Origin of the sequence: Halomonas sp. A3H3 (genome assembly GCF_000982975.1) — a bacterium.
GTDB lineage: Bacteria > Pseudomonadota > Gammaproteobacteria > Pseudomonadales > Halomonadaceae > Vreelandella > Vreelandella titanicae.
On sequence record NZ_HG423343.1, the window covers coordinates 991,535 to 1,048,843 of the forward strand.

50 protein-coding genes are annotated in these 57,309 nt (G+C 56.1%); 27 read left to right on the top strand and 23 right to left on the bottom strand.

Features of this window, described 5'->3' with window-relative positions; genetic code table 11:
- Positions 1 to 208 precede the first annotated feature (208 nt).
- Positions 209 to 1,054 carry a hypothetical protein gene (locus tag HALA3H3_RS04310; RefSeq protein ID WP_022520095.1) on the bottom strand — a complete coding sequence of 282 codons (846 nt, stop codon included), beginning with the start codon at positions 1,052 to 1,054 and terminating at the stop codon, positions 209 to 211.
- A gap of 222 nt (positions 1,055 to 1,276) precedes the next feature.
- On the opposite strand from HALA3H3_RS04310, the gene def reads away from it, so the two are divergent.
- The 7 genes from def (at position 1,277) to HALA3H3_RS04345 (ending at position 8,753) form a co-directional block, all read left to right on the top strand.
- Positions 1,277 to 1,789, top strand: a complete 513-nt coding sequence (gene def / locus HALA3H3_RS04315) for a peptide deformylase (protein ID WP_022520096.1) — start codon at positions 1,277 to 1,279, stop codon at positions 1,787 to 1,789.
- A gap of 35 nt (positions 1,790 to 1,824) precedes the next feature.
- On the top strand, positions 1,825 to 2,817 hold the full coding sequence (fmt, locus tag HALA3H3_RS04320; RefSeq protein WP_009288389.1) for a methionyl-tRNA formyltransferase: 993 nt from the start codon (positions 1,825 to 1,827) through the stop codon (positions 2,815 to 2,817).
- On the top strand, positions 2,814 to 4,148 hold the full coding sequence (gene rsmB / locus HALA3H3_RS04325; protein WP_022520097.1) for a 16S rRNA (cytosine(967)-C(5))-methyltransferase RsmB: 1,335 nt from the start codon (positions 2,814 to 2,816) through the stop codon (positions 4,146 to 4,148). Before fmt ends, rsmB begins: the two co-directional genes overlap by 4 nt.
- A gap of 50 nt (positions 4,149 to 4,198) precedes the next feature.
- On the top strand, positions 4,199 to 4,405 hold the full coding sequence (locus tag HALA3H3_RS04330) for a dodecin (protein WP_008959783.1): 207 nt from the start codon (positions 4,199 to 4,201) through the stop codon (positions 4,403 to 4,405).
- 155 nt (positions 4,406 to 4,560) lie between these two features.
- Positions 4,561 to 5,934 (top strand): Trk system potassium transporter TrkA, encoded by a 1,374-nt coding sequence (gene trkA / locus HALA3H3_RS04335; protein ID WP_022520098.1) that lies wholly within the window; start codon positions 4,561 to 4,563, stop codon positions 5,932 to 5,934.
- A 52-nt stretch (positions 5,935 to 5,986) separates the two neighbouring features.
- A complete protein-coding gene (locus tag HALA3H3_RS04340; protein WP_022520099.1) occupies positions 5,987 to 7,435 on the top strand; it encodes a TrkH family potassium uptake protein in 1,449 nt (482 codons plus the stop codon).
- A gap of 43 nt (positions 7,436 to 7,478) precedes the next feature.
- A complete protein-coding gene (locus HALA3H3_RS04345; RefSeq protein WP_022520100.1) occupies positions 7,479 to 8,753 on the top strand; it encodes a TraB/GumN family protein in 1,275 nt (424 codons plus the stop codon).
- On the opposite strand, the gene HALA3H3_RS04350 is transcribed toward HALA3H3_RS04345, so the two are convergent.
- Positions 8,688 to 9,488 carry a tRNA-uridine aminocarboxypropyltransferase gene (locus tag HALA3H3_RS04350; protein WP_022520101.1) on the bottom strand — a complete coding sequence of 267 codons (801 nt, stop codon included), beginning with the start codon at positions 9,486 to 9,488 and terminating at the stop codon, positions 8,688 to 8,690. The genes HALA3H3_RS04345 and HALA3H3_RS04350 overlap by 66 nt on opposite strands.
- Before the next feature lie 164 nt (positions 9,489 to 9,652).
- Here HALA3H3_RS04350 and bioB point away from each other — a divergent pair, with 164 nt between their 5' ends.
- From bioB to bioA, 6 genes are read left to right on the top strand one after another with little or no spacing between them, the layout of a single operon-like run.
- On the top strand, positions 9,653 to 10,732 hold the full coding sequence (gene bioB / locus HALA3H3_RS04355; RefSeq protein ID WP_022520102.1) for a biotin synthase BioB: 1,080 nt from the start codon (positions 9,653 to 9,655) through the stop codon (positions 10,730 to 10,732).
- A complete protein-coding gene (gene bioF / locus HALA3H3_RS04360; protein WP_022520103.1) occupies positions 10,725 to 11,882 on the top strand; it encodes an 8-amino-7-oxononanoate synthase in 1,158 nt (385 codons plus the stop codon). Before bioB ends, bioF begins: the two co-directional genes overlap by 8 nt.
- Complete coding sequence (locus HALA3H3_RS04365) at positions 11,864 to 12,610, top strand: alpha/beta fold hydrolase (protein WP_022520104.1); 747 nt, start codon at positions 11,864 to 11,866, stop codon at positions 12,608 to 12,610. The genes bioF and HALA3H3_RS04365 overlap by 19 nt, the downstream gene beginning before the upstream one ends.
- Positions 12,607 to 13,389, top strand: coding sequence for a methyltransferase domain-containing protein (locus tag HALA3H3_RS04370; RefSeq protein WP_009288383.1), 783 nt, complete (start codon positions 12,607 to 12,609; stop codon positions 13,387 to 13,389). Before HALA3H3_RS04365 ends, HALA3H3_RS04370 begins: the two co-directional genes overlap by 4 nt.
- On the top strand, positions 13,386 to 14,075 hold the full coding sequence (bioD, locus tag HALA3H3_RS04375) for a dethiobiotin synthase (protein ID WP_009288382.1): 690 nt from the start codon (positions 13,386 to 13,388) through the stop codon (positions 14,073 to 14,075). The genes HALA3H3_RS04370 and bioD overlap by 4 nt, the downstream gene beginning before the upstream one ends.
- Positions 14,072 to 15,346 carry an adenosylmethionine--8-amino-7-oxononanoate transaminase gene (bioA, locus tag HALA3H3_RS04380; RefSeq protein WP_022520105.1) on the top strand — a complete coding sequence of 425 codons (1,275 nt, stop codon included), beginning with the start codon at positions 14,072 to 14,074 and terminating at the stop codon, positions 15,344 to 15,346. Before bioD ends, bioA begins: the two co-directional genes overlap by 4 nt.
- A gap of 186 nt (positions 15,347 to 15,532) precedes the next feature.
- Here the strand turns inward: bioA and HALA3H3_RS04385 are convergent, their stop codons facing one another.
- The 6 genes from HALA3H3_RS04385 to HALA3H3_RS04410 form a co-directional block, all read right to left on the bottom strand.
- Complete coding sequence (locus tag HALA3H3_RS04385) at positions 15,533 to 16,246, bottom strand: SIR2 family NAD-dependent protein deacylase (RefSeq protein ID WP_022520106.1); 714 nt, start codon at positions 16,244 to 16,246, stop codon at positions 15,533 to 15,535.
- Between the two features lie 43 nt (positions 16,247 to 16,289).
- Positions 16,290 to 18,050 carry a bifunctional isocitrate dehydrogenase kinase/phosphatase gene (gene aceK, locus HALA3H3_RS04390; RefSeq protein WP_022520107.1) on the bottom strand — a complete coding sequence of 587 codons (1,761 nt, stop codon included), beginning with the start codon at positions 18,048 to 18,050 and terminating at the stop codon, positions 16,290 to 16,292.
- 81 nt (positions 18,051 to 18,131) lie between these two features.
- Complete coding sequence (locus HALA3H3_RS04395) at positions 18,132 to 18,626, bottom strand: CIA30 family protein (RefSeq protein WP_022520108.1); 495 nt, start codon at positions 18,624 to 18,626, stop codon at positions 18,132 to 18,134.
- A gap of 83 nt (positions 18,627 to 18,709) precedes the next feature.
- Positions 18,710 to 20,149 carry an ethanolamine permease gene (gene eat / locus HALA3H3_RS04400; protein WP_009288378.1) on the bottom strand — a complete coding sequence of 480 codons (1,440 nt, stop codon included), beginning with the start codon at positions 20,147 to 20,149 and terminating at the stop codon, positions 18,710 to 18,712.
- A gap of 115 nt (positions 20,150 to 20,264) precedes the next feature.
- Positions 20,265 to 21,101, bottom strand: coding sequence for an ethanolamine ammonia-lyase subunit EutC (eutC, locus tag HALA3H3_RS04405; protein ID WP_022520109.1), 837 nt, complete (start codon positions 21,099 to 21,101; stop codon positions 20,265 to 20,267).
- Positions 21,091 to 22,506: an ethanolamine ammonia-lyase subunit EutB gene (locus HALA3H3_RS04410; protein WP_022520110.1), complete on the bottom strand. Its 1,416-nt coding sequence runs from the start codon at positions 22,504 to 22,506 to the stop codon at positions 21,091 to 21,093. The genes eutC and HALA3H3_RS04410 overlap by 11 nt, the downstream gene beginning before the upstream one ends.
- Before the next feature lie 214 nt (positions 22,507 to 22,720).
- Between HALA3H3_RS04410 and HALA3H3_RS04415 the strand changes: the two genes are divergently transcribed.
- Positions 22,721 to 23,668, top strand: coding sequence for a helix-turn-helix domain-containing protein (locus HALA3H3_RS04415; protein WP_022520111.1), 948 nt, complete (start codon positions 22,721 to 22,723; stop codon positions 23,666 to 23,668).
- Positions 23,669 to 23,752: 84 nt separating this feature from the next.
- Here the strand turns inward: HALA3H3_RS04415 and mdoH are convergent, their stop codons facing one another.
- The 3 genes from mdoH to HALA3H3_RS04430 all read right to left on the bottom strand — a co-directional run bounded on the left by mdoH (position 23,753) and on the right by HALA3H3_RS04430 (position 30,552).
- Positions 23,753 to 26,272 carry a glucans biosynthesis glucosyltransferase MdoH gene (gene mdoH / locus HALA3H3_RS04420; RefSeq protein ID WP_022520112.1) on the bottom strand — a complete coding sequence of 840 codons (2,520 nt, stop codon included), beginning with the start codon at positions 26,270 to 26,272 and terminating at the stop codon, positions 23,753 to 23,755.
- A complete protein-coding gene (locus tag HALA3H3_RS04425; RefSeq protein WP_022520113.1) occupies positions 26,265 to 27,851 on the bottom strand; it encodes a glucan biosynthesis protein G in 1,587 nt (528 codons plus the stop codon). The genes mdoH and HALA3H3_RS04425 overlap by 8 nt, the downstream gene beginning before the upstream one ends.
- A gap of 355 nt (positions 27,852 to 28,206) precedes the next feature.
- Positions 28,207 to 30,552, bottom strand: coding sequence for a putative bifunctional diguanylate cyclase/phosphodiesterase (locus tag HALA3H3_RS04430; RefSeq protein ID WP_022520114.1), 2,346 nt, complete (start codon positions 30,550 to 30,552; stop codon positions 28,207 to 28,209).
- A gap of 499 nt (positions 30,553 to 31,051) precedes the next feature.
- On the opposite strand from HALA3H3_RS04430, the gene HALA3H3_RS04435 reads away from it, so the two are divergent.
- The 5 genes from HALA3H3_RS04435 to zigA all read left to right on the top strand — a co-directional run bounded on the left by HALA3H3_RS04435 (position 31,052) and on the right by zigA (position 35,306).
- On the top strand, positions 31,052 to 31,411 hold the full coding sequence (locus HALA3H3_RS04435) for a helix-turn-helix domain-containing protein (protein WP_081742548.1): 360 nt from the start codon (positions 31,052 to 31,054) through the stop codon (positions 31,409 to 31,411).
- Positions 31,412 to 31,683: 272 nt separating this feature from the next.
- Entirely contained in the window at positions 31,684 to 32,316 is a 633-nt protein-coding gene (locus tag HALA3H3_RS04440; RefSeq protein WP_009288375.1) for a class I SAM-dependent methyltransferase, read from the top strand.
- A 97-nt stretch (positions 32,317 to 32,413) separates the two neighbouring features.
- A complete protein-coding gene (locus HALA3H3_RS04445) occupies positions 32,414 to 33,787 on the top strand; it encodes a PepSY-associated TM helix domain-containing protein (RefSeq protein ID WP_022520116.1) in 1,374 nt (457 codons plus the stop codon).
- A gap of 8 nt (positions 33,788 to 33,795) precedes the next feature.
- Entirely contained in the window at positions 33,796 to 33,966 is a 171-nt protein-coding gene (locus HALA3H3_RS04450) for a DUF2805 domain-containing protein (protein ID WP_022520117.1), read from the top strand.
- 113 nt (positions 33,967 to 34,079) lie between these two features.
- Positions 34,080 to 35,306 (top strand): zinc metallochaperone GTPase ZigA, encoded by a 1,227-nt coding sequence (gene zigA / locus HALA3H3_RS04455; RefSeq protein WP_022520118.1) that lies wholly within the window; start codon positions 34,080 to 34,082, stop codon positions 35,304 to 35,306.
- A gap of 82 nt (positions 35,307 to 35,388) precedes the next feature.
- On the opposite strand, the gene HALA3H3_RS04460 is transcribed toward zigA, so the two are convergent.
- The 6 genes from HALA3H3_RS04460 to HALA3H3_RS04485 form a co-directional block, all read right to left on the bottom strand.
- Positions 35,389 to 36,702 carry a TRAP transporter large permease gene (locus HALA3H3_RS04460; RefSeq protein ID WP_022520119.1) on the bottom strand — a complete coding sequence of 438 codons (1,314 nt, stop codon included), beginning with the start codon at positions 36,700 to 36,702 and terminating at the stop codon, positions 35,389 to 35,391.
- The gene (locus HALA3H3_RS04465; protein WP_022520120.1) at positions 36,702 to 37,208 is read right to left on the bottom strand and encodes a TRAP transporter small permease; all 507 of its coding nucleotides are present in this window, start codon (positions 37,206 to 37,208) and stop codon (positions 36,702 to 36,704) included. Before HALA3H3_RS04465 ends, HALA3H3_RS04460 begins: the two co-directional genes overlap by 1 nt.
- 61 nt (positions 37,209 to 37,269) lie before the next feature.
- Positions 37,270 to 38,268 (bottom strand): TRAP transporter substrate-binding protein DctP, encoded by a 999-nt coding sequence (gene dctP / locus HALA3H3_RS04470; RefSeq protein ID WP_022520121.1) that lies wholly within the window; start codon positions 38,266 to 38,268, stop codon positions 37,270 to 37,272.
- Between the two features lie 144 nt (positions 38,269 to 38,412).
- On the bottom strand, positions 38,413 to 39,051 hold the full coding sequence (leuD, locus tag HALA3H3_RS04475) for a 3-isopropylmalate dehydratase small subunit (protein ID WP_022520122.1): 639 nt from the start codon (positions 39,049 to 39,051) through the stop codon (positions 38,413 to 38,415).
- Positions 39,051 to 40,490 (bottom strand): 3-isopropylmalate dehydratase large subunit, encoded by a 1,440-nt coding sequence (gene leuC / locus HALA3H3_RS04480; protein WP_022520123.1) that lies wholly within the window; start codon positions 40,488 to 40,490, stop codon positions 39,051 to 39,053. Before leuC ends, leuD begins: the two co-directional genes overlap by 1 nt.
- 145 nt (positions 40,491 to 40,635) lie before the next feature.
- On the bottom strand, positions 40,636 to 41,442 hold the full coding sequence (locus tag HALA3H3_RS04485; protein ID WP_022520124.1) for a GntR family transcriptional regulator: 807 nt from the start codon (positions 41,440 to 41,442) through the stop codon (positions 40,636 to 40,638).
- A 227-nt stretch (positions 41,443 to 41,669) separates the two neighbouring features.
- Between HALA3H3_RS04485 and HALA3H3_RS04490 the strand changes: the two genes are divergently transcribed.
- The 5 genes from HALA3H3_RS04490 (at position 41,670) to HALA3H3_RS04510 (ending at position 46,657) form a co-directional block, all read left to right on the top strand.
- Positions 41,670 to 42,587 carry an isocitrate lyase/PEP mutase family protein gene (locus HALA3H3_RS04490; RefSeq protein WP_022520126.1) on the top strand — a complete coding sequence of 306 codons (918 nt, stop codon included), beginning with the start codon at positions 41,670 to 41,672 and terminating at the stop codon, positions 42,585 to 42,587.
- A 64-nt stretch (positions 42,588 to 42,651) separates the two neighbouring features.
- Positions 42,652 to 43,317, top strand: coding sequence for an isochorismatase family protein (locus tag HALA3H3_RS04495; protein WP_022520127.1), 666 nt, complete (start codon positions 42,652 to 42,654; stop codon positions 43,315 to 43,317).
- A 28-nt stretch (positions 43,318 to 43,345) separates the two neighbouring features.
- Complete coding sequence (locus tag HALA3H3_RS04500; protein ID WP_022520128.1) at positions 43,346 to 44,299, top strand: polysaccharide deacetylase family protein; 954 nt, start codon at positions 43,346 to 43,348, stop codon at positions 44,297 to 44,299.
- Positions 44,300 to 44,303: 4 nt separating this feature from the next.
- Positions 44,304 to 45,236 (top strand): polysaccharide deacetylase family protein, encoded by a 933-nt coding sequence (locus HALA3H3_RS04505; protein WP_022520129.1) that lies wholly within the window; start codon positions 44,304 to 44,306, stop codon positions 45,234 to 45,236.
- Complete coding sequence (locus HALA3H3_RS04510) at positions 45,236 to 46,657, top strand: FAD-dependent oxidoreductase (RefSeq protein WP_022520130.1); 1,422 nt, start codon at positions 45,236 to 45,238, stop codon at positions 46,655 to 46,657. Before HALA3H3_RS04505 ends, HALA3H3_RS04510 begins: the two co-directional genes overlap by 1 nt.
- Positions 46,658 to 46,739: 82 nt before the next feature.
- Here the strand turns inward: HALA3H3_RS04510 and HALA3H3_RS04515 are convergent, their stop codons facing one another.
- Positions 46,740 to 47,663: a LysR substrate-binding domain-containing protein gene (locus HALA3H3_RS04515; RefSeq protein WP_022520131.1), complete on the bottom strand. Its 924-nt coding sequence runs from the start codon at positions 47,661 to 47,663 to the stop codon at positions 46,740 to 46,742.
- Between the two features lie 158 nt (positions 47,664 to 47,821).
- On the opposite strand from HALA3H3_RS04515, the gene HALA3H3_RS04520 reads away from it, so the two are divergent.
- Entirely contained in the window at positions 47,822 to 49,003 is a 1,182-nt protein-coding gene (locus HALA3H3_RS04520) for a M20 aminoacylase family protein (RefSeq protein WP_022520133.1), read from the top strand.
- Positions 49,004 to 49,077: 74 nt separating this feature from the next.
- The gene (locus HALA3H3_RS04525; RefSeq protein ID WP_022520134.1) at positions 49,078 to 50,592 is read left to right on the top strand and encodes an AbgT family transporter; all 1,515 of its coding nucleotides are present in this window, start codon (positions 49,078 to 49,080) and stop codon (positions 50,590 to 50,592) included.
- A 7-nt stretch (positions 50,593 to 50,599) separates the two neighbouring features.
- Here the strand turns inward: HALA3H3_RS04525 and HALA3H3_RS04530 are convergent, their stop codons facing one another.
- The 5 genes from HALA3H3_RS04530 to HALA3H3_RS04550 all read right to left on the bottom strand — a co-directional run bounded on the left by HALA3H3_RS04530 (position 50,600) and on the right by HALA3H3_RS04550 (position 55,598).
- Positions 50,600 to 52,615 (bottom strand): RecQ family ATP-dependent DNA helicase, encoded by a 2,016-nt coding sequence (locus HALA3H3_RS04530; RefSeq protein ID WP_022520135.1) that lies wholly within the window; start codon positions 52,613 to 52,615, stop codon positions 50,600 to 50,602.
- A 28-nt stretch (positions 52,616 to 52,643) separates the two neighbouring features.
- Entirely contained in the window at positions 52,644 to 52,862 is a 219-nt protein-coding gene (locus HALA3H3_RS04535; RefSeq protein WP_022520136.1) for a DUF1653 domain-containing protein, read from the bottom strand.
- A complete protein-coding gene (gene tcdA / locus HALA3H3_RS04540) occupies positions 52,859 to 53,725 on the bottom strand; it encodes a tRNA cyclic N6-threonylcarbamoyladenosine(37) synthase TcdA (protein WP_053856901.1) in 867 nt (288 codons plus the stop codon). The genes HALA3H3_RS04535 and tcdA overlap by 4 nt, the downstream gene beginning before the upstream one ends.
- Positions 53,726 to 53,760: 35 nt before the next feature.
- Positions 53,761 to 54,534: a pseudouridine synthase gene (locus HALA3H3_RS04545; protein ID WP_022520138.1), complete on the bottom strand. Its 774-nt coding sequence runs from the start codon at positions 54,532 to 54,534 to the stop codon at positions 53,761 to 53,763.
- Positions 54,535 to 54,650: 116 nt separating this feature from the next.
- On the bottom strand, positions 54,651 to 55,598 hold the full coding sequence (locus HALA3H3_RS04550) for a LysR family transcriptional regulator (RefSeq protein ID WP_022520139.1): 948 nt from the start codon (positions 55,596 to 55,598) through the stop codon (positions 54,651 to 54,653).
- A gap of 181 nt (positions 55,599 to 55,779) precedes the next feature.
- Here HALA3H3_RS04550 and HALA3H3_RS04555 point away from each other — a divergent pair, with 181 nt between their 5' ends.
- A complete protein-coding gene (locus HALA3H3_RS04555; RefSeq protein ID WP_022520140.1) occupies positions 55,780 to 57,297 on the top strand; it encodes an ABC transporter substrate-binding protein in 1,518 nt (505 codons plus the stop codon).
- Positions 57,298 to 57,309: the final 12 nt, after the last annotated feature.

Below are 57,309 nucleotides of genomic sequence, written 5' to 3' on the forward strand. Positions count from 1 at the left end.
AACGGGCTGCGCGTGGGATGTTCAAGCCACAGGCGCAACTCGCTGGCAGCACGGCTCGGCAGTGCTGCCAGCCAGCCTTCCGGCCACTGCGGCTGACGGGCTAATAATTGCGCGATACGCAGCGCCCCCATACCCGGCAACGCATTGACCACCAGCCACGCCTGGGCGTCCATACTTCCTCCTTTTAAACGTCTTTGTGTGCCGCCCGTTAGTTCGTCGCTGACCCAACCCCATCGCCCACTTCCAGTATCCGGGACGCCTGCGTCACCAAGGCATAGCTGACGCGATCATAGGGCTTGAATACCATCACACTGCCCGCTTCTGTGCTGGGCAGTTGCACCAGCTCCTGGGTACGTGGGTCGTTGATCAGCTCACCCTGCTGATTGACTCGCAACACATGACCCGCCTGCAAACCATCCAGGGTGCCGAGATCCAGCGCAACGATCTGAAAACGGCCAATAAAGCGCACGTCCCCTGGCACGGCAATAACATGACCTTCAACCGCATTGAGCGGCGCGCGAGGCATAAACTCACGGCTCAGCTCGCGCTCCTCCAAGGGCAACACAATATCGTTAACCCGCACTTCCTGATGGGAGCTAACGACTTCAAGCTGCGCAATATCGCCTTCACTGCTGACGTGGCGAGCGATGCCAACGTTGATCAGCTCTAAGCCCAGCGGCGTGCCATCCATTGCCAGGTAGGGCTCCGACTGCCGATAGATTCCCACCTGACCATGGTGTGGCACAACGCCACGCACGTATAACCGATCTCCCGCACCACTGATCAAGCGGCGATCATCTCCCGCCACTACGTAAGCCAGTTCCTGCAACGCCTCGGTATCATCGACGACGCGGTGTTCGCGCAGAAAGGCTCGCGCTTCCTCCAAGGCGATGGGCTCGATCGCTTCACGATGGGGCAAGGTACGCACCTGAGGCGAGAGTTTAATCACTTTCTGATCACGCTCCCAAGCGGTGGCATCAATACTCACCAGCACCACTGCACTCAGCAGCAAACCACTCAAAGCCCTCCGGTAGGCGTGTTGTTTTGCCGCCATTCAGCTCTCCCAAGAAAATGCATCACTCTTAGTTCCATGTCGAAGCGCTGCATAAGCGCAGTCATTCTGTTGCTGCTGAAACCCAGTGAGTATCGGGCGCCCATGCCCAGAAACGTTGACAGCATGATATAGTGACCCATCATAAAGTACCTAGGTTAGAAGACGCTCGTCACTACCTAGCTTGACTTAATTTAGACTCAGCATAACGGTGATTGTAACGCCATGGCCAAACTTCCTATTCTTGAATTCCCCGATGAGCGCCTGCGCACCAAGGCCGCTCCGGTGGAAACCGTCGACGATGAGGTACGCCAGCTCGTCGACGATATGCTGGAGACCATGTATGACGCCCGTGGTATCGGTCTAGCCGCGACCCAGATCGATGTCCATCGCCGTATTGTCGTCATGGATGTCAGCGACGATAACTCCCAGCCGCTGGTGCTCATCAACCCGCGCTATACACCCATTGGCGACGAGAAAGAGCCACTTTCGGAAGGCTGCCTGTCGATTCCCGAGCACTACGCCGAAGTGCCGCGCTATCTTAAGGTGCAGCTCAACGCGCTGGATCGTAATGGCGAGGCCTATGAGTTAGAGGCAGAGGGTCTGCTGGCACACTGTATTCAGCACGAGTACGACCACCTTGAGGGTGTGCTGTTTGTTGACTACTTGTCGCCGCTAAAGCGCGACCGTATCCGCAAAAAAATGCAGAAACGCCACAAGCAGATGCAGGACGCCTAACACTTCTCTCATTTACGCCAGGTAGCCCTCTTTATATGTCACGATTGCGCGTTGTTTTTGCTGGCACGCCTGAATTCGCCGCCTCTAGCCTTGCCGCGCTGCTGGAAAGCCAGCACGAGGTGGTGGCGGTGTATACCCAACCCGACCGCCCAGCTGGCCGCGGCCGTAAGCTAACGCCCAGCCCGGTCAAACAGCTGGCTCTGGAACACAGCCTGCCTGTCTATCAGCCTCAGACGTTAAAGCAACCCGAGGCTCAAGCCGAGCTGGCCGCGCTCAATGCCGACATTATGGTCGTTGTGGCCTATGGACTGCTGCTTCCTCAGGCCGTGTTGGACATACCGCGTCTCGGCTGCGTTAACGTTCACGCTTCGCTGCTGCCCCGCTGGCGCGGCGCTGCCCCCATACAGCGGGCGATCGAGGCGGGTGATAGCGTATCGGGTGTAACTATCATGCAGATGGATGCTGGCCTGGATACCGGGGCGATGCTCACGGAAGTGCGCACGCCCATTACGAACCGCACCACCGGCGGCGATTTGCACGACCGTCTCGCGATTCAAGGCGCCAATGCGTTGATCAACACGCTGGATGCCCTGGCCACCGGCACCGCGCATGCCACGCCTCAGCCCGAGGAAGGCGTCACCTATGCCGCCAAGCTGAGCAAAGCGGAAGCCGAGCTCGACTTTGCCCAGCCCGCCCAGCAGTTAGCCAGCAAAATTCGCGCTTTTAACCCCTGGCCAGTGGCTTGGTGCGCATTAGGCGATGATCGCCTGCGGCTGCTAATGGCGAACGTAGAAGAGGGCGATCAGCCAGCCTGCGAGCCCGGCATGCTACTAGACCACGGCGACGATCATCTGCGGATTGCCTGTGGGGAAAACGGCAGCGAGGTACTTTGTGTGACCAGCGCACAGCTGCCCGGCGGTAAAGCCATGGACGTGCGTGACTTACTCAATGCCCGCCACGCGCGCCTTGCTACCGGTACTCGTCTTGGTAAACCAGCGGCTCAGGCCAGCGAAGGAGAAACACCATGAGCCAAAAGCGCTCCCCCCAAGGCGGCAGTGGTCAGGAAGTCCGCGCCGCGGCGGCTCGCGCGCTGGCCCCGGTGCTCAGCGACCAAGGCTCACTGGCGGGGCTGGATGAGCACAGCGTGGTGGCTCGCGACCGCGGGCTGCTAAAAGAGCTCTGCTTTGGCACCTGCCGCCGCTTACCGCGTCTGGAAGCCTTAGCGGACACATTACTTAAGCAACCGTTTAAAAAGCGCGACAGCGATGTTCAGGCGCTGCTGCTGCTGGGTATTTACCAGTTGTTGTACATGCGCATTCCAGCCCACGCGGCAGTAGGTGAAACCGCGGGCGCTGCGCGCTTGCTGAATAAGGAGTGGGCCACCCGCGTGTTAAATGGCTGTTTGCGGCGATTGCAGCGCGAATCCGAGGCGCTCCAGGCCCAAGTAGACCGGGATGAGAGCGTCGCGTTAGAACATCCACCCTGGCTACTTAACACCTTGCGTCAGGCATGGCCAGAGCAGTGGCGGGCGATTGTCGAAGCCAACAACCAGTCAGGCCCGATGACGTTGAGAGTGAATCAGCACCACAACGATCGTGAAGCCTACCTGTTGCAGTTGACCGAGCAGGGGTTGAGTGGTCACCTGTGCCCCCACGCCCCAGATGCCATCACGCTGGAAACACCCTGCGATGTCACGGCGCTGCCTGGCTTCGAAGCGGGACATATTAGCGTTCAGGACGAGGCCGCCCAACTCTCGGCAGTACTGCTGGGGCCCGTGCTTGCGCCACGGCCAGGTGCACATGTTCTGGATGCTTGCTGCGCCCCTGGCGGCAAAACGGCCCATTTGCTCGAACTGTTCGACATCAATCTTACCGCTATCGATAGCGATAATCAGCGCCTGGCACGGGTGGAAGATACCCTTACCCGACTAGGCGTAGAGGCCGTTCTCCAACACGCCGATGCGACCGAGCGCGACTGGTGGAGCGGCACGCCGTTTGATGCCATCCTGCTCGACGCCCCTTGCTCTGGCACCGGTGTTATCCGCCGTCACCCGGATATCAAGAAGCTGCGGCGCAAAGACGATATCCGGCCGCTGGCCAAGCTTCAACGTCAGCTGTTAGACAACCTTTGGCCGATGCTGCGCGAAGGCGGCACCCTGCTCTACGCCACCTGCTCGGTGCTTCCGGAAGAGAACAGTGAGCAGATTGAGGCATTTCTCGCCCGCACCCCTGACGCCCATGTCACCACGCCTAACGATGTTGCCTTGGGCATTTCCAGCGGCGCGGGTCGCCAGCTGTTTCCAGCCCAGAACAGTCACGATGGCTTTTTTTATGCCAGACTAGAGAAGCGCACTGCCTAGGCGCTCACTGATGCCGGGGGCAGTGATTTCATGACAAGGAAGGAGGTACTATGAGTCATCATACTTACAAGCACGTGGAACTGACCGGCTCTTCCGAGAAGGGCATTGAGGAAGCGGTTCAGAATGCACTGGCCAAGGCGTCAGAAACGATTAAGCACATGCGCTGGCTGGAAGTAGTCGATACCCGTGGTCATATTGAAGATGGCCAAGTGGCCCACTGGCAGGTCACGGTTAAAGTCGGCTTTACGCTAGAGTAATCCTCACCTGCTTTTCGACGGCGGCTGGTTTACACTGGCCGCCGTCTTTATTGCAGCGCATGATAGACCGTTGCCTGGCCTTGTCGGCATGTTCTTAAAAACAAGGCCTTAACGACATCGCGCGCTGGCGCTTTTAATGGAACCGATGCTCAGCAATGAAAATTATTATTCTCGGCGCCGGCCAGGTCGGCGGCACACTGGCTGAACACCTCGCCCGCGAGGAAAACGACATCACCGTCGTTGACACTGACGCCAAAAAACTGCGCGAGCTGCACACCAAAATCGATATCCGCACCGTCACCGGGGCAGGTTCCTACCCGATAGTGTTGCGCCAGGCTGGCTGCGAAGACGCCGATATGTTGATCGCCGTCACCAATAGCGACGAGATCAATATGATCGCCTGCCAGGTCGCCCATACGCTGTTTCGCACCCCGACCAAAATTGCCCGGGTGCGCGCCACCGCGTATTTGACCCGTAAAGGCCTTTTTGCCCACGAAGCGATCCCCATTGATGTACTGATCAGCCCCGAGCAGGTGGTCACCGATCATGTACGTCGCCTGATTGAGCATCCCGGTGCCCTGCAGGTGCTGGAGTTTGCCGGTGGCCTGGTACAGCTGGTGGCGGTGAAAGCGTTCTACGGTGGCCCGCTGGTGGGCCAGGATTTGGCCTTTCTGCGCCGCCATATGCCCAACGTGGATACCCGGGTGGCGGCGATTTACCGCCGTAACCGCCCAATCATTCCCCGTGGCGATACGGTCATCGAGGCTGACGACGAGGTGTTCTTCCTCGCCGCCCGCCGGGATATTCGCGCAGTGATGAGCGAGCTGCGCCGGGTCGAGCGGGACTTCCGTCGGGTAGTGATCGCCGGGGGTGGCAATATCGGCGAGCGGCTGGCGGAGCATTTGGAGCATAGCCACCAGGTCAAGATCATCGAGCACAGCCTGGAGCGCTGCACCACCCTCTCCGAGCGACTGGATCGCACCGTGGTGCTCCACGGCAGCGCCACCAGCAAGCGCTTGCTGGAAGAGGAGAATATCGAAGAGTGCGATATCTTCTGCGCGCTGACCAACGACGACGAGGTCAATATCATGTCGTCGCTACTCGCCAAGCGTTTGGGGGCGAAGAAGGTGCTGACGCTGATCAACAACGCCGCTTACGTGGATTTGGTGCAGGGGGGCGAGATCGATATCGCTATTTCTCCCCAGCAGGCGACCATCGGCAGCTTGCTCACCCACGTGCGTCGGGGTGATATCGTCAACGTTCACTCGCTGCGCCGGGGCGCCGCCGAGGCCATTGAAGCCATCGCCCACGGCGATAAGCAGTCCTCCAAGGTGGTCGGGCGTACCATCCGCGAGATCGACCTGCCCGAGGGCACCACCATCGGTGCGATTGTGCGCGGCAAGGAAGTCATTATCGCCCACGGCGACGTGATGGTTGAGAGCGGTGACCACGTGATTCTATTTGTGATCGACAAGCGCCGCATTCGCGATGTGGAGCGCCTGTTCCAAGTCGGCTTAACGTTCTTTTGATAACCCTCGAACCACGGCCACTGGCTGCTAATAACAGGAGCATGCGACAACCATGAGTCTGCGGGTTATTTTGCGCATTTTGGGGCTGCTGCTGATGCTCTTCAGCCTTACCATGCTCCCCCCAACGCTGATTTCACTCTGGTTTCGTGACGGCGTGTGGAGTGCCTTTATTAGCGGTATTGCGATTTCGGTGGCGACGGGATTACTGCTTTACCTTCCCAATCGACGCTCGCAAAAAGAGCTGCGTATCCGCGACGGCTTTATTATCGCCGCGATGTTCTGGACGGTGCTGGCGCTGTTCGGCTCACTGCCGCTGATGCTATTCGGCGAAGGCTCTCTCGGCGTCACCGATGCGGTATTTGAGTCGTTCTCCGGTTTAACCACTACCGGCGCCACGGTGATTACCGGCATCGATTTTCTACCCGAGTCGATTCTCTACTATCGCCAGCAGCTCCAGTGGCTGGGCGGCATGGGGATCGTCGTTTTGGCCGTCGCCATTTTGCCCACTCTAGGCGTGGGCGGTATGGCGCTGTATCGCACCGAGATTCCTGGGCCGTTGAAAGACTCCAAGCTCACACCACGCATCACCGAAACCGCCAAGGCGCTGTGGTATATCTACGCCACGCTCACCCTGGCCTGCATGATCGCCTATATGTTAGCGGGCATGAGCTGGTTCGATGCCTTGAGCCATAGCTTTTCCACCGTCGCCATTGGTGGCTTCTCCACTCACGACGCCAGCATCGGCTATTTCGATAGCGCTACCATCGAGATGATATGCGTGGGTTTTATGCTGATTTCGGCGTTCAGCTTTAGCCTGCACTTTATCGCTTGGCGTGAAAAAAGCCTGATGCACTACTTTCACGACCCCGAAGCGCGCTTTTTGATGCTATTTCTACTCGCGCTGTCCGTGGTCACCGTGCTCTCTCTGTGGTTAACCGACACCTACGACACCGCGCGCGGTCTGAGACATGGGGTTTTCCAAGTCGTGTCGGTGGCCACCACAGCAGGCTTCAGCGTTGCCGACTTTTCCATGTGGCCCGGCGCCCTGCCCTTTTTACTGTTTGTGGCAGCCTTTGTTGGCGGCTGCTCCGGCTCTACCGGTGGCGGCATGAAGGTGATAAGGATCATTCTGATCCTCAAGCAGGGCATGCGTGAAATCATGCGATTGATCCACCCCAATGCGGTGATTGCGGTCAAAGTAGGCAAAGTCAGTGTCCCCGACAGCATTGCTCAAGCGGTATGGGGGTTCTTTTCAGTCTACGTGATGCTGTTCTTTTTAATGCTAGTGGGCGTCATGGCAACCGGGGTTGATCAGGTCACAGCCTGGTCGACGGTGGGCTCGGCCCTCAACAATCTCGGCCCTGCACTGGGTGAATCCCACACTCACTATGGCGACATGCCCAGCTTGGCGAAATGGATACTGGTCATGGCTATGCTGCTCGGTCGCCTGGAAATTTTTACGGTACTGGTGCTGTTTACCCCCGCTTTCTGGCGGCGTTAAGCGCTTCACGCCTGCCCCTTATTGATCGATTTGAGAGCTGTTAATGAACCACGAAAATACATCTCACGACGAAACGCCCAACGCAGAAGCGGGGTCGCTGGCTGAAACACCGACTTCGCTGCCAGCCACCAGCGGGCCGTTAAAAACAATCACTGTCGGTGAAACCCGCTACACGCTGCTGGGCACGGCCCATGTGTCGGCGGAAAGTGCCGACGACGTGCATGCGCTATTGGCAAGCGGCGCCTTTGATGCAGTGGCTATTGAGTTATGTGACGCCCGCCACCACAGCATGTCCAACCCGGATGCCATGGGCGAGCAGGATCTATTCCAAGTATTTAGGCAAGGTAAGGCGGGTATGGTCGCCGCAAGCCTGGCGCTGGGCGCCTTTCAGCAACGGATTGCCGACCAATCCGGCATTCAGCCGGGGGCCGAAATGCGTGCGGCAGTTGAGGAAGCTAACCGACTGAAACTGCCGCTGTTGCTGGTTGACCGCGATGTCGGCGTAACGCTGAAACGCATTTACAGCAATGTGCCCTGGTGGCAGCGCTTCTCGCTGTTTTCAGGCCTGCTTGGCAGCGTGTTATCGCGTCAGGATGTCTCCAAAGAGGACATCGAAAAGCTCAAAGAGGGCGATATGCTGGAGGCCACCTTCAGCGAGTTCGCCGCCGAATCCGAAGCGCTCTATACACCGTTGATTCGCGAGCGCGACCGCTATATGGCGTTACGCTTAGCCGAAGACGCGCCGCCGGGGCGCTACCAGCACGTGTTAGTAGTGCTCGGCGCAGGCCACCTCAAAGGTACTGGCGAACATCTGGAAACACCGCTGCCCGCCGAGCCAAAGGTAGAGCGCGAAACACTGGAAGCCACCCCGCCACCGTCCAAGCTTTGGAAAGCGCTGCCGTGGCTGATTACCGCGTTGGTGCTTACCGGCTTTGCGATTGGCTTTTCACGCAACACCGACCTTGGCTGGCAACTGGTGCTTGAGTGGTTCTTGATTAACGGTATTCTCTCTGGCGGTGCGACGATTATCGCCATGGCGCACCCGGTGACCGTGATTGCCACCTTCTTTGCCGCGCCGCTCACCTCGCTGAACCCCACCATCGGCGCTGGCTTTGTGGCCGCTGGGGTTGAGCTCTTTATGCGCAAACCCAAAGTGCGCGATTTTTCATCGCTACGCCACGATGTAACGCAGTTGAAAGGCTGGTGGAAAAACCGTGTATCGCGCACCCTGCTGGTGTTTATTCTCGCCACGCTAGGCTCCGCGGTGGGCACCTGGGTGGCCGGATTCAGAATCGCCGGTGCTCTGTTTGGCGGCTAGGCGCCGCATCGCTGCAGTAGGCGGGTCGATTTTGTGATGCAATCGGCTCGCCGCATAACTATCGTTAAACACCTCAAAGTAGTCATCCAGCACGCCCGCAGCAACCGTATCCCCGCCCTGGCGCAGCAGCTCAATAGCCACTTCCGCAGTACAAAGGTGCGATTTTGACGCCGGTTTGCGCAGCCGGTAGCGCGTCTCGCGCTCGGTTCTCAATGGCAGCACGGGCAAAGCATCCAGATAAGCGCTTTTACGGAACATGCGCCGCGCCTGACGCCAAGTGCCATCCAGAATAATAAATACCGGAATGCGCGCCTGCGCTTTCGCCGCATGCACCGCGTCTATGCCAACCACCCGGTCCGCATAGTCGGGCTGATCATCGGGAAAGATCACAAAGGGCGCGTAAAGAGGATCTTTCAACAACGCGGCCAGCTGTGCATCCGGCGCCGTGCGGTACCAGGTAAACACTTGGGTCGTCGTGATCACATCACCAATCAAACGCCCGGTGTTGGTTGGCTTGTAATGCTCCAAGGGGTGGGTCAATAACCACACCTGAGCATGGCTCTCCGCCTTCACCTGATAGGGGCACAGGCAATTCAGTACGGGGAGCTGACAGTTATCGCAGCGGGTGACAAAACTGCCCCGCGCCTTGAACTCGCGCCGCGGCGGACGTGGATGTTCAGCGGCTGAATCATGATTCACAGAGCTCTCGTCAACAGAGCTATCAACATCAGACATCCACGCTCCAGAATGTGAAAAAGGGCGCAGAGTATAAATGAGCGCATCATCTTTTGACGAATGTTTCCACCACCACCGTAAACCTAAAAAATATCCAACGTTGACACCCAAAGCGCAACGCCGCTAAAGTCTCGTCAACTATTAAAGGTAAAAAGGTTTACACCATGACCGTGCATCACGAACAGCTTCTTCATGCGCAGCGCCACGACTGGACGCTGGATGAGATCAACGCGCTTTTCGCGCTGCCGTTCAATGACCTGCTGTTTCAAGCCCAGCAGGTTCACCGTGCCCACTTCGATGCTAACGCGGTGCAGGTCTCTACCCTGCTGTCGATCAAGACCGGCGCCTGCCCCGAAGACTGCAAATACTGTCCCCAATCCGGCCACTACAACACTCAGCTGGAAAAAGAGAAGCTGCTGGAAATTGAAAAGGTCGTCGAACAAGCCAAGGCAGCGAAAGAGGCAGGTGCCAGCCGTTTTTGCATGGGCGCCGCCTGGCGAAGCCCGCGGGATAAAGATCTACTGCTGGTCGAAGAGATGGTTCGTCAGGTGAAAGCCGTGGGCCTTGAAACCTGCATGACGCTGGGGATGGTCGACGGCGAACAGGCCAGTCGATTGGCCACGGCAGGGCTCGATTACTACAACCACAACCTGGATACCTCGCCGGAGTTCTACGGCGAGATCATTACCACCCGCACCTACAGCGACCGGCTGGAAACGCTCTCCAACGTGCGCGATGCGGGCATGAAGGTCTGCTCTGGCGGGATTCTCGGCATGGGTGAAGATGCCAAAGACCGTAGCGCCCTGTTGCAACAGCTGGCCAAGCTCTCACCGCACCCTGAATCCGTGCCGATCAATATGCTGGTGAAAGTGCCCGGCACGCCGCTGGAAAATGTTGAAGATTTAGACCCCATCGAGTTCATACGCGCCATTGCGGTCGCCCGCATTATGATGCCGCAAAGCCATGTGCGGCTCTCCGCTGGCCGCGAGCAGATGAACGAATCGACCCAGGCGCTGGCGTTCTTGGCAGGCGCCAACTCGATCTTCTATGGCGACAAACTGCTGACCACTGGTAACCCCCAAGTGGATCGTGACCGTGCGCTGTTTACCAAGCTGGGCCTGCACCCTGAGAAGCGCGAGACCTGCGAAAGCGAAGATACTCAAGCGGCACGCCTTGCCCAACAGGCACAGCAGCAGGTGCACGCCGAAAGGGTTGCCGAGCTGGCGGTAGACGCCAGTGTCTGAAGCGTGGCAACAGCGTCTGGCCGACGCCCGCGCTCATCGTCAACAGACGGAGCGCTGGCGAACTCGTCAGGTAGCCAAAAACAATACCCTCGACTTTGCAGGTAACGACTACCTGGGCCTCACCCTAGACCCTCGCGTGTGTGAAGCCCAGGCGGAAGGCGCGCGCCGGTTTGGCGCGGGTGCAGGTGCTTCGCACTTGGTCAGCGGTCATCTAGAGATTCACGACACCCTGGAAGAAGCGTTAGCGCGCTGGACAGGCCGCGAACGTGCGCTGCTGTTTTCTACCGGCTATATGGCCAATCTCGGTGTGCTGCAAGCGCTGGCAGATCGCCATACCGCTATTTTCCAGGATCGCCTCAACCACGCATCGCTAATTGATGGCGCCGCGTTAAGCGGTGCCCGCTCGCGGCGCTTTCATCACCGCGATGCCATTGATCTGAACAGCCTGCTGGCACGCAGTGAGTGCGCGCATAAGCTCGTGGTCAGCGATGGTGTTTTCAGTATGGATGGCGATATCGCCGATATTGCCACGCTGGTCGAAGTCAGTCAGCAGCACAGCGCCTGGCTGATGATTGATGATGCCCACGGCGTAGGCGTGCTAGGCGACAATGCCAGCGGCTGCGTGGGCAACACCTGGAGTAGTAAGGACGTGCCGATTCTTGTCGGCACGTTAGGAAAAGCATTAGGCACCGCCGGGGCGTTTGTTGCTGGTGATACCGAGTTAATCGATCACCTGATCCAGTTTTCACGCAGCTATGTCTATACCACCGCCCAACCTCCGGCCATCTCCGCCGCGACTTTAAAAGCGCTGGAGATCGTTCAGGGCGAACCGGAACGCCGCGCTCAGCTAAACGCCAATATCGCTTACTTTCGCCGTGAGGCGCTGCACCTGGGGCTAGCTCTCAGCGATTCGGCCACCCCCATTCAGCCGCTGATCCTGGGCGATGAAACGCGCACCCTAGGCTGGGCATTACATCTCCAGCAAAAGGGTATACAGGTGGGGGCGATTAGACCGCCAACAGTGCCCAAGGGTGAATCCCGTCTGCGGGTGACGTTAAGCGCTCGCCATCAGCACGACGATATTGACCAGCTATTAGCCGCGCTCCACCACTGCCAGCACCAAGAGGCGTTATGCAGCCCCTGCGCTTAATCCTGCTCTCCGGCTGGGGAATCGGCCAGCGTATTTGGCAGCCGCTTGAGGCGCACTGGCCCGCCTGCCTAGCTGCCCAGGCGGTGGATTGGCCCGGCTATGGCGATACGCCGCCGCTTGAGGCCAACGCGGCGCTGCAAGAGTTGGCCGACACTATGGCCGAGCCGTTAGCCAGCGATGCGGTCTGGGTCGGCTGGTCATTGGGTGGGCTACTTGCTACGGCGCTACTGGCATATCTTCCCCCACCTCGGGGCCTGATTCTGCTCGGTGCGGGGGAGACGTTCTGTGTCAAAGGCAAGGCCAGCGCCCAAGGTGGCGTCACTAGCGCCGAGCTGAGCGCCTTCCAACGCGCCTTTCAACGCGACCCCACCGCGACCTGGCAACACTTTTTGCGCTGGCAGACCCAAGGTGAGCCCGGCCCCCGGCAAGTTCACCGGCAACTGCGTGATTTATTGGGCGATACACCGCCTGCCGACAGCCCCACCTTGGCTACCGGCCTACACTGGCTGGCAACCATTGATAATCGCCCACGCCTAGCGGCGCCCCCTTGCCCAGTGGTACGTCTCATCGGCGACCATGATCCATTCATCAGCCCCGCCCAGCGCCGCGTAAGCAAGCCCCTAAGCGATGTCGGCCACTGCCCGATGCTCTCGCAGCCCCAGGCACTCGCAGCAACGATTGGCCATCATGCCCACCAGATGGTTAACGCCACCATGGCGGTTTTATGAGCGACCTAATGCTGAACAGTGAGGCCAGCTGGCAGGCACGGGTCGCCCACGCCTTTTCCCGGGCTGCTCCCCGCTATGATGTGCTCGCCACTGCCCAGCGCCACATAGGCGAGAAGCTTTGGGGTTCGTTACCTCCACACGCTTTTAACGTGTTGGATATGGGGTGTGGTACCGGCTACTGGACACAGCGGTTGGCTGAACGTTACCCGAATGCTCGTATAACGGGGTTAGATTTAGCCCCCGGCATGCTGGAACAGGCCCGCCAGCACCACGGTGAAAGCATTCATTGGCAACCGGGAGACGCCGCGGCACTGCCGTTTGGTAAGCATGCATTTGATCTGGTGTTTTCCAACCTGGCGGTGCAGTGGTGCCCCGACATTGGCGCGGTGATGGCTGAGCTTTACCGGGCTCTCACGCCCGGTGGGCAGGCGCATATTACGACGCTGCTGCCAGGAACGTTGAAAGAAGTTGCCCGTGCCTGGCAGAGACCCGAAGCGCTGCTGCAAACGCCTGATCGCGCCAGCGTCGAGAGAGCCATCGGCGAAAGCGGCTTAACCATCACCCGGCAGACGGCCACCGTTGAGCGCTTCTATTACCCTGACTTGAAGGCGGTAATGGCGTCTATCAAAGGTGTTGGCGCTCAGATTGCCCGGCCACAAGCCAGCCTTAGCCGAAGAGACATCGCCGCCGCACGAGCGCGCTTTGAACAACTCCGTCAGCCGGAAGGCCTACCCGTGAGTTACCATTGCTTAACGCTGCAATTGGAAAAATCGCTATGAACGTCTGGTTTGTGACTGGCACCGATACCGATGCGGGTAAAACATTGGTGACCAGCGGATTGCTATATACCGCCCGCCAACAGCAGTTGAGCACGCTGGGCTTGAAACCTATCGCCTCAGGCAGCCAAGCGACGCCTGAAGGCCTGCAAAATAGTGATGCTCTCGCCCTTCAGCATCAAAGCGTGCCGCCGGTCGACTACGCCACGGTGAATCCCATCGCCTTTGCCCCCGCCATTGCGCCTCACCTCGCTGCGTTAGAGGCGGGTCAGCCGCTTGAGATTAGCACCATCGTTAGCTTGCTGCGCGAAACGCTTAGCCAAACGCCCAGAGACATCACTCTGATTGAAGGCGCCGGCGGCTGGCGCGTACCGTTAAACGAACAGGAAGATTTTGCCGACCTGGCGATGGCGCTTGAGCTACCGGTGATTCTGGTGGTTGGCCTAAAGCTGGGCTGCTTGAATCATGCTCGCTTAACCGCAGAAGCCATTCGCGCCGACGGCTTGGTATTAGCCGGCTGGGCAGGCAGCGTGGTAGACCCCGCTTTTGCGGCTGACACAGCCCGCTTTGAGGCCAATATTGCCCATCTAAACGCCAAGCTGACGGCTCCCTGTTTAGGCATTATTCCCCATCTAGATGCCCCCAGTGCCGCGACTGCCGCCCCCTACCTATCCCTGGAGCCGTTATGAACACGCCGGTTTGGCATCCTTATGCACACCTCAAAACCCAGACACCCGCCCCCAAGGTAGTCGGCGGCGACGGCGTTCACTTTGTGCTTGAGAGCGGCGAACACCTGCTGGACGCCACCTGCTCCTGGTGGTGCATGATCCACGGTTACGGCCACCCGCGCTTGGTGGCGGCCATTCGCGAACAGGCAGGCGAGCTGTGCCACGTGATGCTTGGCGGCTTGACGCATAAGCCCGCCGATCAATTAGCTCGTGAACTGGTGCGCATTACCCCCGCCGGGCTGAACCACGTTTTCTATTCAGACAGTGGTTCGGTGGGCATGGAAGTGGCGATGAAAATGGCCCTCCAGTACCAGGTGCTCACCGGCAACCCCGGTAAGCACAAGATGCTCTCGCTGATGAAGGCCTACCACGGTGACACCACCGGCTGCATGGCAGTGTGCGACCCTGAAGAAGGCATGCACAGTCTGTTCGCCAGCCTACTGCCCCAGCACCATTTTGCTCCGGCCCCCACGGCCCCTTTTGATGCCACCGCTGAACAGGTCGAGCACGACCTTAGCGCCCTGCGTAGCGTACTTGAGCGCCACCATGATGAGATCGCCGCGCTGTTGATGGAACCACTTTTACAAGCAGCTGGCGGGCTCAATATGACCTCGCCGGACTATGTTACTGGCGCCAGGGAACTGTGCGATGAGTTTGGGGTGCTGCTAATTTTTGACGAAGTCGCCACCGGCTTTGGCCGCACCGGTAAGCTGTTTGCCGCCGACCATTCGGGCATCACGCCGGATATTATGGTGCTCTCCAAAGGCTTGACCGGCGGCTATTTGGGTCACGCCGCAACGCTCGCCACGGACCGGGTCCACGATGCCTTTATCGGCGATACTCCCCAGCACGCCTTTATGCACGGGCCTACCTTTATGGGCAACCCGTTGGCCTGCAGGGTGGCGCTGGAAAGCCTGCGCGTCTTCGAGGAAGAGAATTATCTAGGTAAGATTGCGAAGCTCAGCCAGCAGCTGCAGCGTGAGCTACTTGAAGACCAAGCGCTGAATACACATCCGGCAGTGGCCGACGTTCGAGTCCTTGGCGCCACCGCGGTGATCGAAGCGCACTCCGCCGAGGTGCTAAAAGGCGTAGGAGACTTCGCCCGGGAGCGCGGCGTTTGGCTGCGCCCCATTGGCCGCTGGCTGTATACCATGCCCGCCTACATTACTTCTGAAGCGGAAATCACCCAGATTACCAAGGTGATGAAGGCGTGGTTCTTAAGGCCTCAATAAAGCCACAATGATTACTCAACACGAGATCGGGATCAGCCTGTAGCGGGGGTCTTTTGTCATGACCGGAAAATGTTCCCAACAATTCCGGCATTTCCGCCATCCATGGCGGTCAGATGACAAAAGTAGCGCCCATGGACGGGTTTACAGCGCCCCCGCAGAAGGCTGTGCCGATCCAGTCTCGAACTTTCAAGACAACAACAAACTACCCTGCTGCTTCCAGCGATTGACCAGCGCTGGAACGCCTTCTCCGGCGGTGGTGTTAATCGCCAGCACTCCCGGTGGGCTGAGCATATCCGCCTCCGGGTCGACCAGTGCGCAGGGCGTGTCGTAGTCAATGTACGAGAGCAGCGAAGCGGCGGGCATGACGGCCAGCGACGTGCCAACGACCAGTAGAAAGTCAGCCTGGCTAACAAGGTCACAGGCCTCCGCAAACAGCGGCACCGACTCGCCAAACCAGACCACGTCGGGTCGCAGTTGGCTGCCCTTGTCGCACACATTGCCTAGTTCGATGCCGCCTTTCGGCAGCGGGTAGCGCATGCGCTCATCGATTGACGAACGTGCTTTTAAAATCTCGCCGTGTAGATGTAATACATGGCGGGAGCCTGCACGCTCATGAAGGTCATCAATATTCTGGGTAATGATACTGACGCTAAAGCCGTCTTGCTCCAGGGCAGCTAGCGCCTTGTGCGCCGCGTTGGGCTTGGCACGACGGATCTGATCACGTCGTTGATTGTAAAAATCCAGCACTTGCTGCGGGTCACGTTGCCACGCCTCGGGAGTGGCAACATCCTCGACAGGATGGTTTTCCCATAGGCCGTCGCTGGCACGGAAGGTCTTGATACCACTCTCAGCACTAATCCCCGAGCCGGTAAACACCACCAAATGCGGGCTTGCTGCCATGATGACCTCGTTGTTTATGTTTCACTGTTTCTTAAGTAAGACACTAATATACTAGCTGGCCAATACTGCCCGCAAAACGCTGCTTATTGCGGTAAGGATAAACGTCGATGACACGGCCATCGATGATCGCCTGCTGCAGTTCCAGCCAGTAATCCGGGTCAAATAGCTCGGGGTGCTGCGCCATGAACATGTCGCGTAGGATCTTATTAGCGAACATAAAAGGCCCAAACTCCTCAGGAAAAATATCGTTAGGGCCGATAGATAACGTATCACCCCCCTGGAAGTCATTGCCCTGGGATTTGGGTATATGCCGAAAACGGCACTCGGTGAGGTAGCAAACTTCATCGTAGTCGTAGAAGATCACCCTTCCATGGCGTGTCACGCCAAAATTTTTCAGCAGCATATCGCCAGGAAAGATGTTCGCCGCGGCCATTTGCTTAATGGCATTGCCGTAATCCTTAAGCACCGTCTCCTTCTCTTGGTCGCTGCACTGTTCCAGGTAGATGTTCAGCGGCGTCATCATCCGCTCGGTATAGCAGTGCTTGATAATCACCTTATCGTCTTTCAACACAACGGTTGAGGGAGCCACTTCCAGTAAGTGCTCCAGGCACTCCGGCGCAAAATGATCCTGGCGGACAATAAAATTGGAGAATTCTTGAGTATCGGCCATGCGCCCTACCCGGTCATGACGTTTCACTAGCCGATACTTTTCTCGCACTACGGCGTGGGTCACGTCTTTGGCCGGGTCGAATTTATCTTTAATGATTTTAAAGACGGTGCGAAAGCTAGGCAGTACAAAAACCGCCATCACCATGCCGCGCACGCCTGGGGCGATAATAAACTGATCCTCGCGCTTCGCCACCTGACGATTCAGTGCCCGGAAAAACTCGGTTTTACCATGTTTGAAGAAGCCGATGGCAGCGTAGAGTTCGCCTTCCGGTTTGTGCGGCATCAGCTGCTGCAGGTAATCGACAAACTCCCTGGGTACCGCTACCTCAACTTGGAAGTAGGCGCGGGTGAAGGAGAAAATAATCGACACCTCGTCGGTTTCGATCAGTACCGTATCCAGGTGTAGGCAAGGGTCGCCCCCCTGCTGCTCACCAAACCCTTCGCCATGGAGTACCGGCAGCACCAGCGGCACCTGCTCGCCGCCGCCCAGGATTCGCCCCGCCAAATAGGCGCCTTTATTGCGATAAAAGACGCTATTCAGCAACTCGATTTCAGCATCACCGGCGTTCAAAATCGCCGTGGGTAAGTGCTGCTGTAAGGAGGTGGCGCCGAGATGAGTATCCTGATCTATTTCCGCAAAGCGATTTTCGAAGGGGGCATCGATAAGTGCCCATTTGAGGGCAGCCTGCCAGTCGCCATTAACCTGTTTGCGACGGCATAGGTCAATTCCCGAGCGGTGGGCGGCATCTTCCCGGGAGCTATACACAAACATCCAGTCGTTGCGGATATGGCGATGATGGAAAATAGCGCAGAACAGCGAGTTAAAGAAGGTTTCAGCGAGCTCATAATCGAGTCGGTGGCTGATCAACTCAGCGTAGTGGTTGCGCGCCTCGCGCCAGCACTCACAGTGAGACACCACCTCGGGATCAAAGGTACGCTTTAAGCGCCCCAGAGTGTCATCAATCTTTTCCTTATAGAGATTGATGCGCTCGGCGGATGCCTGCTGCGTTTCGCGCCACGCCGCGTCACGGAAACGACGGCTGGCATCGGCGGTAATCTCCTTAAAACGTGCACGGTACTCATCAAAGCCATGCAAAATCGTCGTCGCTAAGCGGTACGCAGGCGAGTGCTTCACGGGCTGGGCTCCTGTTGATTTGCGCTAGCGTTGCCTAACGGCAAACTACATGCGAGACGACCTTGGTTGGGTAGCCCCAGTTTAGCGCACTGCCGCAATACGTTTGAGCCGTAAGCAAAAAGGCCCCGCGGTGCGGTCAGCGATTAAAAAGCCAAGTTGGTGAATCTCGCTTGGCGTTACTGCCGGGGCGTCACTCAATAGCGTTCCCCGCCTCACCGCTTCAAAAGCATCCCATGAGAAGTACAGCGTCTCCCAGGCATCTTGAGAAGGCGTAAATTTCACTCGGTACGCTGAGGCATTGCCAAGGGAGGTGCTTTTCAAGCGCAGTTGATAGGTACGTCCGTCGCCCCGCACGGTCAGCTCTATGCCCTGGGCATCCGCTAGCGTTGGCTCGAACCCATTGGGCTCGCGGCGAACGGAGGCAAAGCCACCACCGTTTTCAAGCGACACCTCGCCCTGAAAGCGACCTACGCCATCGGTAACGCAAAAACCACTCTTTGAAACGCCACCCATCACGCCATCATCAACGGAGTACCAGCGCTGCTGCTCGCTGGGACTATCAAATGTCAACGCCATGACGACTCCTTATCATTAGCCAAAAAAGCCTCTTTGCCGCTGGGCAAAGAGGCTTGTTCAGCCTAGGCGATTAGTCTTGTGAATTACAGCTTCGCTGTCGTGACCACAGGATCTGAGTCAATATCATCCAGATCTTCAGGTGACGCGACCACCAACGCAAACTCCTCCTCGGCGGTTTTCGCTACGAGGTGATTCTTGCTGTAGAGGAAGAAGTAGGCTGCGCCAACAATGAACAGCACGATAGTGTAGTTAAAGGCGCGTGGGTCGAAGGCGTATACCCCGGTGAGCGCAACCAGGGAAAGCACCAGTGCAATCCCCGAGGTAACGACACCGCCAGGCGTTTTATACGGACGCGGCAGGTCGGGTTGTTTTACCCGCAGTAGAATATGGCTGAGTGCCATGAGCGCATAAGAGATCGTCGCACCGACCACGGCCATGCCCAGCATCAGGTCGCCTTCACCGCTCAACGACACCAGAAAGCCAAACACGCCGGGCACGATTAGGGCAAGATAAGGCACTTTACGGCCACTGGTCAGCGACAGTGCCTTGGGGAGGTACCCCGCCCGTGAAAGCGCAAAGACCAACCGGCTATAGCCGTAGATGATCGAAAAGAAGGAAGCAATCAGCCCCGCCAGGCCCAGCACGTTCACCACGGTTGCCAAGGTCGGATTGCCCGCTGCATTCAGCGCATCCACCAGCGGCACGCCGCTTTGACCGATCATCTCGGCGCCCGCGGCACCGGCCAGCAGCACCACGACTAACAGCGCTGTGAAGAGCAGGAACAACATCGCGCCGATGATGCCTCTGGGCATGTCCCGAGCAGGATCTTTAGCCTCTTCGGCCGCAAGCGGTACGCCTTCTACCGCCAGGAACAGCCACATACCAAAGGGTAGTGCCGCCCAGACGCCGTACCAACCAAACGGCATAAAGGTGCTCGCACCTGCCGCATCGGTGGGAGCAATATCAAACAGGTTGGCGGCATCAAAATCACCGATCAGTGCGACGGCGGTGGCCAGGATGGCAAACACTGCCAAGCCACTGATGACCATCATGACTTTTAGCGCTTCCCCCACACCCGCCAGGTGAATGCCGATGAACAGCGCGTAGAAAATGAGGTAGACCAGCGGGCCATTGATACCCAGCAACGACTCTACGGCGGCGCCAATGAAGATCACAATGGCCGCTGGCGCCAGGGCATACTCGATCAATACGGCCAACCCGGTCAGATAGCCGCCAGCAGGCCCCATTGCCTGGCGGGCAAAGCTGTATCCGCCCCCAGCCGCGGGTATCGCCGCCGACATTTCGGCAAGTGACAGCACCAGCGCCAGATACATTAACGCCATTAGACACGCGGCTATCGCAAAGCCACCCCAGCCAGCTTCAGCAATACCAAAGTTCCACCCGGCGAAATCACCGGAAATTACGTAGGAAACCCCGAGGCCCGCCAGCAGCATCCAGCCAGCGGTGCCTTTGCGCAGTTGGCGTTTTGCCAGGTACGCTTGATCTATCGTTGGTTGTGTCATCGTTTTGCCCTTTCAGTGTGGAACGAAATCGTCGTCAGCGGCGTGCTGTGGTTTACCAACGTTGTTCCGTTTTGTTGTGTGATCGTTGTTATAGGGTGTCGCTTGTTGGATGACGTTAATCCGCCACCAGGAAGTTACGCGTCGAGCCTGATGCTGAGTCACCTTCCAGCACATCGTCTTCACTGCGGTCTTTCAACTTAACACCCGACAATTTGCGCTGACGGGCCTCTTTTAACAGCAGAAAGAAGCGTCTGGCGGCCTCTTCCACCTGCAAACCTGCCGGACGCACATTGGAAATGCAGTTGCGTCGATCGTCCTTGAGCCCCGGCTCGGGCGCCCAGGTCATATACAACCCCAAGCTATCCGGCGAACTCAGCCCCGGTCGTTCGCCGATCATGACGAGCACGGCGTCGGCATTGAGCAGTGCGCCAATTTCGTCGCCAATCGCCACCCGACCCTGCTCGACAAGCGTCAGTGGTGCTAGCTGCCAATCAGCAGCATCGCTACTCAGCATCTGATAAAGCGCGCCAAGAAACGGAGCACTGTTTTGCTGTACAGCCAACGCAGAAAGCCCATCGACCACGACGATCGCAAGGTCATAGCGCTGCTGGGACGCGGCAGCTTTCTGCAGGTGCTCACGGGTCTCGTCGTTAAGGCGACGGCCATAGTCGGGCCGCTGCAGGTACATGGCACGATCCTGAGCATGGCTGTGCAGGCGCAGCGGTGCCTCAGACAAATCCAAAGCTTGGGTCAGCTCGGTGGATAGCGCTTCCACATCCAGCGGACAATGAACCGCATCCTGTGCTTGGGCGTGAGCCAACTGAAACGCCAGCAATTTGCTGGTCGGCAGGCTGACCCCAGCGCGCCCCAGTCCAATTCGCGCATCGGTAAAGGCATTCAGCCGCTCCCAGGGGTTCTCCACCACGATGGGTGATGATGGATCATGTGCCATGGCGAGGCTCCTTGGGCAGGTGGCGCAGGCTGTTGGCAAAGGCGGCCGGAAGCTGGTCGTTGAGCCGGTGGGTGCTAACATCCTGGAAAATCTGCATCTCTTCGAGCCAGCGCTCAAACTCCGGCGCGGCCTTCAGCCCCAGTACCCGCCGTGCATAGAGCGCGTCGTGAAACGAAGTCGTCTGGTAGTTGAGCATGATGTCGTCAGAGCCTGGGATACCCATAATGAAGTTGCAGCCCGCCACGCCGAGCAGCGTGAGCAGGTTATCCATATCATTCTGGTCGGCTTCGGCGTGATTGGTGTAGCAGACATCACAGCCCATGGGCACGCCCAACAACTTGCCGCAGAAGTGATCCTCAAGCCCTGCACGGGTGATCTCCTTGCCGTCGAACAGGTACTCCGGGCCGATAAAACCCACCACGGTGTTCACCAGCAAGGGCTTGAACTTGCGTGCCACCGCGTAGGCGCGGGCTTCGCAGGTTTGCTGGTCGAGCCCGTGGTGAGCGTCGGCGGAAAGCGAGCTGCCCTGGCCGGTTTCGAAATACATCACGTTGCGCCCCACCGTGCCGCGATTGAGCGACTGCGCCGCCGCTTCGGCTTCAGCGAGAGTGCTCAAATCAAAGCCAAAGCTGCGGTTAGTGGCCTCGGTGCCACCGATCGACTGGAAGACCAGATCGACCGGAGCGCCCTGCTCGATCGCTTCCAGAGTGTTCGTTACGTGGGTAAGCACGCAGGACTGGGTGGGGATTTGATACTTCTGAATCACTTCATCCATCAGGCGCATCAGCTTGACGCTCTGGGCGACGTTATCCGTGGCAGGATTGATGCCAATCACCGCGTCGCCGCTGCCGTAGAGCAGGCCATCCAGGATGCTGGCCGCAATACCGGTCACGTCGTCGGTGGGGTGATTGGGCTGAAGCCGGGTGGAAAGCCGTCCCGGCAGGCCAATCGTGTTGCGAAAAGCGGTGGTGACCCGGCACTTCTTGGCCACCAGAATCAAATCCTGATTGCGCATCAGCTTGCTGACGGCAGCGGCCATTTCGGGGGTAATCCCCGTTTTTACTTCTGCTAACACCTCACTGGTAGCGTGGTCGGAGAGCAACCAGTTACGAAAATCGCCGACGGTGAGGTGACAGATGGGGGCGAAAGCGTCGGCGTCATGGTCATCGATAATCAGCCGAGTGATCTCATCCTCTTCGTAAGGAATCAGGGCCTCATTCAAAAAAGTGGTGAGCGGGAGCTCGGCGAGTACCATCTGGGCGACCACCCTCTCTTCGGCACTCTCCGCCATTACACCGGCCAAACGGTCGCCTGAACGGGGTGGCGTGGCTTTAGCCATCAGCTCTGCCAGGCTTGCAAAGCGATAACTGCGACTCCCCACCGTCGTGTGATAGGTCTGCGCCATGAGGCTATCCTTTTTTATTACGATGGCTGTTGTTGATCGCGTTGACATCGCGCTGAAGTACAAAACTTGCTTGTTTCCACCATAGCGTTATCAATAGGGAGGGAGTATCAAGTTTTGGCAAACTCACTAACTTTCGCTTAACTCAAGTAAATACAAAAAGTTAAGGCGTTACATAAATTATGATTAGCCAACTTATCACTGCGAGGGGCGCTTCATGACCACGCTCGACAGCTCATTTGCACCAACAAGGTGCATTCAAGAGGCCTTTGATGCCGATGAGCACGCGCAGAACCTGACGCGATGGCAACAGGAGTACGATCAGCTCAGCCCAGGGAGTTTCTACGGGCGGCTGGATGAGGTGGCACTGGAAACCATGCAGGTCTTCAAGGAGCATACCGGGCAAGCGTTACGTCAGGACTGCCGGGTATGGCCTGAGTCGCTGTGGATCGGTATTCCCACTACCCATCAAGGCTCGCGCATCAATGGACAAGCGCTCAGTGCGGGCGAGGTTATGTGCCGCCCGGGTGGACGTGATTTTGAACTGGTGACACCGGAAGGATTCGACATCTATGGGCTGGTGATCCAGTTGCCCGCCTTGACGGCGGCGGCCAAGCGGCAGGGGGTCAGCCTGGATACACACTGGCACGCCATGCCCCGTCGCCAGGCGGCCGGTGACACCCTTCGCGCCGTGTCGTTCCTTATTGAACGTCTACTCACCAGTCAGACGCTGGCCATCGCCAGCCATATCCATCAAGACATTCTGCTGATGGCGCTACTGGAGTTATTGCAGGTCGAGCAGCCCAGCGCTGAGCTGCCACCCAGCTATGCTCATCGCAAGGAAGTGGTTGATCGCGTCAAGCGCTACGTGGATGAGCATCTGGAAGGCCCCGTGACGATGGAGGAGCTTTGTCAGCTTACCCACGTTAGCCGCCGCACACTGCAGTACAGCTTCACCACCATCCTGGGCATCAGCCCGCTACAGTTCTTACGCCTGACCCGGCTGAACCGCGTGCGCCGGGCGCTGCGGGCGGCATCTCCGCAACAATCGGTCACGGAAATAGCCACCTACTGGGGTTTTTGGCACTTGGGACAGTTCGCCCACGACTACAAGCAGCAGTTCGGAGAGAGCCCATCGCAAACGCTCAGTGCGAAAACGTTATGAGCGAGTCAGTGAATAGCGGCAAATACAAGCCAGCCTCTCAGCCGGCCTGATTAAATGCGAGAGTAGCTAAAAAAGAGCGTCTGCCTAGTTAAAGGTTGGGAGGTGCTTGGATTCACGGCCTGGCAGACCACAGTCAAACCAACTGTGATGTGCCTTGCTGTCTTCCCAAATGTGGTAGTGCAGTTGCGACATCATCACCGGGTCATCTAGAAAATCCAAACGCTCCAGCTTACTCATTGCCGCAGGCCCCATCCTGACTCCGCGTGCAACCCGCTCGGCCCGACGTTGGCGTATTGGCTCGGCATCGGTATGCCGTGATGTGCCTAAAGCAGTAGCCAACGCATTCGGCACAGGATCTACCACCATTTGGGCAAAAGACGGCGCCGCCATTCCGGTATTCATGTGGGAAAGCAACCTCACCATGCGCCGCAGCACACGGGGCGGCTGTGTTTCTTCGGGGATCCGGAAAAGCCGCTTTTGAAAGCAGAACCACCCTAACGAGACACGGCTCGACAGTGCCGATACCGGGATAGACAGCATCAAAGCGACGACGATGGGCGAGAGCCACCACAGAAATGTAGGCTCCATAACGTAAACACCCGCTGCCCACACAGCCCCTATTAGGGTTTGACTCCAATGTGCGCGGAACGCATCCCCCCACGTCGTGTCGCTATTTTCACGTGATGGTGAGCGCCATTGAACCGCCCACCCCATCAATGACGTCAGTACAAAGCGGGTGTGAAACAGCATCCTTACCGGCGCTAATAGCATCGAGAATAGCGACTCGAGAATCATACTTTCCAATACCTTGAGAGGCCCGCCAAATTGACGACTCCCCTGTATCCACACCAGCAATACGCTGAGCAGCTTAGGCAAGAACAGCAGTAACGCCGTCACACCAAACAACCCCACCGCTAAGGTTGGATTCCATTGTGGCCAAACAGGAAACAACATTCCCGGCTCAGGAAAGTAGTCGGGCGTGCTAAAGGTATGCACTGCTAAAAGCGCGGTCGAAAGCACTAAAAAAAGACACCATAGCGGCGCGGAAAGATAAGACATTAAACCGGTCAGGAAAACGGCACGGTGGACGGGGTGGATGCCTTGCGAGAAAAACAGCCGGAAGTTCATCAAATTTCCGTGGCACCAGCGTCTGTCGCGATTGAGTTCATCGAGCAGGTTAGGTGGCATTTCTTCAAAGCTGCCTTCCAATTTGTAGGCAATCCATACCCCCCAACCGGCTCGCCGCATCAGCGCCGCCTCAACAAAATCATGGGATAGTATCTCCCCAGACATCGAGCCTTTACCGGGCAGTGGCGCCAGGATGCAGTGCTGCATAAACGGGGCGAGGCGAATGATCGCGTTATGGCCCCAGTAATGCGACTCACCCAATTGCCAAAAATGGAGCCCGGCAGTAAACAGCGGTCCATACACTCGTGTCGCAAACTGTTGCATCCGAGCGTACAGATTGAGGCGCCCCGAAGCGCGTGGCGCTGTTTGGATAATGCCGACCCTGGAGTGCACCTCCATCATTTGCACCAGTCGCGTCAGGCATTTGCCGCTCATGACACTATCGGCGTCCAACACCACCATATAACGATAGAGCGCCCCCCAGCGGCGGCAAAAATCGTCGAGATTACCGCTCTTGCGTTTGACTCGACGCTGTCGGCGGCGATAGAAAACCTGACCGAAAGCATCCAGATCACGACACAACACCAGCCAGGCATAGGTTTCTTGAATGGCAATATCGGGATCGGACGTATCGCTCAGAATAAAGATGTCGAAATGCCGGTCATTACCCGTACTGCGCAGGGATTCCAGGGTGGCGCGCACCCCGGCAAAGACCCTGGCAACATCCTCGTTACAGATTGGCACCAATAGTGCTGTGCGTGCCTCATCATCAATCGGCTCGTCGCCCACCTCGCTGTCAATGGCGTAGCGGTCATGGCTTCGTAATAGCTGGAAAAATCCCATCAAGGCAGTCCAAAACCCGGCGGATACCCAGGCGAATAGCAACACAAATAACGACAGGATAGCTATCTCAAGCCACTGCAGGCCCTGGCCAGGGAGGACAGTACGCATCTGATTGGCAGCGATGATACTTTGACCGAAAATCAGCACTAGCAAAACCCAGCGTCGCCTAGTGGCGACCCACTTCCAGGACGCGGAGGGTGACTCTCTTCTGCGCCGACGAAAATCACCATTTGCCCAGCGCTTGAAGCGGCGACCAATATTCACGAAAGGATTGGTCGACCACTGCTGGGGCGCCAACGGCGTTCGCTTCATCGGTGGCGCAGTTTGCAGGCGGGTAATACCGGAGGTGTCCGTAGACAGCACGTCTGGCGGCGCTAGCGGCGGCTCTGCATAGGCAAGCGCCAGGCGCCGACCTACTGACAGCGCTGCAGGATCACTATTGTCACCTCTCTGCCAATTACCATCCCCATCACTATCCTCGCTCAACGCAGCGTGTAGCGACGCCATGTCGTGCTTATCAAGATCACCGACCAGTAACTTGTAGCGCTCCTTACGATTCTGGGTCTCCAACGCCAAGCGCTCTAAATAAATATCCGTTGGCGTTGCCTGCGATGAAGACATCATTTCAGCCATTAGCAGGCAGCCTGTAGTACCAGGTTTCGGACATTTGCTTGCCATCGAGCATTAGCTTGGCCCTGATATCCAAGGGCTGGCTGCCATTATTCCGCTTCACATTGACAAATACACGCCAACCGTTGGTCGCTGGGTTATGAACAACGCGGCTAGTCGCCAATTCTCCATTATCGCCCACGCTTGCCTCAACGGTCATATTTGCATCGCTGCCGATACCGGAAAGCGAGGGCCCGATAAAATCGAGGACAAAAGCGAGTGTCCCGTCGGGCTCGCGCACTAGGTTATCGCGCATCACCTCTCCCCGTGAGCGACGTGTTTCTTCAACCCAGGCAAGCTGAGGATCAAGGTGGCGGCTTTCATTGGTTGTGAACGTAATACGGTAATCGAATGCCAGCGGTGTTCCCGGCTCATGGGGTTCATCAGACAGCCACATCGAGACGATATTATCGTTGGTCTCGTTGTCAGTCGGAATCTGAATCAGCTCAACGCTACCCGCCCCCCATTCGTTTTGTGGCTCGACCCAGGCGCTTGGGCGCAGATCATAACGTGCGGCAATATCCTGATAATCGCTAAAATTGTGGCCACGCTGCATCAAGCCATAACCGCGTAACTGAGGTGTTGCATGCCTATTCATCATCAATCTGGCCGGATTGGCTAGCGGGCGCCACAGCCAGCCATTCTGCGCATCATTGATCAAAAGGCCATTAGAATCATGGATTGCCGGGATATAGTGTTGTGTCGAAGAGGGCTGCTCTGGGCCGTAAAGATACATGCTGGTGAGTGGAGCTATCCCTAGTTTCTCGACAGCCCGACGCAAATATAGCCGCGACTGTACGTCGACTATAGTGTCTTCTCCGGGACGCAGCACGAAGCGGTATGCACCGGTCACGCTAGGTGAGTCAAGCAGTGCGAAAATAGTCAAGTACTGGCTTTCCGGGCCAGGTTCGACGATCCATATTTCCTTGAAGCGAGGGAACTCCTCGCCCGAAGGTAGCCCTGTATCAACGGCAAGTCCTCGCCCGGAAAGCCCATAAACCTGCCCTTCGCCAATAGCGCGAAAATAGCTAGCCCCCAGAAAGACCATCACCTCATCTTTGCGATCACCTTCATTGAGTGCATGGTTGATCCTGACCCCGGCAATACCAATGCCATCGCTATTCTTCACTTCGTCGGAGATGTCTAAATCACCGTAGGTAAAATCATCCGGATTATAGGCAAAGCCATGTACCCCCCCCTCCTGATCAACGCTGTTTAATTGGATGGCACTGTCATAATGCATACCCTCATGGATAAAGCTCAGGGTGAACGGTGCGCCTTTACCGCTCCACACATCGCGATCTCGCTTGAACTGTATTTGCGAATACTCCATATAGCTGAGTTCGCGCAGCTCATCAGGCAGAGATGTTTCCGGGGCTCGGTAGCCCTGCTGGGCTAGTTCCTCTGCTTTTCTAGCGACATCATCGAAGCCAAATGCAAAAGCCTCAAGAGGGATGCTTCCAACCAGCAGGCCACCCAGAACGGCGACTGAAAAAAAACCTTTGCAGCTTGAAAATTTACTTAACCGGGTCGATCCACTCATTTAGCGTCATGCTCCTGTACAATCCTTTGACTAAATTCAAATTCGCTTACTTGCCGAATCGACATACGAAAGAGTCCATTCGATCAGCTAAATGCGTCCTTTTGATTTTCTCACCATCCTAAAGCGCGCACCTCGAGCGTATGTGAAGATGAGGTTACGTTTTAGGTATAGCATGAGTCTAGACTACTTGGCACCCCGACTAACCGGGCTTTTTGAAAGGGTTGAGGCTAAAATTAGAATGGGCTCGATTCGTTGAACCGGGAGAACAGGCGCTACCTTAAGCTTATTGTCTATTATAGATAGCAGTTTGGTGGGCGCCCTTCAAAAACGCTCAATGCAAAAACGACCTACTTACCTAGCGCAGCCAGCGCTGGGCAAACTCTTTAGCTGCCAATGGCCGATCAAAGTAGTAGCCTTGGCCCTGGGCACAGCCCATTGCAAGCAATGCGTTAATCTGGTTTTGGTTCTCAATCCCTTCCGCAATGGTTTCAAGGCCCAGCGTGTTTGCCATGGCAATGATCGTTGCCACAATGACACGGTCGTTGTCGCTGGTGAGCATATCGCGGACGAAGGAGATATCGATTTTAATTTTATCGGCGGCGAAGCGCTTTAGGTAGGCAAGCGACGAATACCCGGTGCCAAAGTCATCAATGGAAAGCCCTAACCCTTTGCTCTTTAACACTTCGGTCATAGCAATCGCTTTTTCAGGATTCTCCATGATACCGCTTTCGGTAATTTCCAGGCTAAGTTGTGACGCCTCAACGCCAAAGTCGACACAGCAACCGAGCAGGCCAGTCACCAAATCATCCTCTTCAAACTGCTGGGCGGCAATATTAATCGCTAACTGGCCAGGCATAGAGCGCCCCTGCTCTCGCCATGCGGCAAGTTGCCTGCAGGCTTCCTCTATCACCCAACTGCCGAGCGCGACAATCATGCCTCGCTCCTCGGCAATAGGAATAAATTTACCCGGTGAAACGTCACCCAGTTCCTCATCGTGCCACCGACACAGCGCCTCAGCGCCAATTAACTGGCCGGTGTGCAAATCTACCTGGGGCTGAAAGTGCAGGCTCAGCTGTTTTTCGGCAATGGCGGACGCCAGGCGTTTGGCGATATGCAACTGTTCAGCCACAACGCGCCCCATCCAGGGTTCAAATACACATACGGGAAGCTTTTGCCGCTTGGCTTGATGCATGGCAATGTCGGCGTGTTTCAACAGCTCTAATGGCATTGCCGCATGCTGAGGATATAGCGCCAGACCGATTCCCACAGAAAGCTCAAAGGAGTGTTGCTCAACAATAAACGGTTGCGCGATACTGTCGCACAATTGCTGAGCTGTGGCTAACGCGCTGCTTGCCTCAACACCAGGGCAAACCACCACAAACTCATCACCAGCTAAGCGTGCTAAATACTGTCCCTCCGTCAACGAAGCTGCAAAGCGCTCGGCCACGGCCTTTAGGACTAAATCGCCCAGGTCATGCCCAGCGGTATCATTGATCTCTTTGAAATGATTAAGATCCAGTAGCAATAGCGCCAATTCAGTGGTCTGCGTATCGGCGACCACTCGCTCTAAGTGGAGCATAAAGGCAGCACGGTTGGGCAATTGAGTCCCCGAATCAGAAAAAGCCAATTGGCGAATGCGCACTTCGTCTTGTTGGCGTTCAAGCTCTGAAGCGGCCCGCGCAGCAAATATCTGCAAGACATTGCGCACAACATCCACATCGTCCAGCGGCTTCTTAAACATGACGCCAATAAGCCCCATCGGCTGACCATGGCTATCATCCAGCCGCCGCCCAACATAGCCGTTTACCCACGAAAGCGCCCCGTTGGTTTCAGCAGGCAGCCTAATGGCGGCACCCTCGTGAACGATACACTCTTGCTCCACCATTACCTTATGGCAAGGAACGCCGGGAAGATAATAAGCAAAATTATCCTGGCACTGACCATTTACATACAGCGTTAAGGTATGCGCGATATCGGAATCCTGCTCGTCCAGTAGCGCTATAAACCCCACTTCAGCGGATAACGCTTCGGCCATATGGGCGGTTAGCCGGCGCAGAAACGCTTCGCCATTCTCAGTTGAGACCGCAGTTGCCAAGCTAACAACGGCGTGTTGAAAGCGTTGCTGCTCATTAATGGTGTTGATCAGGGCGGTGTTGTGTCGACCAATGCGCTGCAACGCCTGCTGTTTATATAACAGACGTTCGCGCGTTTGGCTTTCTGCTAACTGACGCGCCAACTCTGCGCCAGCCAACGCCGCAGAGATACGTAACACTTCATCGGCATAAGAAGGAAGCTCCAGGACGGATGAGTGCATTAGCGCAATAGCCCCCAAAAAGCCGCCACCAGGCGCTGCGATGGAGATACCCAAATACCCCTCAACGCTCAGGGAGTCCAGCCGCTGATCATCCGGGAACTGCTGACGAGCAGAAGCAGGCACAAACAACCGTGAGTGTTCCGCGACCTGTTGGCATGGCGTGCTTTGTAGTGAATACGGAGCTGTCTCAATGAACTCACCCTGAGACCACGCTGCCAATGTGCTCACAGTGCCCTGGCGGCTATCGACATATTCAACAACGGCATGATCAACGCCAAGGATACCCGTCAGGGATCGCACAAGGTGTTGAAAAAAGCCCTCTTCACTGACGCAGGTCAACTTATCCGCCAACTGTCGAAAAATCTCTGGTGCAGAAGTAGGGAGCATGTTATTAAGCGCCTTCGGATTTACACATCAAGCTTCTCTCCCGCTCTTGCTGAACAGTATTTAAAAAAAACGCACCGATCCGCCGCATAAACGCCATTCGGTAACCGATCAACGACTAAAGTTTATAAACGCCTAAAGCTTACAAAAGAAAAACCACCCAACATTCAACACCTCACAATCTTCTTTCATAAGATTTTAAACAACCTTCAAACAACCAAAGCAACTTGAACATTAACACTGAAAGCATATTGATAACTTACACTACTAAAGCTGCCCTCAGTTATATGCTTTATAGCTTCGGGCATTTCCACCTATCACACCTATGCTTTTTATTTTTTTTTGGCTACCCAATTAAATCATTACCCCTTAATTACACATTTCACGGCGTAACCAAACGAAACAAAAAGTAACTACAGGCATCCAAATCAACCTTAGAAGATGATATTCAACCTAAACAGTCCTTCATGTCAATAGGTCGTTCCTCAACCATCTAGGTCTAATGGAGGACATTGTGAATAAAACAGAACAGAAACGGCTTGCAGGCAGTATCGGCCGGGCAATTGCCAAACAGCGGGTTCGCAGTCAATTGACCCAAGAGGAAGTTGCTGAGCGCCTAGGTGTTGGTAACGAAGCCGTTTCGCGCATCGAGCGCGGGCGGGTGATCCCCAACATTGTGCGCTTAATAGAGCTTGCTGAAATTTTCAACTGCGAGGCAGCTGAGTTATTTGGGCAAGCCAGTTTTCATATCGATGATCAGTCAAGCAGAATGAAACAGCTTTTAGAGCCTTTAAATCAAAATGATCGACAGCTAGTTATCGATATTGTTGAAAGCTTAACTACACGCCTACAAAAAGGGTAATCAAACACAATGACAAAATCTTATCTCTACAACTTTAAGACCAATCAAAAATTACTACAAAAAATCAACCAAAGGATCACTATAATGTTTGCTATTTCATAAACCCCACACAATAAATTTGATAAGGTGATAATATTAGCCATATAAAATAAATCATCCAACATGAGCACGCTTTATTGGTTGAATGATTGCTTTCATGCTATAGGTAGTCTGATGTAAATAGTCGACACCCGGCATTCAGCAATCGCAGCGTTGAGCTGCAAAGGGGCGTTATGTTCAACACCACCGCGTGGAATCGCCTTCGCTACACCGTTTACGCACCTTTCTACGATGCGGTCGCCGCCCGTGCGTTTCGTAGGCCACGGCGTATTGCGCTTGGACAAGTAGATTGGGAGCCTGGTATGCGGGTGCTGCTGGTAGGGGCTGGCACAGGGTTAGACCTGCCTTTTCTGCCTCATGACATCGAATTGCACGCCACCGATATCGCTCCGGCCATGGTGAAGCGCACGGCAAAAAGAGCCGAGGAGCTTCGCCACGATGTGGAATGTAGTGTGATGGATGCCGAGGCGCTCAACTACCCCGATGAGCACTTTGAGGCCGTCATCATGCATCTGATTATTGCGGTAATGCCTGATCCACAGCGAGGGCTTGCCGAAGCGTACCGCGTGTTAAAACCCGGTGGGCAGCTGTGCGTAATGGATAAGTTCCAGCCAGACGGTCAATCTGTGGGTGCGGGCCGACGTCTTCTGAATGGAGTCACATCGGCACTTGCCACCGACATTACACGCCAAGCACAGCCACTGCTCAGTGAAGCTGGGTTTCAGATTCACCACGACGAACCGGTGCTAATGAATGGTCTATTCCGTGCACTCCTGGCCGTCAAGCCCGCTCCGTCTAGCCGCTAAGCGTGTGACTTTTTACCGCTATGCACAGGCTAGCGATTGCTAATTAAACTATCTAAGCTGTCTGGCTAATTTACCGATACCACTCGGATTCAAGCCAATGACAGTCCACTCCTCTAACCGCACCGGCAAGCTGCTTTTTGCCCTGCTTAGCCGCTTACACCTATATATTGGCCTCTTCGTCGGCCCTTTTATTCTTATCGCGGCACTGTCTGGTATCGCTTACTTGCTTAGCCCACCACTTGAAGAGTGGCTCTACCATGACACCCTATATGGCGTTACTCAGGGCGAGCCTCATTCACTTGCCGAACAGATCACTACGGCCCAGCAATACCTGGGCGAACCAACCCTGCCCAGCGCGGTGCGCCCTGCACCGGCGTTAGGCGACACCACCCGACTCATGTTTAGCGAGCCAGGGCTGGGGCCTTCTGAACATCGGGCGCTGTTTGTCGACCCCATTACCCTGAAAGTCACCGGTGATACGACGGTTTATGGTACCAGCGGTATTTTACCGCTGCGCACCGCGATCGATCATTTTCACCGCCAGCTGTTAATGGGCGAGATGGGGCGTCTCTATAGTGAGCTGGCTGCCTCATGGCTTTGGCTTGCCGCGCTGGGTGGCATAACGCTGTGGATTCGCCAACGCCGCACACTGAAAGCACTGTCAGGCGCCCACACCACACGCCAACGCCACGCAACACTTGGCGTAGTGCTTTCCTTCGGGCTGCTGTTCTTTTCGGCAACGGGGCTCACTTGGTCACAGTGGGCAGGGAGCAATATTGCGGAACTTCGTCATGCCTGGGGCTGGGGCACGCCAAGTGCCTCAACGGCACTGATCGATACCGATAGCCAGGTAGCCGATGAACATGCTGAGCATCACGGCCATATGGCAATGGTGGCCACGTCTATCACGTTAGAGGACTTTGACCGGGCGCTGAGCGCTGCTCGTAAGGCGGGGCTTAGCGCAGCGCGCATCCAACTAACGCCTCCGAGCAGTTCCCAGGAGGCATGGCGGGTAGCGGAAATTGATCGCCAGTGGCCTACGCAGGTAGACCAGGTGGCGCTGCATCCGCAAAGCATGGCTGTGACCGATCAAACCGACTTTACCACCTTCCCACTAGCCGCCAAGCTCACCCGCTGGGGGATTGATCTGCATATGGGCGTACTGTTTGGTATCGCTAATCAAATAGTGCTGGCGTTGATCGCCGCGGGGCTTGTGACGCTGATGGTGTGGGGTTACGTAATGGCGTGGCGGCGGCTACGCACGGCGAGTGGTCAGCGCTTCCCAACGGTGACTGAACCCTGGCTAATGCTTCCGCTTACGACCCAACTCGGCGTGCTGTTCGTCGCTATCACGCTTGGCGTAGCACTGCCCGTACTGGGTGTAAGCTTGGCATGTTTCATCGTGATCGATGCGCTGCGCTGGTCTATTAAAAAGCACTACACTGCCCGCAGCCTTGATGCCCACCAATGAGGTGGACGATGCCAAAAGCCCCCATTAAGCGCTTTCGCCGCTTACCTGATGACGAACAGTCACGTGTTATCGAAATGGCCTGGGAAGGCCGCACACCGTTTGAAGCGATCGAAACGCTGTTTGGCATGAGCGAGCCGGATGTTCTACGTGGATATTGCCCAACGCAATATAAGCGCTGATATCCACTAGCAGATACGAACCTGACCCGACCTCCTCTGAAACAAACCTTCCTCTAAGCACTTATATTGTTATATTATCACATAACATAAAACCATTTAGAGGTGTGCTAGCAATGACTGCGTTTTCTCCCCTGCCCGTCACCGTACTGTCGGGCTTTTTAGGTGCCGGTAAAACCACCGTCCTTAATCATATTCTCGCCAACCGTGAGGGCCGCCGGGTGGCGGTGATCGTTAACGATATGAGCGAGGTGAATATTGACGGTGCGCTGGTGCGCGGCGGCCCTGGCGAGTCGACGTTGGATGGTGATGTAGCACTAAACCGCTCCGAAGAACGCCTGGTAGAGATGAGCAATGGCTGCATCTGCTGCACATTGCGCGAAGACTTGCTGGAAGAGGTCAGCCAACTGGCCCGAGAAGGAAAGTTCGATTACCTAGTGATTGAATCCACTGGGATTTCCGAGCCGCTGCCTATAGCGGAAACGTTTACCTTTGAAGATGAAAGCGGCCAGAGCCTCTCCCACGTCGCCCGGCTGGATACGCTAGTGACCGTAGTGGATGGCGCCAACTTTCTTGAACAGTACCGCGAAGCGCAAAGCCTCGCTGAAGCGGGCGAAAGTTTAGGCGAAGACGACGAGCGCAACGTCGCCGACCTGCTGGTTGATCAAATCGAGTTTTGCGATGTGCTGTTGATCAGCAAGACTGACCTGATCAGTGAGAAAGAGTTAGCAGCGCTGAAGGCGATTCTACACTCGCTGAACCCCGACGCGGAGCTGGTACCGATCACTCAAGGCGGCGTGCCGCTCGATAAAGTGCTGGATACCGGCAGGTTCAATTTCGAGCGTGCCCAGTTGGCACCGGGCTGGCTAAAAGAGATGCGCGGTGAGCATGTGCCCGAAACCGAAGAGTATGGAATTGGCAGCTTTGCCTACCATGCCCGTCGCCCATTCCATCCGCAAAAATTCCACGATCTGCTGAACCAGGAGTGGTTTGGTAAGGGTCTGCTGCGCTCAAAAGGCTTTTTCTGGCTCGCCACTCGCCCTCAAGCCGCTGGTCAGTGGAGCCAGGCGGGCGGCATCGCTCACCACGGCCCAGCCGGGATATTCTGGAAGGCGATTCCCGAAGAGCGTTGGCCAACGGATCCCGAAACGCGTCAGTTTATTATGGAAAAGTGGCAGGAACCGTTTGGCGATATGCGCCAGGAGCTGGTCTTTATCGGTCAGAACCTGGAACAAGATAAAATGCGTGAAGCGCTGGATGGCTGCCTGATAAGCGAAGCGGAACTACTGCAAGGCATGAACGCGTGGAAGAAACTGCCCGATCCATTCCCGTCCTGGGAATAAGTAAGAGCTAATAACGCTTAAACGCAAAGAGAGGCCGCAGCCTCTCTCTTTTTTACTACCTGCACTTTTCTTGCTAAACGCTCTATTGCAGCATGCTGGGCAACCAAGTCGCCAGGCCCGGAAACACTATCAGCACTGCGACCAGCAGCATCGAACAAAGAATGTAGGGAATCGCTGCCGAGTATATTTCTCTCATGGTAGTACCTGCCGGTGCGACCCCTTTCATGACAAACAACAAAAGACCCAAGGGCGGCGTTGAGAAGCTAATTTCAAGCGCCAGTAGAACAACGATACCGAACCACACCAAATCAAACCCAAGCGCCTGGGCGAGCGGGAAAAAGATCGGCACGGTCAGCATCATGATAGAGATCTGCTCCATAAAGGTGCCCAGTACCAGTAGAACAGCAAACATTGCCAGGAGCATCAGAATCGGCGACAGATCAAAGCTGGTTGCCCAGCCGATCAAACCACCCGAAGCGCCTGAGAAACCAAGCAACTGACTGAAGGTAGCCGAGCCAAACACGATCAGGTAGGCCATCAGCGTGACTTTTAATGCCCCGGTGACCGAAAGTTTAAACGCCTCCCAGGTCATGCAGCGGAAAATAAACGCCAGGATAATCACACCTAGCGCGCCAAAGGCTGCAGCCTCTGACGGCGTGGCAAACCCAATCAGCATTAACGTGACGATAATCACCATCACGCTGAGCATGGGTAGAATATCTGTCACAATCAGTTTGAGCTTCGCGCTCATCGGCACCGGCTCAAGCTCATAATTCGGGGCGGCCTGAGGATCCAGCTTGGTCTGAATAAAAATGGTCGCTATATAGAACCCCGCCAGCGTTAGCCCCGGCAAGATACCGGCAATAAGCAGCGCGCCAATATCCACTTTTGCCAAGGTTGCTAACAACACTGCCAGCGCAGAAGGCGGAATAATAATCGCCAGGCCGCCAGTGCCCAGAATCGGGCCAATCGCCATTTTCTTTTTATAGCCCCGCCGCTCCATTTCTGGCACCAGTAGCGAACCCATTAATGCCGTAGAGCCCATGGAGGAGCCACTGAGAGTGGAGAAAGCCGTCCCACCCACCACTGTTACGTAAGATAAACGCCCCGGCACCTTGCCCATTAGCTGGTCAATAGCGTTGAACATTTTCATGCCTAGACCAGTGCGGAAAAACAGCTCGCCCATCAACAGAAACAGCGGGATGGGCACCAAATTAAAACTGGATAGTGCGCCGAAACCGTTGTTGAGCATCTGCAAGATGCCGGTTTGGCCGCCCATAAAGTGCCAGGCACCAATCACATTGGCGGCCAAAAAGGCCAGGGCAATGGGGGTGCCAATCGCCATAAAGATCAAAATCAACGAGAGCAGGAAAGCGAGCGCAAAGTACCATTCCATTATTCTTTAATCCCCGCTTCGCCGCTGTGAAGAATTTCATGGCCCACCACAAAGCGGCCAAATTCGATCGCCATCAGGGTAAAGTTGATGGGGAAAACAATGGTCAGTATCCATTTCGGCACAAAGAAAGCCCGCACGTCATAGTCAGTGCGCTCGATATTAAGCAGCACCAGATCAAGCCCCTTCCACGCCAGCACGCCGCACACCACGACACAGAGCAGCGCTACCCCTCGGCTGAGGATATTTAGCGCTGCTGGCGGCAACACCGAGGTCAGTAGCTCAATATGCACATGCCCTTTTTGGCGCACCAGCCAGGGAGCCCCGAGTAGAGTGAGGTAGAACATGGCGTACTCGGTGGAGAGAAAAAACCATGCAGAGGGCTGAAGACCTAAGTTACGAATCACCACCGAAAGCACCACCGCCACCATCAGCCAAACCAGCATGATGGCGGCCAGCAGGGCCATGCCGTTGAGCAGCAGCAGATAGCCGCGTTGTGCGTAGCGCATAAAAAAACCCTAGAGAAAAGCTAAACAAAGGGGCGCTTGATGACTCGGCGCCCCTACGTTTCTATAGATCGTTGAATTTTTCGATCAGCGTATCGTAGTGCTCAAGCCCCATGGGGTGGCGCTCCATCTGGCCACGCATACGTTCCCAGGTGGCATCCCGGGCAGCGTCTGAGAATCGCTGTGCTGCTTCGCCTTCCAGGGTGATGACCTGCATGCCATCGGCCTCAAGCTGAGCCTGTTGCTCGTTGGCTAATTCAGCCAGTTGTTCGGCGCTGTCGCGCTCATGCTCAATGGCGACTTCCTGAAGAATTTGCTGCGACTCTTCGCTGAGCTGGTTCCACTTATCCAGGTTAACGATCACCCCCATATCGGTGGAGAAGAAGGCAGGGTCAACCCGATAGTTAAGAAAACGATCCCAATTTAGGTCTTTCAGGCCAATTTGAGTCCAGCCAGTCGCGTTCACTACACCCCGCTCCAGGGCCGCGTAAACATCGGTGGTCGGCAGGCTGATTGGCTGAGCGCCCAGGTAGTCCTGGAAGAAGGCGTCATACACCGGATTACTGCGTAGGCGTAGGCCCGAAACGTTTAGGTTACCTTCGCCATCGACGGTGGGCTCATCAATGGTGTAGAAGTTGTAGCTGACCCCGCTGTCGAACCAGCCCAGATAGTAGGTGCCCATCTTCTCCTGATGAATTTCATTAAGCAGGTCGATGCCGCCATTTTCGCGTGCGTAGATAGCGTTAGTGTTCGAGGCGACCATGGCATCGCGCTCTGGTACGGTACCTGCGTAGAAGCTCGCAGCGGTGTAGGCCATATCGACCACGCCGTTGCGAACTGCGTCGGGCTGCTCGGAAAGGCCAATCACTTCAGGGCCGCCGCGTACGTTAATTTGCACCACACCTTCACCGCGTTCGTTGACCTTATCGACGAACTCTAAAAAGCTCTGGGTATAGATCAACGAGGGGGGAAATGCATGCACTGCGTTAATTTGATCAACGGCCAGCACTTGAGTGGAAGCCAGGGCAGTTAGCACGCCCAGGGTAAGGGTTACTTTTTTCATTAGTTTGTCTCCTGCACAAGATAATTTGCGTTATAGCGTTTTTGTTTCTAAACCGTTTTTATAAGCTGCTGTTTATTAACCCTTCTTATAAACGTCTGTTGCAAACGTGCGTGCTGTTGTTAGCAATATACTTCCAGGCCGTTTCTACCCCTTGCTGATAAGGGTACTCTCTGGCGGCTGAGCCGCTGTCCAAGGGAACTGTGCCGTGTACTGTGCTGAGAAATCAGTAATGGTGTCAGCATGCTGGCGGGTCATATCAATATCATCCCAACCGTTAAGCAGCTTGGTGCGCCAAACCGGGCTAATTGAAAAGCTGACTTCTACTTCGGCGACACGGACGACCTGCTTGTCTAAGTCAACGTGTATCGCCGCCGGTGCATCGCCAAGCGCTGATAACAAACGCTCGGCTTCATCCTCTTCCACCACCGCAGGCAGTAAGCCATTATTGACGGCGTTAGAAGCAAAAATATCGCCAAAGCTTGGCGCCACCACACAGCGAAAGCCGTAATCGACCAGTGCATAGACTGCCGCTTCCCGCGATGACCCCGCGCCAAAGTTGCGGCGACTGACCATCACTTCAGCGTCGGCAGCATTAGGGCGATGAAGAATAAACTCTTCGTCCGGTGTGCCCTGCTCGTCGTGGCGAACGTCATAAAGTAAAAACTGACCGTAGCCGACGCTGCGCGGCTCTTTCATAAAGCGCGCGGGAATCAACTGATCGGTATCCACGTTAGCCGCGGCAAGGGCAACGCCAAGGGTGTCTAGTACGGTAATAGGTTGCATTAGCGAGCTCCTGAAGCCTGAACGGATGAATCAACGCCCGCTGTTAACGTACGCACATCGGCTAGCCGCCCACTCACCGCCGCTGCGGCCACCATGGCGGGTGACATCAAATGAGTGCGCGCGCCAGGCCCTTGGCGGCCCTTGAAATTGCGATTGGTGGTCGAGGCGCAGCGTTCGCCGCTGGCCACTAAATCACCGTTCATACCCACGCACATGGAGCAACCGGAGTGGCGCCACTCAAGCCCGGCATCAATAAAGATACGGTCTAACCCTTCGGCTTCGGCCTGGGTTTTCACCAGGGTTGAGCCTGGCGAGACCACGCCGGGCACGCGGCTTTTGTGGCCTGCCAGGACAGCCGCAGCGGCCCGTAAATCTTCAATACGCGCGTTGGTACAAGAACCGATAAAGACCCGATCAATGTTGATATCGGTGAGTTTTTGGCCCGCCGTTAAGCCCATATAGGCCAAGCTCTCCCGAGCCTGGCGCGCTTTCGCGGGATCACTCAATTTCTCAGGGTCGGGCACAGCGCGATCAATCGGCAGCGCTTCTTCGGGCGAGACGCCCCAGGTCACCGTCGGCGCGATTTCGTCCGCATGCAGCGTCACTTCAAGATCAAAACGGGCGCCTGGGTCGCTGTAGAGCGTGGCCCAATAGGTGCAGGCTTGCTCGAAGGCTCCCCCTTTCGGACTCCAGGGGCGGTCACGCAAATAGTCAAAGGTGGTTTGGTCTGGAGCAATCATGCCGCAGCGGCCGCCGCCTTCAATGGAGAGATTACACAGCGTGAGACGCGCTTCCATGGAGAGCGAGCGGATCGCCTCGCCAGCGTACTCAATGGCATAACCCCGTGCGCCGTCGGCGCCTAGCCGCGAAATCCAGGTGAGCGCAATATCTTTGGCGGTGATGCCCTCGGCGAGTTGGCCCTCGACGCTAATCCGCATCACCTTGGGCTTGCTCTGCCACAAGGTTTGCGTGGCCAGCACGTGGGCCACTTCCGAGGCGCCAATGCCAAAGGCAATGCTGCCAAAAGCGCCATGGGTGGCGGTATGGCTATCGCCGCACACCATCACCATGCCGGGCTGAGTGAGTCCCTGCTCGGGGCCTAGCACATGAACAATGCCCTGACGCGGGTCATCGAGACCAAACAGCGTCACCCCATGCCGCTGGGTATTGTGGGAGAGCTGCTCAATCATCGAGCGCACTTTGGGGTCGGCAACACCTGCCAGGTCGCGAGTCAGCGTTGGTACGTAGTGGTCAGCAATACCAAAGGTTAAATCGGGCCGTGCAACGGGCAACTGGCGTTCAGCCAGCTTATTGAACGCGTGGAAGGAGCCTTCGTGGACAAAGTGGCGGTCAATCCACAGCAGGCTCTGACCGCTTTCACTGCGGTGAACCTCGTGGGCGCGCCAAACTTTGTCAAACAGCGTTGTTGGGGTACTCATGGTCGTCGCTCGTTGCCTCGGCCTTCGTTAGACTTATCGTTCTCACCCAATACAACTAGCGCAATTTCACAACACAGGTCAAATGTATTTTTTGTAATTTTAAATCTGTATTAAATCTAATACATTAAAAAATCAACCAATCACACTACTCAGCCTTCCCTCTGGTCGGCATTCCGCCCACCTTGGGCTCCCAGTAGCGGGAGTTATCGTCACCGTTACGCTCCAGGTCAATTTGAAAGCGATAACGATCAGGACGATAGAGCGCATCCAAGTGCTCGACGCCTCGACCCTGCTCGTCGTACACCACCCGGGTAAGTGAAATCAGCGGCGAGCCAACGGCAACATCCAGCGCTTCCGCGACCTCGTGACTGGCCAGAGTGGCGGAAATCGATTGGGAGGCGTGATCAACTTTCACGCCGCTGCGCTCCAGCAGAACAAACAGCGGTGTATGGGCTAAATCCATCTCGTTGTAGTGCAGGGCAATCGATTCAGGCACGTGGGTTACCAAATGGGAAAACGGCTTGTCGTCGACCATACGCACCCGCACCGAGCGCTGAACCTTTCCGCTCGGCCCCATGCCCAGCCGCTCGCGAATCATTTCCGGTGGCAGCACATAGGCAAACTCCAGCAGCCGCACCTGGGAAGCCTGGCTCATCTTGACCATATTGGGCATTAGGTTAGACACGCTGGCGGTCATCACCGTGGCATCCAACGGCTGCTCCAACACCACCGTGCCCACGCCGGCTTTACGCTCTACCAATCCTGTCGTTTGCAGCGCTTCCATCGCACGTCGAACGGTGACGCGTGACACGCCATGTTGCTCGGCCAGTTTATTTTCGCCTGGCAGTTTACTGCCCGCTGGCAGCCGCCCACTCAAAATAGCGTCTTTCAACAGCAGGTAGATGCGGTGTGATTTGGTGCCGCCCACCGCGGAGGGTTGTGCCTCACTCATCCACGCCTCTCTTTAGAAAATGGTTAAAAAATTCAAATCTGGCTTGACGTAGGGATAATAATAGACATAAAAATGTATTACATATAATACATATTGATAGCCAATCAATAATACAACTGCTGCTGCCCCTTTGAGAGCCATTATTACAGAACCAGCGCTCTTAAGTATCACTAACTAGGTGGCCTCATATTCGCCGCTGACGCTTACTTAAAACAGATGAGATCGCTATGACACGCCCACACCGCTCTTCAAACCAGGCTTCACAGCACGTTTCACAACAGTCCGCCCAGCTTAGACAGCAACTGAAAGATAGCTCCATTGTGGTCGCCCCCGGTGTGTTTGATGCGTTAGGCGCATCCCTAGCTGAGCAAGCGGGCTTCGATACGGTCTACCTTTCCGGCGCCAGTCTGGCTTACACCCAACTGGGGCGGCCGGATATTGGCCTGCTCAGCATTACTGAAATTTGCACCGCCATGTCGCATATTCGCGAGCGCACCAATTTATCCGTGGTCGTGGATTGCGACACCGGCTTTGGTAACGCCATGAACGTGATGCGCAGCGTTAGACTGCTGGAGCGCGCTGGCGTTAACGCCATTCAGCTTGAGGATCAAACCTACCCCAAGCGCTGCGGTCACTTGCGCGGTAAAACCCTGGTCTCCAAAAGCGAAATGGTCGGTAAGTTGCATGCCGCACTGGACGCCCGTGAAAATGACAACACACTTATTATTGGCCGAACCGATGCGCTGGGCGTGGAAGGCACCGACAGCGCCATTGAGCGCGCCCAAGCCTATTATGAAGCTGGCGTGGATATGCTGTTTATCGAAGGTATCCGTAGTGACGAAGATATCAGCAAAATCATGACCCAGTTCAAAGGCAAGGTGCCCATCATGGCCAATATGGTCGAGGGGGGTGACACGCCGCTGCAGAACGCTCAGGCGCTTGAAGACCTAGGCTTCTCGCTGGTGATTTTCCCCGGCGCACTGGTGCGGGCGATTACCTACATGGCCAGCCGTTTCTTTGCCACGCTTAAGCAGGATGGCACCACCGATGCCTTCCGCGACCAAATGCTCGATTTCAAACAGCTTAACGACTATTTAGGCACCCAGGCGATGCTGGAGCTCGGCGAGCAGTACGACAATCGCTAGTGCCTCTCATCAAACCGTGCCCAATATTTATAAGTGCGAATAAATAACTATTCAGGAGACGACGATGCAGACCACCGACAAAACGGCGAGAGAGATTTTTAACGACGTCATGGCCAACCCTCAGCGGGTACCCTTTGGCTTTGGCAACAAAGCGGTGCTGGTGAATGTCGACCCACAAAAGGCCTATACCCGCACCGATCTCTTCAAAACCGCCTATGAAACAGACCCCAAGCAGTTGGAGTACACCAACCAACTGGCCCGCGGTTTTCGGGAGAAAGGCTGGCCGGTGGTTTGGACCCACGTGGCGTTTCTAGACTCCGCCGAAGACGCCGGGGTTTGGGGTACTCGTACCGATACGCCTGATTCGTTGCAAAACATTAAGTATGGCTCTGAACGCGCTGAATTCGACGAGCGCTGCGAGATAGACCGCAGCCGTGATGTGATCTACACCAAGCGTATGCCCTCGGCATTTTTTGAAACGCCGCTGCAGTCGCTGCTGGTGTGGCATCAGATCGATACGGTGATCATCACAGGCGGCTCTACTTCCGGCTGCATTCGCGCCACCGCCGTGGAGAGCCTGTCCCGGGGCTACCGCACCATCGTGCCCATGGAGTGCGTCGCGGATAAACACGAAAGCTATCACTACGCCAACCTGACCGACCTGCATCTCAAGTATGCCGACGTTCTGCCGGTTGCCAATGTACTCGAATGGCTAAATGGCAACACCTAAGGACTACCAAGTTTCAAAGGAGCCGGTTATGAAAGAGTCACTAGGCGTTTACGACTACTGGGCCTACGACCAACGCCCTAAAATCGAGTGGCCAGGAGGCGCCAAGGTGGCCTTCTGGGTAGCACCCAATATCGAGTATTACGAACTCGACCCACCGCTGAACCCCCAGCGTAACCCTTGGCCGCATCCGCACCCTTCGGTACCCGGCTACAGCATTCGCGATTACGGCAACCGGGTTGGCCACCAGCGCCAGATGACCCTGCTGGATAAGTACGGCATTCGTGGCTCGGTGTCACTTTCGGTCGCACTGTGCGAGCACCACCCCGAGATTATCCAGATGTGCAAAGAGCGCGACTGGGAGTTTTTCAGCCACGGCATTTACAACACCCGCTACACCTATGGGTTGAGCGAAGCCCAGGAGCGGGCAATGATCCGTGACAGCATGGAGACCATTTACCGCCATACTGGCCAGGCTTGTGCAGGTTATCTGGCGCCCGCGCTTTCCCATTCAGAGCGCACCCTGGATCTATTTGCCGAAGTGGGCGAAGAGTTATTCGGTGACAAAGGAGGGATTTACACCTGTGATCTCTTCCACGATGACCAGCCGACGCCGGTCAGCGTTCGCTCCGGCAAACGTTTTATCTCCATGCCTTACTCGCTGGAGATGAACGACACCATCGTCTACGCGGTGAATAAAGTAGAGCCGCGCCAGTACGCCACCATGCTCAAGCGCCACTTTGACCGCCTCTATGCCGAGGGCGCGGAGTCCGGCACAGTGATGTGCATTCCCACTCATAACTATCAGGTGAGCTGCCCGCATCGTATTAAGGCGTTCGAAGAGGCGCTGGAGTACATCACCGGCCACCCGGATGTGTGGGTCGCTACCGGCCGCGAGATTGCTGATTACTACTTGGCCAACTATTACGATGCCGCCCTCGACAGTATGGCGGCCCAGGCCACCACTGCAGGCAAACAGGGGTAACGCTATGGCGCTTCACGACGACTATCTCGACTACCCCTACCGCCGCCACGGCTACGACCATAAGCGCTATGCATGGTCGATGCTGAGCGAACGAGCGCCGGTCACCTGGCCCGAAGGCAAAACCCTGGCGGTGTGGGTCAATATTTCGCTGCAGTTCTACCCGCTGAACCAGCGCGGCAAGCCGTTTAAAGTACCTAACGGCATGACCATGCCCTACCCGGATCTACGCCACTTCTCGCTGCGGGATTACGGCAACCGGGTGGGCATCTATCGGGTACTCAAAGCACTGGCGGCACACAACATCACGCCTACCTTTGCGATGAATGCGCAGTTGGCTGAGCAGACGCCCTACTTAGTTCAGCGTTTGAAAGAGCACGGCGGTGAATTTATCGCCCACGGCTGGAACATGGATCACCTGCACTACGGCGGCCAGCCGATTGAAGAGGAAACCGAGCTGGTCAAGCGCTCTGTGGCCACCCTGCGCCGCGTCACCGGTCAACCTATTCGCGGCTGGCTAAGCCCCGCCAAGCACCAAAGCTTCAACACCCCTGACCTGCTGGCAGAAAACGGCATTGAGTACTGCGCCGACTGGGTGAACGACGATATGCCTTACTCTTGTGAAACCAAGACAGGCAGTTTGACCATGATGCCGCTGGCCACTGAGATCGAAGACCAGTTTGTGATGAGCCAGAACCTGCACTCGGAAGATTCCTGGGTGACCCAGGTGAAAGACGCTTTCGATTTTCTGTTGGAAGAGTCTCGCGAGCAGGGCGGTCGTTTATTCGCCTTAAACCTCCACCCTTGGCTGGTGGGCCAGCCCCATCGCATTGCCTGCCTGGAAGAAGTGCTGGCCCATATCAGCGGCCACCCAGACGTATGGCAAGCCCCAGCAGGCGAAATTCTTGATGCGTTTCAAAATGCAGCGGAGCAGGTGTAATGGCAATTATTCCCTATGCCCACGATAGCTTTGATGCCCACCTGCCGCTGTTGATTATTGGCGCAGGGGCCTGCGGATTGGTGGCGGCACTCGCCGCCCAAGAGTCAGGAGTAGAGCTGGCGATATTGGAGCGTGATGCACTGCCCCGCGGCAGCACGGCGATGTCGTCAGGCTTTATTCCTGCTGCCAATACGCGCTTTCAGCATAATTTGGGCGTCACTGACTCTGCTGAAGCCATGGCGGAAGATATTCAAAAGAAGAACGGTTTTGAAGCAGACCCAGCTATTGTCGAACTACTCGCTACTCAATCAGGCCACACCATCGAGTGGCTGGCGGATCAGCACGGCGTGCCCTTTGAACTGGTGGAGGGCTTTCTCTACCCCGGCCACCGCCACCTGCGCATGCATGCTACGCCACGGCGAACCGGTGAAGAGCTAATGGGGGCGCTGCTCAATGCCGCCGAAGCGGCAGGCATTGATATTTTGGCCCAGGCGCGAGTAGTGGATTTGCACGTTGATGACACTCAGCGAGTGCGGGGCGTAACCATTGAGCGCCCGGATGGCAGTCGCGAAAGCATTGGCTGCGACGCGCTGATTCTGGCCTGCAACGGCTACGGCGGTAATGTTGAACTGGTAGAGCGCTATCTGCCCACGCTCAAACACGCGCTCTACTACGGCCATGAGGGAAACCAGGGCGATGCACTGCTGTGGGGGCAGGCCATGGGCGCCAGTACAAAAGATCTGGGTGCATGCCAGGGCCACGGCTCGCTGGCAACACCCCACCAGATTTTGATTAGCTGGGCGCTGATGATGCAGGGCGGCATTCAGGTCAATCTAAACGGCAAGCGATTCTCAAACGAGCACGGCGGCTACTCCGAACAGGCAGCCAAAGTGCTGGCGCAGCCGGAGCAGGTAGCCTGGAATCTATTCGATGCGCGCATACAGGAATCTGCCCAGGCCTTTGAGGATTACCGTAACGCCCAAGAGAGCGGCGCGGTACGCAGCTTTGCCACCCTTGAAGAGATGGCAGCTGGATTGGGCCTGCCACTAACAGCGCTGCAGACCACCTTTGCGGCGATGCAGCAGCATGCCGAAGAGCAAACGCCCGATACGTTTGGCCGCCATTTTGAACCTGCTAATTTGCTCAAACCACCCTACTACGCCATTCGGGTCACCGGTGCGCTGTTTCACACCCAGGGCGGTTTAGAGGTCAACCCCACCGCGCGGGTACTCAATACCCATGGGCAAGCATTACCCAACCTGTTCGCCGCAGGCGGTGCCGCCCGCGGTGTTTCAGGTTCCAACGACAGCGGCTATCTTTCTGGCAACGGCCTGCTTAGCGCCGTGGTGCTGGGTGCCATAGCGGGTAAAAGTGCCGCGGAGTTGCTGCACTTAAAGTTAAGCTCAGCGGCACTCCCTTGAGCCACTACACCACTAAGTACAGGGCGCCACCCGTTGGCGCCCTGCCTGACAGGCGCGCCTTGAGCTGGGTAAAGGTCAGTTGCTAGCCAACTATTTTGAGGCTTTCGAAAATTTTTTGCTCGATTATAGCGATCAGCTCAGCATTGATGATGTTGATGGCGGGTTCAAGATCTTTTTCCAGCGGCAAAATAATTTGAAAGTCATAACGAATATCAAACGCAAGAGGGCGAACCACCACGCCCGCTCGCTTTGCATAACAGGCCGATACGGCGTTTAACACCGCAAGACCGGCACCGTTCACTACTAGTCGGATCGCCATCTCCCCCAGCGAGACTGTCCATATTTTTTTGGGCGAAACGGCATGTTTCCTCAGTCGCTGAGTAATCCGGTGACGGCTTTGCTCATTGGGCTCACCACAAATCAGCGTTTCATTGGCTAAATCTTCAATGTCGATAAGCGCTTTAGCTTCCAGCGGATGCCCTGGCGGAATAAGGCACATGCCAGGTAGAGAGTACTGAAAGCTCTGGTAGCGCGGATCAATTCGAGGATCGGTGGTAATGCCAAAATCGAAGCGCTGGGCCACCACTTCCTCCGCTATCTGGCTGGATCGGTAGGAGTAGAGACTAATTTCAAGGTCAGGGAACTTCTCGGCAAGCAGCGTAGCGGCATCTGGCACCAGACTTACCGCAAAAGCAGGCATGCTGACCACTCTTAACTGGCCTGCCACTCTCTCTTTCAGTCGTTCGGCAAACTGTCGCAAATGGTGTAAACCAATATAAACCCGCTCCACCTCGTCATAAAACAGCGTGCCACGCCGGGTCGGGAGCAGGCGATTATTGTGGCGTTCGAATAGATCAAACCCAAGCCGCGCCTCCAACTGTTTTATCAAACGGCTAATCGCCGGTTGTGAAATCAGCATCTTACTGGCGGCTTCCGTAGCGCTACTGGTTTTCATAATCCACATGAAGGCTTCTATCTGGCTGTCCGTAAATCCTCGATAAGCCATAACATTTTGTCATCCTTCGATAAGCAAAAATCAATATATCTGACTAAAAAAGCCAGTATACAGTTAAAGGTAGCTAAAAGACTTCGTCCCAACACTCAAAGCATAATATTTAGCTATAGCTTAAGTGCTATCGTTGCAATAAACCTAAAGGGATACCTATGATCGATGAAATTGCGGGTAACAACGCACAGTTCACTGCTTGGCGACAGGATATTCATCAGCACCCGGAACTAGGCTTTGAGGAGCAGCGTACCGCCAAGTTAGTGACGGATAAGCTCACAGAGTGGGGATTTGACGAGGTTCATACCGGCATCGCTAAAACCGGAGTCGTCGGCGTACTGCGCGGCAAAACGCTCGCCGCTCGTACCATCGGGCTGCGCGCCGATATGGATGCCCTCGCCATGACGGAAAACAATCAGTTCGCTCATGCGTCTCTTAACCAGGGAAAAATGCACGGCTGCGGCCACGACGGTCACACCACCATGCTGTTAGCCGCCGCATGGTATCTGGCTAAACATCGCGACTTTTCCGGCACCGTACACTTTATTTTCCAGCCCGCTGAAGAGGGCTTAGCCGGCGCTAAGGCAATGATGGATGATGGTTTGTTTGAGCGCTTCCCCTGTGATCGCGTTTACGGCATCCACAATATGCCGGGAATTCCTCAAGGCGAATTCTGGTTTCGCGAAGGCCCCCTGCTGGCCAGCTCAGACCGTTTCACCATTGACGTTCACGGCAAAGGCGGCCATGCGGCAATGCCGCAGCACGCCGTTGACCCGATGCTGATCGTGAGCGCGATTATCAGCGGCGCGCAGACTATCGTTAGCCGCAATACTGCCCCGCTCGATTCCGCCGTGCTGTCCTTTACCGACCTGCATGCTGGCTCGGGTACGTTCAACGTCATTCCCGATACTGCCAGCATGCGGGGCTGCATTCGCTCCTTTAACGACGCTGTACGTGAGCATGCAATTCAACGACTGGAACAACTGGTTGCCAGTACTGCCCATGCCTACGGCGCCACCGCAACGCTCACCATTCACCCCGGTAGCTACCCGGCCACGGTCAACGACCCGCAAGCCACCCAACTCGCCACCGATGTTGCCCGCGCAGTCGTTGGCGATGCAAAGGTCAACCCTGATTGCTTACCGATTTCTGGCAGCGAAGACTTCTCCTTCATGCTGCAAGCCGTTCCGGGTTGCTATGTGTTTCTGGGCAATGGTGTTGAAGGCGAAACCGGTGGCGTAAGTGTTCACAACCCCAGCTATGACTTTAACGACAACATTATCCCGGTGGGCGCTTCTTATTTTGTTCAGCTAATAAAGCGTGAACTCCCCTCTCGCTAAGCATTTCAAGAAAGCGCAGTTCAAGAAAGCACACTTCAAGAAACAGCACTTCCAGATATAAAGCGGAGAACAACATGGAAGCGAACAAACTCTCAACGTCCGGTGGCAACACCGGATTAATGCACCGGATTGCGCGAATAGCCGATGTCCTGCCCCACCCTTTTATTATGTTTTTTATACTTTTTGTCGCCACGCTAGGCCTGTCGGTTGTGATGAGCGTGTGGGTCGAGCCTGTGCGCCACCCTGCCACCGACGAGCTCGTTCAGGTTCGTTCGTTGCTTAGCTGGGATGGGCTAAGATTTATGGTGACCGGGGCAGTCACTAACTTCACTAGTTTCCGCCCGCTAGGGCTGGTACTGGTGATGGTATTAGCGCTGGGGCTGATCCAGAAAACTGGCCTCGCCGATGCCACCATCCGACGCATGTTGAGTAATGTGGCGCCGCGCTTTATTACCCCGGCGGTGGTCATCACTTCGATCATCGGCAATCTGGTTTCGGATGCGGCGGTTTTCCTGATTCCCCCTTTGGCCGCCATCATGTTTAAAACTGTTGGCCGGAACCCGATTGCCGGCATTATGGTGGCCTTTATCGCCGTTTTTGCCGGTTTTAGCGCCAATTTCTTTATTGCGGGCACGGATCTGCTGCTATCCGGCATCTCGACGGAAGTCGTTCAGAGCGTTCGTCCCGGCTACGAAGTCAGTGTGGTGTCCAACTGGTTCTTTATGTGTGCCTCGGTGCCGTTAATTACCCTGATTATCACCGTCATGAACGACAAGTATGTCGAGCCCATGCTGGCGCGCTTTCAGGATCAGAGTGATGATGAGAACAAAAGCCACGGCGTACAGTTAACCGACACAGAACGGCGTGCGCTGCGCTACACCGGTATAGCGGCACTGGCCTATATCGCGGTTATCCTGCTGCTGATTCTGCCAGCGGGTTCCGGCTTACGCAGCGCTGAAGGGGGTCTGTTACCTTCGCCCTTTATGAGTGGTTTGGTGCCCATCATCGTGCTGTTCTTTAGCCTGTGCGGCATTGTGTACGGCGTTTCGGTAGGTAAGATCAAACAATCCAGCGATGTGCCGCGCTTAATGGAAGCGGCGATGCGCGATATGTGTGGGTTTATTGTCATCGTCTTTATGGTGGCGCAGTTTATTGCCATCTTTAACTGGTCAAACTTGGCGATTGTCAGCGCAGTGAATGGCGCGGATCTACTGCTGCAAATTAATATGCCTACGGCGCTGGCTTTAGTGTGCTTTATTTTACTGGCCGCCGTCGTGAACCTATTTCTTTACAGTGGCTCTGCGCAGTGGGCGCTGATGGCGCCGATTTTTCTACCCATGCTGATGCTGCTGGGCCTTGAGCCAGAAGCCATCCAAGCAGCGTACAGGGTAGCCGACTCATCGACGAACGTGATTTCACCCATCAACCCCTATCTACCGTTAGTGCTGGCGGTCATTCACCTTTACAACAAGTCGTTTACTCTTGGCCATCTACTGACCATCGCCATGCCCTACTCCCTCGCCGTGTTAACCGGCTGGAGCAGCCTGTTCTTTATTTGGTACTGGCTGGGGTTACCGTTCGGACTTTGATCGGCCTTTATTGTCCCAGCATCGCCTCCGCCCACTCACGCACTTTTGGATAGGCGCGCTGCTCAAAAACCGCGAAGCCGTTCAGGCTGCGGGCTTTGAGCGGGGTAAACACCGGCATGGTTAAGCCACACAGAAAGTGCGCCACCCGCTGGGCATTGGGCGGCTGACCGAACTGTTCGCTGTGGCGCTCAATCAGCGGTGTGGCGTAGCGCTGAAAATCGGCCGTCGTTAGCGGTGGCTCGGGCGGCGCATCCGGTAGTTTTACCGGGTGGCCATAGCACACCGAGCAATGCCCGCAGCGTCCCTGCTCAGTATTGGATGGTGTATCAAAGGTGCTGTCACCAAAGGTACTATCACCAAAGTGCATGGCTAGCCGCCGAGTCAGACAGCTCCCCGACTCAAACAGCGCTAGCATTGCCTGTAGCCGCTCAATCTCGATTCGCTCCCGATTCAGGCAATCCTCAAACAGCTGTCTCGCCAGCGCCTCAATGGTAAAGTTCGGCTGGCAGATCTCGTAGACATCGGTCATCCGCTTGCCTTCCAGGGTTAGCCAGCCCTTATCTTGAAAGTACTCAAGGGCGGTAATGACGCGAGCACGGGAAGCGTCAATCTGCTGCGCCTGCCCCGCCTGATGTAGGCGGTCAAAATCCACCGTTCCCCAGGTGCGGGCGATAGGAATATTATCGACTAAAAGTCGCACAAAGGCCGCCCGCTCGCCTTCAAAGCGGCTAACTAATTGGTCTGGCTCAAGATGATAGCGCAGCCGGTACTCGGCTAGAAATGCGAAGCGCGGAGCGATAATGCCGTGCATTTCCAACCGCACCAGCAGCGTTTTCAGCGGCAGCGGGCGGATATTGGTATCCCGGGAAAGCGTATTGAGCAATACCTCCCACTGGCGATCCGGCGTTTGGCCTGCCGCAGCGATCTCTTCCAGCAGGCGATAGATGCCAGCATATTCAGGGGTATCGCCGTAAACGAAGTTTTCCAGCACCCGCAAGCCATCCCGCCCGGCCAGGGTCAGGCAGGTAGAAGGCAGGCCGTCGCGTCCCGCCCGGCCAATCTCCTGGCTATAGTTCTCGATGGATTTAGGCAGGTCATAATGCACCACGTTGCGAATATCGCCCTTATCGATGCCCATGCCAAAGGCGATAGTGGCCACGATGCAGGGCGACTCGCCGCTCATAAATTGCCGCTGAATCTCATCCCGTCGCTGGGAATCTAGCCCTGCATGGTAGGCCTGGGCAGCGATCCCCTGGGCCGCCAGCGCCTTAGCGACTCGCTCGGCAGTTTGTTGCAGGGTGACGTAAATAATCGTCGGCGCTTCGCTACCCGGCTGCATCTGCGGTTTTAGCCAGTTGATCAGCTGCTGCTGGCGACCTTCCATGGCCGGAGATACCAGCAGTTCAAGATTGGAACGGTAAAAGCCGGTAGTAATCACGTTCTCCGGCGCAATGGCAAACTTCTCACCCATATCGGCTATCACCGCTGGGGTCGCCGTGGCGGTGAGCAGCAGCACCTGAGGGATAGCAAAATCGCGCTGGTAGTCCGGCAGTTTGAGGTAGTCAGGGCGGAAGTTATGCCCCCACTCAGAGAGGCAGTGGGCTTCATCGACCACTAAAAGCGATATTTGAACCTGGCGTAGAAAGTGACGAAAGCGCTCATTCTTGAGCCGCTCCACCGAGATCATAAGGATTTTCAGCTTGCCGCTTTTAGCGCGCTCCATCACCTCCCGGGTAGCGTCACGATCTTGGGTGGAATCAATGCTTGCCGCTGCCACGCCGTGGCGGGCCAGAAACGCCAGTTGATCCTGCATCAGCGCCAGCAGCGGCGATACCACCAGGGTTAAGTGCGGCAAATGCAGCGCCGGGAGTTGATAGCAAAGCGACTTCCCCGCGCCGGTGGCAAAAATCGCCGCCGTGGAGTGCCCTTCCAGCACTCTTGACACCACCGCCTGTTGGCCGCCGCGAAAGTCGTCAAAACCGAATACTTCTTTCAGCGTCTGCTGGGGTGATGAGGGGGGCATGAGCACTCCTTGATAACGAAATTCCGCCTTAAAACGCCTTCTCCAGCGCAAAGCGCGGCTGGGTGTGGCCCTCTTTCGTCACTGTTTCCGTAAACATCTCAAGCGGGCGCACCCAGAGGCCGTAGTCACCGTAAAGGGCACGATACACCACCAGCGGCTCTTCGTTTTCGCTGTGCTGGGCGGTGCCAAGCACTTCGTAGAGGCTGCCTTTATAGTGGCGATAAATACCGGGAACGGGGGCGGTCATTGGCTCTCCTCTTGAGTGGCGTTTGTGGCACTTGGCTGGTTGGCTTTTTTGGCAAGGCGTTCGAGCACTTTTGACGCGGCGACAAAACCAAAGGTGCCGGTTAAAAAAGTCGCAGCACCAAAACCGGAAGCGCAGTCCAAGCGCGTGGCATCACCACTGCCAGGCTTTTGCAGGCACACTTCACCGTCGGCGCCGGGATACACCAACTGCTCGTCGGAGTAGACGCACTCTACCGAGAAGCGCCGTTTGGGGTTGCGTGAAAAACCGTAATCCCGACGCAGCCGCGAGCGCACTTTGGATAGCAGAGGGTCGTGCTCGGTACGGGTGAGATCCGCGACCTGAACACGCGTGGGATCGGTTTGCCCACCAGCCGCACCGGTCACCGTGATGGGAATTTTGCGTCGCTTGCACCAGGCGATCAGGGCGGCCTTGGCAATCACGCTGTCGATGGCATCTACCACGTGATCGGCGTCATCGGGAATCCGCTCGGCCAGGTTGGTGGGTGTCACGAAGGCAGTATCCGCCACAATCTCAATTTCCGGGGCAATCAAGCGGCAGCGCTCGGCCAGCACATCAACCTTGGGCTGACCGATAGTACCATCTAGCGCGTGGAGCTGGCGGTTGACGTTGGAAACGCAGACGTCGTCCAGGTCGATCAACGTCAGCTTGCCAATGCCCGAGCGTGCCAGCGCCTCTACCGTCCAACTGCCTACCCCGCCGACACCCACCACCACCACGTGGGCATGACGAAATGCCTCGGCTGCACGCTGGCCATAAAGACGGCGAATGCCGCCAAAGCGAAAATCATAATCTGCAGAAGGAGGTTTCACGTTAGCCGTAGGCACAGGCGAGGCGGACGGCATGCTCGATGGAGTAGCTGAGGACATCACAAACTCACTCATAACGCTTGAAGGGCGGAAGGCGTGGTGTGGGGCGGCGTGCGCACGCTATCCATCGGTAAATGCCCCGCCCAGCCAAGCTGGTTAAACAGCGCGATCATGGTGTCATCCAAGGCACAGCTCAATTGTACACGCTTGTCTAACAGCGGATGGTCAAAGGCCAAATAGGTCGCGGCGAGCAGTAAGCGCGGAGCCTTCATCTGCTCGGCAAAAAAGCGGTTGTGGACACTTTTACCGTGCTTGGCATCGCCAATAATCGGGTAGCCACGCCGGGAAAGATGGCGGCGAATTTGATGGCGGCGACCGGTCATCGGCCGCGCCTCTACCAGGGAGTAGCGCGCCACCGGGTAGCGGTCGACCTGCACGGGCAGCTCGACGCTATCCAGGCGGCGAATATCGGTCATCGCGGGCATAGCGGGCATTTCCGCCTTGGGGCGCGTACCGTCTTCTTCCCTTAGCGGGTAATCCAAACGTTCATTTTCCGGTGCTTTACCGCGCACCACTGCCAGGTAGCGCTTTTCCACCTGGCGCTCGCTAAACGCATCGCTGAGCAGGCCAGCCACTGCCGACGAGAGAGCAAATACCATTACCCCAGAGGTCGGCCGATCCAGCCGGTGAACGGGGTAAACCCGCTTGCCAAGCTGGTCGCGTAAGCGTTGAAGCAGAAATTCGGTTTCACCACGCGCCAACGCCGAGCGATGCACCAAAAGCCCTGACGGCTTATGTACCGCGACGAGATACTCATCCTGATAGAGGATGTTGAGTGGCGTCATAACGCTCCCCGGTTAAAGCTAACAATCTAAACAGGGCGCCATTGTCGCGGCTTGGCCGTGAGATGTCATCCGCGCAATACGCTATTCACGCCAGCGCTTACTAAGAAGGCAGGTGATCAGCAGTTAATTGTTGGTGGAGTAGGAAAGAGCGGCAGTTGCCCAGGCGGGATATGCTCTTTTAGAAACGCTAAAAATGCCTGCGTCGCCGTCGGCAATGTTCGCTTGGCAAGGGTCTGGACTTCGATAAAGCGGGAGTCCATGCCCTGGTCACGAATAGGAATGGCGACCACACGCTGTTGATGGATGCGATAACGAACGGATATTTCGCCAGCAAGCGCTACCCCTCCGCCAAGCATGGCAAAATTGATTAAAGCCTCGGTGTAATCGCTGCTAAAAATTGATTCAAACGCCAGGTTTTGACGGCTACAGCAGATATCAAACAGCTGGCGCAGGGTCGTGTCTGGCGAGGGTAACGCCAGCGGATAGTGCTGAAGCTGCGCCAGCGAAATATGTTTTTTAACGGCAAGCTCATGGTGTGGAGAAACCAGCGCCATAATCGGCGCGGGCTGCCTAAGGGCAACGGTAATATCTGCTTCGGGTTTGAGGCTAAAGGTAATGCCGATATCCGCATCGCCTTCCCTCACATGCCGGGTCGCCTGGGCGGGTGGCCCCACCATTAGGTGGAAATGAATACCGCTGTAACGCTTGCGAAAAGCCGCAATTGCCGCGGGTAAAAAATCGACCGCAAACCCTTCTGAACTGGCGAGACGCACCTTGCCCCGCTGCAACCCCCGCAGCGCCAGGATTTCACTGCCAATTCGGTCTGCCTCAAGCTGCATATGGCGGGCGTGCACTGCCAGCAGTTCCCCAGCGGCGCTGGGCACCATGCCCCGCGCTCGGCGTTCAAACAATAGCGTATCCAGCTCGCTTTCCAGCCGGGCAATCTGACGGCTGATGGCGGAGGGCGCCACATTTAGCTTCCCAGAGGCTTCACTAATAGAGCCACAGCGAACCACCTCGAGAAAGTAACGTAACGCTGTTTCTTGTAATACGCGTGGATTCATAGTGGCTCCCCTCACCAAAACATTGCCAAAACGGCAATGATAAATTCTAAACATTGCACTGGTAGCATGGCTAATTAATAGCTTAGTTTTAATTCAAGGTGACGGCTCATCTAAAAAACAACAAGCCTCGCTGGTACGCCAAACGCTCATAACCTTCCCTTATTAAAAAACGAGGTATGGCATGCAAACATCGAGAACTCTTTATTGCGTTACGTCACTTGCTTTACTCAGCATCGCGACACCCGCATTAGCTGGCAAGGCCAACGATACTCTGGTCTATGCCTCTGACAGCGAACCTGAAAACGTTAGCCCCTACCATAACAACCTGCGTGAAGGGGTTATTCTCGCCCATTTGGCCTGGGACACGCTGATTTACCGCAACCCGCAAACCAACGAGTACGAGCCGCGCTTGGCCACCGAATGGGAATGGGCCGATGATAAAACCCTGGATCTTGTGCTGCGCGAAGGCGTGACCTTTCACAACGGCGAAGCCTTCAACGCTGACGATGTGGCATTCACCTTCAACTACGCGGTATCCCCCGAATCGCGAGTGGTGACACGCCAAAATGTTGACTGGATTGAAAGCGTTGAGAAGCTTGATGAGTACGAAGTGCGCATTCACCTCAAAGAGCCTTTCCCGGCAGCCCTTGAGTACCTTTCCGGCCCAATGCCAATTTACCCCGATGAGTATTTCCAGGAAGTGGGTATCGAGGGTTTTAGTCGTGAGCCCGTAGGTACCGGCCCTTACCGGATTACCAACGTCCGCCCCGGGGATGGGGTTAGCCTGACACGCTTTGATGACTACTTTGCCGACAGTCCTATTGGTCAGCCGGAGATCGCTAATATCGAGTTCAAGGCCATTGCCGATGCGGACTCACGTATGGCGCAATTAATGTCCGGTCAAGTCGATTGGATCTGGCGCGTGCCGTCGGATCAAGCTGAGTCGTTAAGCGGTATGTCTCAGCTTAGCGTGCTTGGCGGCGAAACCATGCGGGTGGGTTATATCGGGCTGGATGCCGCAACACGGGAAGATTCACCGCTAAATGACCTTCGCGTACGCCAAGCCATCAATCATGCGATGAACAGAGAAGGCCTGGCTAACGATTTGGTGCGTGGCGGCAGCCAGCCTCTGTATGCCCCCTGCTTTCCCACCCAGTTCGGCTGTGAAACGCAGAACGTCATCGAGTATGAGTACGACCCTGACAAAGCCCGCGAACTACTCGCCGAGGCCGGTTACGCCGATGGCTTCGACATTGACCTTCACGCCTACCGTGAACGTGACTACGCCGAAGCGATGATTGGCGACCTGCGTGCAGTGGGCATCAATGCCAACCTGCGCTTTATGACCTCCCCCGCGTTGCTGGAGCTTCAGCGCAACGGTCAAACCGATATGTCGTTCAAAGCCTGGGGCTCCTTCTCTATTAACGATGTCTCGGCTTTCGTCAGCGTTTATTTCACAGGCGGCATTGACGATCTCTGGCAGGACACCCAGGTGCAGGAGTGGCTGCAAGTCGCCGATACTTCGGTAGATCCTGATGTGCGCTTAGAGCACTACCAAAAAGCGTTCGCCCGCATTTCCGAGCAAGCGTACTGGGCACCGTTGTTTTCCTACTCCACCTACTACGCCCACACCGCTGATCTCGACTTCACTGCCTACCCTGATGAACTCCCCCGCTTCTACGAAGCGAGCTGGAAGTAACGGCGCCTGATC

Excerpts from the sequence above, each read along its gene's own strand:
- HALA3H3_RS04310 (WP_022520095.1), bottom strand. The coding sequence starts at position 1,054 with ATGGCGGCAAAACAACACGCCTACCGGAGGGCTTTGAGTGGTTTGCTG.
- def (WP_022520096.1), top strand. The coding sequence starts at position 1,277 with ATGGCCAAACTTCCTATTCTTGAATTCCCCGATGAGCGCCTGCGCACC.
- fmt (WP_009288389.1), top strand. The coding sequence starts at position 1,825 with ATGTCACGATTGCGCGTTGTTTTTGCTGGCACGCCTGAATTCGCCGCC.
- rsmB (WP_022520097.1), top strand. The coding sequence starts at position 2,814 with ATGAGCCAAAAGCGCTCCCCCCAAGGCGGCAGTGGTCAGGAAGTCCGC.
- HALA3H3_RS04330 (WP_008959783.1), top strand. The coding sequence starts at position 4,199 with ATGAGTCATCATACTTACAAGCACGTGGAACTGACCGGCTCTTCCGAG.
- trkA (WP_022520098.1), top strand. The coding sequence starts at position 4,561 with ATGAAAATTATTATTCTCGGCGCCGGCCAGGTCGGCGGCACACTGGCT.
- HALA3H3_RS04340 (WP_022520099.1), top strand. The coding sequence starts at position 5,987 with ATGAGTCTGCGGGTTATTTTGCGCATTTTGGGGCTGCTGCTGATGCTC.
- HALA3H3_RS04345 (WP_022520100.1), top strand. The coding sequence starts at position 7,479 with ATGAACCACGAAAATACATCTCACGACGAAACGCCCAACGCAGAAGCG.
- HALA3H3_RS04350 (WP_022520101.1), bottom strand. The coding sequence starts at position 9,488 with ATGTCTGATGTTGATAGCTCTGTTGACGAGAGCTCTGTGAATCATGAT.
- bioB (WP_022520102.1), top strand. The coding sequence starts at position 9,653 with ATGACCGTGCATCACGAACAGCTTCTTCATGCGCAGCGCCACGACTGG.
- HALA3H3_RS04365 (WP_022520104.1), top strand. The coding sequence starts at position 11,864 with ATGCAGCCCCTGCGCTTAATCCTGCTCTCCGGCTGGGGAATCGGCCAG.
- HALA3H3_RS04370 (WP_009288383.1), top strand. The coding sequence starts at position 12,607 with ATGAGCGACCTAATGCTGAACAGTGAGGCCAGCTGGCAGGCACGGGTC.
- bioD (WP_009288382.1), top strand. The coding sequence starts at position 13,386 with ATGAACGTCTGGTTTGTGACTGGCACCGATACCGATGCGGGTAAAACA.
- bioA (WP_022520105.1), top strand. The coding sequence starts at position 14,072 with ATGAACACGCCGGTTTGGCATCCTTATGCACACCTCAAAACCCAGACA.
- HALA3H3_RS04385 (WP_022520106.1), bottom strand. The coding sequence starts at position 16,246 with ATGGCAGCAAGCCCGCATTTGGTGGTGTTTACCGGCTCGGGGATTAGT.
- HALA3H3_RS04395 (WP_022520108.1), bottom strand. The coding sequence starts at position 18,626 with ATGGCGTTGACATTTGATAGTCCCAGCGAGCAGCAGCGCTGGTACTCC.
- eat (WP_009288378.1), bottom strand. The coding sequence starts at position 20,149 with ATGACACAACCAACGATAGATCAAGCGTACCTGGCAAAACGCCAACTG.
- eutC (WP_022520109.1), bottom strand. The coding sequence starts at position 21,101 with ATGGCACATGATCCATCATCACCCATCGTGGTGGAGAACCCCTGGGAG.
- HALA3H3_RS04410 (WP_022520110.1), bottom strand. The coding sequence starts at position 22,506 with ATGGCGCAGACCTATCACACGACGGTGGGGAGTCGCAGTTATCGCTTT.
- HALA3H3_RS04415 (WP_022520111.1), top strand. The coding sequence starts at position 22,721 with ATGACCACGCTCGACAGCTCATTTGCACCAACAAGGTGCATTCAAGAG.
- mdoH (WP_022520112.1), bottom strand. The coding sequence starts at position 26,272 with ATGGCTGAAATGATGTCTTCATCGCAGGCAACGCCAACGGATATTTAT.
- HALA3H3_RS04425 (WP_022520113.1), bottom strand. The coding sequence starts at position 27,851 with ATGAGTGGATCGACCCGGTTAAGTAAATTTTCAAGCTGCAAAGGTTTT.
- HALA3H3_RS04430 (WP_022520114.1), bottom strand. The coding sequence starts at position 30,552 with ATGCTCCCTACTTCTGCACCAGAGATTTTTCGACAGTTGGCGGATAAG.
- HALA3H3_RS04435 (WP_081742548.1), top strand. The coding sequence starts at position 31,052 with ATGGAGGACATTGTGAATAAAACAGAACAGAAACGGCTTGCAGGCAGT.
- HALA3H3_RS04440 (WP_009288375.1), top strand. The coding sequence starts at position 31,684 with ATGTTCAACACCACCGCGTGGAATCGCCTTCGCTACACCGTTTACGCA.
- HALA3H3_RS04445 (WP_022520116.1), top strand. The coding sequence starts at position 32,414 with ATGACAGTCCACTCCTCTAACCGCACCGGCAAGCTGCTTTTTGCCCTG.
- HALA3H3_RS04450 (WP_022520117.1), top strand. The coding sequence starts at position 33,796 with ATGCCAAAAGCCCCCATTAAGCGCTTTCGCCGCTTACCTGATGACGAA.
- zigA (WP_022520118.1), top strand. The coding sequence starts at position 34,080 with ATGACTGCGTTTTCTCCCCTGCCCGTCACCGTACTGTCGGGCTTTTTA.
- HALA3H3_RS04460 (WP_022520119.1), bottom strand. The coding sequence starts at position 36,702 with ATGGAATGGTACTTTGCGCTCGCTTTCCTGCTCTCGTTGATTTTGATC.
- HALA3H3_RS04465 (WP_022520120.1), bottom strand. The coding sequence starts at position 37,208 with ATGCGCTACGCACAACGCGGCTATCTGCTGCTGCTCAACGGCATGGCC.
- dctP (WP_022520121.1), bottom strand. The coding sequence starts at position 38,268 with ATGAAAAAAGTAACCCTTACCCTGGGCGTGCTAACTGCCCTGGCTTCC.
- leuD (WP_022520122.1), bottom strand. The coding sequence starts at position 39,051 with ATGCAACCTATTACCGTACTAGACACCCTTGGCGTTGCCCTTGCCGCG.
- leuC (WP_022520123.1), bottom strand. The coding sequence starts at position 40,490 with ATGAGTACCCCAACAACGCTGTTTGACAAAGTTTGGCGCGCCCACGAG.
- HALA3H3_RS04485 (WP_022520124.1), bottom strand. The coding sequence starts at position 41,442 with ATGAGTGAGGCACAACCCTCCGCGGTGGGCGGCACCAAATCACACCGC.
- HALA3H3_RS04490 (WP_022520126.1), top strand. The coding sequence starts at position 41,670 with ATGACACGCCCACACCGCTCTTCAAACCAGGCTTCACAGCACGTTTCA.
- HALA3H3_RS04495 (WP_022520127.1), top strand. The coding sequence starts at position 42,652 with ATGCAGACCACCGACAAAACGGCGAGAGAGATTTTTAACGACGTCATG.
- HALA3H3_RS04500 (WP_022520128.1), top strand. The coding sequence starts at position 43,346 with ATGAAAGAGTCACTAGGCGTTTACGACTACTGGGCCTACGACCAACGC.
- HALA3H3_RS04505 (WP_022520129.1), top strand. The coding sequence starts at position 44,304 with ATGGCGCTTCACGACGACTATCTCGACTACCCCTACCGCCGCCACGGC.
- HALA3H3_RS04510 (WP_022520130.1), top strand. The coding sequence starts at position 45,236 with ATGGCAATTATTCCCTATGCCCACGATAGCTTTGATGCCCACCTGCCG.
- HALA3H3_RS04515 (WP_022520131.1), bottom strand. The coding sequence starts at position 47,663 with ATGGCTTATCGAGGATTTACGGACAGCCAGATAGAAGCCTTCATGTGG.
- HALA3H3_RS04520 (WP_022520133.1), top strand. The coding sequence starts at position 47,822 with ATGATCGATGAAATTGCGGGTAACAACGCACAGTTCACTGCTTGGCGA.
- HALA3H3_RS04525 (WP_022520134.1), top strand. The coding sequence starts at position 49,078 with ATGGAAGCGAACAAACTCTCAACGTCCGGTGGCAACACCGGATTAATG.
- HALA3H3_RS04530 (WP_022520135.1), bottom strand. The coding sequence starts at position 52,615 with ATGCCCCCCTCATCACCCCAGCAGACGCTGAAAGAAGTATTCGGTTTT.
- HALA3H3_RS04535 (WP_022520136.1), bottom strand. The coding sequence starts at position 52,862 with ATGACCGCCCCCGTTCCCGGTATTTATCGCCACTATAAAGGCAGCCTC.
- tcdA (WP_053856901.1), bottom strand. The coding sequence starts at position 53,725 with ATGCCGTCCGCCTCGCCTGTGCCTACGGCTAACGTGAAACCTCCTTCT.
- HALA3H3_RS04545 (WP_022520138.1), bottom strand. The coding sequence starts at position 54,534 with ATGACGCCACTCAACATCCTCTATCAGGATGAGTATCTCGTCGCGGTA.
- HALA3H3_RS04550 (WP_022520139.1), bottom strand. The coding sequence starts at position 55,598 with ATGAATCCACGCGTATTACAAGAAACAGCGTTACGTTACTTTCTCGAG.
- HALA3H3_RS04555 (WP_022520140.1), top strand. The coding sequence starts at position 55,780 with ATGCAAACATCGAGAACTCTTTATTGCGTTACGTCACTTGCTTTACTC.